This window comes from Agrobacterium sp. P15N1-A (assembly GCF_044626815.1).
Lineage (GTDB): Bacteria > Pseudomonadota > Alphaproteobacteria > Rhizobiales > Rhizobiaceae > Agrobacterium > Agrobacterium leguminum.
This window is the reverse complement of the sequence record NZ_JBIUPF010000009.1, coordinates 57,672-114,881: the sequence shown is the minus strand read 5'-3', so window position 1 is coordinate 114,881 and position 57,210 is coordinate 57,672. Positions and strand designations below refer to the sequence as shown.

General features: G+C 59.9%; 52 protein-coding genes and 1 pseudogene (2 of these 53 running past the window's edge). 24 read left to right on the top strand and 29 right to left on the bottom strand.

The features are described from left to right. From ACIK7D_RS24960 to ACIK7D_RS24880, 17 genes and pseudogenes are all read right to left on the bottom strand, one after another. Positions 1 to 820, bottom strand: the 5' portion of a protein-coding gene (locus ACIK7D_RS24960; protein ID WP_400157775.1) for a TRAP transporter substrate-binding protein. The gene continues 293 nt to the left of window position 1, outside the view; only the first 820 of its 1,113 coding nucleotides appear in the window; its start codon is at positions 818 to 820; its stop codon lies off the left edge, out of view. Between the two features lie 68 nt (positions 821 to 888). Beyond that, entirely contained in the window at positions 889 to 2,397 is a 1,509-nt protein-coding gene (locus ACIK7D_RS24955; RefSeq protein WP_181424064.1) for a TRAP transporter large permease subunit, read from the bottom strand. Between the two features lie 15 nt (positions 2,398 to 2,412). After that, positions 2,413 to 2,961, bottom strand: a complete 549-nt coding sequence (locus tag ACIK7D_RS24950) for a TRAP transporter small permease subunit (RefSeq protein WP_080820225.1) — start codon at positions 2,959 to 2,961, stop codon at positions 2,413 to 2,415. 309 nt (positions 2,962 to 3,270) lie between these two features. Further along, complete coding sequence (locus tag ACIK7D_RS24945; protein WP_400157774.1) at positions 3,271 to 4,197, bottom strand: MYG1 family protein; 927 nt, start codon at positions 4,195 to 4,197, stop codon at positions 3,271 to 3,273. Positions 4,198 to 4,354: 157 nt separating this feature from the next. Then, positions 4,355 to 5,531 (bottom strand): annotated as a pseudogene (locus tag ACIK7D_RS24940) (acyl-CoA dehydrogenase family protein). A gap of 126 nt (positions 5,532 to 5,657) precedes the next feature. Continuing rightward, a complete protein-coding gene (locus ACIK7D_RS24935) occupies positions 5,658 to 6,743 on the bottom strand; it encodes an LLM class flavin-dependent oxidoreductase (RefSeq protein ID WP_400157773.1) in 1,086 nt (361 codons plus the stop codon). Positions 6,744 to 6,851: 108 nt separating this feature from the next. Continuing rightward, complete coding sequence (locus ACIK7D_RS24930; RefSeq protein ID WP_400157772.1) at positions 6,852 to 7,985, bottom strand: LLM class flavin-dependent oxidoreductase; 1,134 nt, start codon at positions 7,983 to 7,985, stop codon at positions 6,852 to 6,854. After that, positions 7,982 to 9,700: a dipeptide ABC transporter ATP-binding protein gene (locus ACIK7D_RS24925; RefSeq protein WP_400157771.1), complete on the bottom strand. Its 1,719-nt coding sequence runs from the start codon at positions 9,698 to 9,700 to the stop codon at positions 7,982 to 7,984. Before ACIK7D_RS24925 ends, ACIK7D_RS24930 begins: the two co-directional genes overlap by 4 nt. Further along, positions 9,679 to 10,524 (bottom strand): ABC transporter permease, encoded by an 846-nt coding sequence (locus ACIK7D_RS24920; protein ID WP_137454406.1) that lies wholly within the window; start codon positions 10,522 to 10,524, stop codon positions 9,679 to 9,681. The genes ACIK7D_RS24925 and ACIK7D_RS24920 overlap by 22 nt, the downstream gene beginning before the upstream one ends. Further along, complete coding sequence (locus ACIK7D_RS24915; protein ID WP_400157770.1) at positions 10,521 to 11,531, bottom strand: ABC transporter permease; 1,011 nt, start codon at positions 11,529 to 11,531, stop codon at positions 10,521 to 10,523. Before ACIK7D_RS24915 ends, ACIK7D_RS24920 begins: the two co-directional genes overlap by 4 nt. Positions 11,532 to 11,569: 38 nt before the next feature. Next, positions 11,570 to 13,225, bottom strand: a complete 1,656-nt coding sequence (locus ACIK7D_RS24910) for an ABC transporter substrate-binding protein (RefSeq protein WP_080820238.1) — start codon at positions 13,223 to 13,225, stop codon at positions 11,570 to 11,572. 335 nt (positions 13,226 to 13,560) lie between these two features. Then, a complete protein-coding gene (locus ACIK7D_RS24905; protein ID WP_400157769.1) occupies positions 13,561 to 15,966 on the bottom strand; it encodes a molybdopterin-dependent oxidoreductase in 2,406 nt (801 codons plus the stop codon). A 38-nt stretch (positions 15,967 to 16,004) separates the two neighbouring features. Continuing rightward, entirely contained in the window at positions 16,005 to 17,381 is a 1,377-nt protein-coding gene (locus ACIK7D_RS24900; RefSeq protein WP_400157768.1) for an FAD-binding oxidoreductase, read from the bottom strand. 115 nt (positions 17,382 to 17,496) lie between these two features. Continuing rightward, on the bottom strand, positions 17,497 to 18,099 hold the full coding sequence (locus ACIK7D_RS24895) for a 2-hydroxychromene-2-carboxylate isomerase (protein ID WP_400157767.1): 603 nt from the start codon (positions 18,097 to 18,099) through the stop codon (positions 17,497 to 17,499). Positions 18,100 to 18,111: 12 nt separating this feature from the next. Beyond that, complete coding sequence (locus tag ACIK7D_RS24890; RefSeq protein WP_400157766.1) at positions 18,112 to 18,681, bottom strand: TetR/AcrR family transcriptional regulator; 570 nt, start codon at positions 18,679 to 18,681, stop codon at positions 18,112 to 18,114. Positions 18,682 to 18,730: 49 nt separating this feature from the next. Next, positions 18,731 to 19,759, bottom strand: a complete 1,029-nt coding sequence (locus ACIK7D_RS24885; protein WP_400157765.1) for a ketopantoate reductase family protein — start codon at positions 19,757 to 19,759, stop codon at positions 18,731 to 18,733. A 331-nt stretch (positions 19,760 to 20,090) separates the two neighbouring features. Next, a complete protein-coding gene (locus tag ACIK7D_RS24880) occupies positions 20,091 to 21,335 on the bottom strand; it encodes an MFS transporter (RefSeq protein ID WP_400157764.1) in 1,245 nt (414 codons plus the stop codon). Between the two features lie 93 nt (positions 21,336 to 21,428). Between ACIK7D_RS24880 and ACIK7D_RS24875 the strand changes: the two genes are divergently transcribed. The 8 genes from ACIK7D_RS24875 to ACIK7D_RS24840 all read left to right on the top strand — a co-directional run bounded on the left by ACIK7D_RS24875 (position 21,429) and on the right by ACIK7D_RS24840 (position 28,990). Continuing rightward, the gene (locus ACIK7D_RS24875) at positions 21,429 to 22,286 is read left to right on the top strand and encodes a LysR family transcriptional regulator (RefSeq protein WP_400157763.1); all 858 of its coding nucleotides are present in this window, start codon (positions 21,429 to 21,431) and stop codon (positions 22,284 to 22,286) included. 92 nt (positions 22,287 to 22,378) lie between these two features. After that, positions 22,379 to 23,086, top strand: a complete 708-nt coding sequence (locus tag ACIK7D_RS24870; protein WP_020812378.1) for a GntR family transcriptional regulator — start codon at positions 22,379 to 22,381, stop codon at positions 23,084 to 23,086. 220 nt (positions 23,087 to 23,306) lie between these two features. Continuing rightward, positions 23,307 to 24,011, top strand: coding sequence for an extracellular solute-binding protein (locus tag ACIK7D_RS24865; protein WP_400157762.1), 705 nt, complete (start codon positions 23,307 to 23,309; stop codon positions 24,009 to 24,011). Between the two features lie 195 nt (positions 24,012 to 24,206). After that, positions 24,207 to 25,100: a carbohydrate ABC transporter permease gene (locus tag ACIK7D_RS24860; RefSeq protein WP_020812375.1), complete on the top strand. Its 894-nt coding sequence runs from the start codon at positions 24,207 to 24,209 to the stop codon at positions 25,098 to 25,100. A gap of 17 nt (positions 25,101 to 25,117) precedes the next feature. Further along, entirely contained in the window at positions 25,118 to 25,951 is an 834-nt protein-coding gene (locus ACIK7D_RS24855) for a carbohydrate ABC transporter permease (protein ID WP_020812374.1), read from the top strand. A 4-nt stretch (positions 25,952 to 25,955) separates the two neighbouring features. Next, entirely contained in the window at positions 25,956 to 27,023 is a 1,068-nt protein-coding gene (locus ACIK7D_RS24850; protein ID WP_400157761.1) for an ABC transporter ATP-binding protein, read from the top strand. 25 nt (positions 27,024 to 27,048) lie between these two features. Beyond that, positions 27,049 to 28,002: a phosphoglycerate dehydrogenase gene (locus ACIK7D_RS24845; RefSeq protein WP_137454393.1), complete on the top strand. Its 954-nt coding sequence runs from the start codon at positions 27,049 to 27,051 to the stop codon at positions 28,000 to 28,002. Between the two features lie 64 nt (positions 28,003 to 28,066). After that, complete coding sequence (locus ACIK7D_RS24840; protein ID WP_400157760.1) at positions 28,067 to 28,990, top strand: dihydrodipicolinate synthase family protein; 924 nt, start codon at positions 28,067 to 28,069, stop codon at positions 28,988 to 28,990. 60 nt (positions 28,991 to 29,050) lie between these two features. Here ACIK7D_RS24840 and ACIK7D_RS24835 read toward each other — a convergent pair whose 3' ends face one another. Next, positions 29,051 to 30,184 (bottom strand): ROK family transcriptional regulator, encoded by a 1,134-nt coding sequence (locus ACIK7D_RS24835; protein WP_137454391.1) that lies wholly within the window; start codon positions 30,182 to 30,184, stop codon positions 29,051 to 29,053. Between the two features lie 292 nt (positions 30,185 to 30,476). Between ACIK7D_RS24835 and ACIK7D_RS24830 the strand changes: the two genes are divergently transcribed. From ACIK7D_RS24830 to ACIK7D_RS24815, 4 genes are all read left to right on the top strand, one after another. After that, positions 30,477 to 31,469 (top strand): ABC transporter substrate-binding protein, encoded by a 993-nt coding sequence (locus ACIK7D_RS24830; protein WP_135398230.1) that lies wholly within the window; start codon positions 30,477 to 30,479, stop codon positions 31,467 to 31,469. Positions 31,470 to 31,582: 113 nt separating this feature from the next. Then, a complete protein-coding gene (locus ACIK7D_RS24825) occupies positions 31,583 to 32,668 on the top strand; it encodes an ABC transporter ATP-binding protein (RefSeq protein ID WP_400157759.1) in 1,086 nt (361 codons plus the stop codon). Next, positions 32,665 to 34,350, top strand: a complete 1,686-nt coding sequence (locus ACIK7D_RS24820; RefSeq protein ID WP_269702911.1) for an iron ABC transporter permease — start codon at positions 32,665 to 32,667, stop codon at positions 34,348 to 34,350. Before ACIK7D_RS24825 ends, ACIK7D_RS24820 begins: the two co-directional genes overlap by 4 nt. Positions 34,351 to 34,431: 81 nt before the next feature. Further along, entirely contained in the window at positions 34,432 to 35,394 is a 963-nt protein-coding gene (locus ACIK7D_RS24815) for a hypothetical protein (protein WP_400157758.1), read from the top strand. Positions 35,395 to 35,447: 53 nt separating this feature from the next. Here ACIK7D_RS24815 and ACIK7D_RS24810 read toward each other — a convergent pair whose 3' ends face one another. Both ACIK7D_RS24810 and ACIK7D_RS24805 read right to left on the bottom strand, forming a co-directional pair. After that, positions 35,448 to 36,089 carry a helix-turn-helix transcriptional regulator gene (locus ACIK7D_RS24810; protein ID WP_400157757.1) on the bottom strand — a complete coding sequence of 214 codons (642 nt, stop codon included), beginning with the start codon at positions 36,087 to 36,089 and terminating at the stop codon, positions 35,448 to 35,450. Between the two features lie 53 nt (positions 36,090 to 36,142). Further along, on the bottom strand, positions 36,143 to 37,489 hold the full coding sequence (locus tag ACIK7D_RS24805) for a PLP-dependent aminotransferase family protein (protein ID WP_400157756.1): 1,347 nt from the start codon (positions 37,487 to 37,489) through the stop codon (positions 36,143 to 36,145). 136 nt (positions 37,490 to 37,625) lie between these two features. On the opposite strand from ACIK7D_RS24805, the gene ACIK7D_RS24800 reads away from it, so the two are divergent. The 4 genes from ACIK7D_RS24800 to ACIK7D_RS24785 are packed head-to-tail and all read left to right on the top strand — an operon-like array spanning position 37,626 to position 40,217. Next, on the top strand, positions 37,626 to 38,030 hold the full coding sequence (locus tag ACIK7D_RS24800) for a VOC family protein (protein ID WP_400157755.1): 405 nt from the start codon (positions 37,626 to 37,628) through the stop codon (positions 38,028 to 38,030). Positions 38,031 to 38,066: 36 nt separating this feature from the next. Then, positions 38,067 to 38,696 (top strand): LysE family translocator, encoded by a 630-nt coding sequence (locus tag ACIK7D_RS24795; RefSeq protein ID WP_400157754.1) that lies wholly within the window; start codon positions 38,067 to 38,069, stop codon positions 38,694 to 38,696. Between the two features lie 50 nt (positions 38,697 to 38,746). After that, positions 38,747 to 39,592: a PhzF family phenazine biosynthesis protein gene (locus ACIK7D_RS24790; protein WP_400157753.1), complete on the top strand. Its 846-nt coding sequence runs from the start codon at positions 38,747 to 38,749 to the stop codon at positions 39,590 to 39,592. A 28-nt stretch (positions 39,593 to 39,620) separates the two neighbouring features. Further along, on the top strand, positions 39,621 to 40,217 hold the full coding sequence (locus ACIK7D_RS24785) for an NUDIX domain-containing protein (protein ID WP_400157752.1): 597 nt from the start codon (positions 39,621 to 39,623) through the stop codon (positions 40,215 to 40,217). A 66-nt stretch (positions 40,218 to 40,283) separates the two neighbouring features. Here the strand turns inward: ACIK7D_RS24785 and ACIK7D_RS24780 are convergent, their stop codons facing one another. Continuing rightward, positions 40,284 to 41,171 carry a LysR family transcriptional regulator gene (locus ACIK7D_RS24780; RefSeq protein ID WP_400157751.1) on the bottom strand — a complete coding sequence of 296 codons (888 nt, stop codon included), beginning with the start codon at positions 41,169 to 41,171 and terminating at the stop codon, positions 40,284 to 40,286. Positions 41,172 to 41,298: 127 nt separating this feature from the next. Here ACIK7D_RS24780 and ACIK7D_RS24775 point away from each other — a divergent pair, with 127 nt between their 5' ends. After that, on the top strand, positions 41,299 to 41,652 hold the full coding sequence (locus ACIK7D_RS24775) for an antibiotic biosynthesis monooxygenase (protein WP_135398260.1): 354 nt from the start codon (positions 41,299 to 41,301) through the stop codon (positions 41,650 to 41,652). A gap of 35 nt (positions 41,653 to 41,687) precedes the next feature. On the opposite strand, the gene ACIK7D_RS24770 is transcribed toward ACIK7D_RS24775, so the two are convergent. Beyond that, positions 41,688 to 42,608, bottom strand: coding sequence for a LysR family transcriptional regulator (locus tag ACIK7D_RS24770; protein ID WP_400157750.1), 921 nt, complete (start codon positions 42,606 to 42,608; stop codon positions 41,688 to 41,690). Between the two features lie 150 nt (positions 42,609 to 42,758). Between ACIK7D_RS24770 and ACIK7D_RS24765 the strand changes: the two genes are divergently transcribed. From ACIK7D_RS24765 to ACIK7D_RS24735, 7 genes are all read left to right on the top strand, one after another. After that, a complete protein-coding gene (locus tag ACIK7D_RS24765) occupies positions 42,759 to 43,418 on the top strand; it encodes a hydrolase (RefSeq protein WP_003521973.1) in 660 nt (219 codons plus the stop codon). A gap of 649 nt (positions 43,419 to 44,067) precedes the next feature. Next, positions 44,068 to 44,883, top strand: a complete 816-nt coding sequence (locus tag ACIK7D_RS24760) for a DUF2189 domain-containing protein (protein ID WP_400157749.1) — start codon at positions 44,068 to 44,070, stop codon at positions 44,881 to 44,883. Between the two features lie 289 nt (positions 44,884 to 45,172). Beyond that, complete coding sequence (locus ACIK7D_RS24755) at positions 45,173 to 45,988, top strand: cytochrome c oxidase subunit II (RefSeq protein ID WP_400157748.1); 816 nt, start codon at positions 45,173 to 45,175, stop codon at positions 45,986 to 45,988. Between the two features lie 54 nt (positions 45,989 to 46,042). Continuing rightward, positions 46,043 to 47,821: a cytochrome c oxidase subunit I gene (locus ACIK7D_RS24750; protein WP_400157747.1), complete on the top strand. Its 1,779-nt coding sequence runs from the start codon at positions 46,043 to 46,045 to the stop codon at positions 47,819 to 47,821. After that, positions 47,818 to 48,522, top strand: coding sequence for a cytochrome c oxidase subunit 3 (locus ACIK7D_RS24745; RefSeq protein WP_400157746.1), 705 nt, complete (start codon positions 47,818 to 47,820; stop codon positions 48,520 to 48,522). The genes ACIK7D_RS24750 and ACIK7D_RS24745 overlap by 4 nt, the downstream gene beginning before the upstream one ends. A 12-nt stretch (positions 48,523 to 48,534) precedes the next feature. Further along, positions 48,535 to 49,260 (top strand): heme-copper oxidase subunit III family protein, encoded by a 726-nt coding sequence (locus ACIK7D_RS24740; RefSeq protein WP_262532121.1) that lies wholly within the window; start codon positions 48,535 to 48,537, stop codon positions 49,258 to 49,260. Positions 49,261 to 49,274: 14 nt separating this feature from the next. Next, complete coding sequence (locus ACIK7D_RS24735; protein WP_400157745.1) at positions 49,275 to 49,607, top strand: cytochrome C oxidase subunit IV family protein; 333 nt, start codon at positions 49,275 to 49,277, stop codon at positions 49,605 to 49,607. Positions 49,608 to 49,635: 28 nt separating this feature from the next. Here the strand turns inward: ACIK7D_RS24735 and ACIK7D_RS24730 are convergent, their stop codons facing one another. From ACIK7D_RS24730 to ACIK7D_RS24700, 7 genes are all read right to left on the bottom strand, one after another. After that, positions 49,636 to 50,634 carry a 4-hydroxyproline epimerase gene (locus tag ACIK7D_RS24730; RefSeq protein WP_400157744.1) on the bottom strand — a complete coding sequence of 333 codons (999 nt, stop codon included), beginning with the start codon at positions 50,632 to 50,634 and terminating at the stop codon, positions 49,636 to 49,638. A gap of 13 nt (positions 50,635 to 50,647) precedes the next feature. Beyond that, on the bottom strand, positions 50,648 to 51,511 hold the full coding sequence (locus ACIK7D_RS24725) for an ABC transporter permease (protein ID WP_400157743.1): 864 nt from the start codon (positions 51,509 to 51,511) through the stop codon (positions 50,648 to 50,650). Continuing rightward, positions 51,508 to 52,356 (bottom strand): ABC transporter permease, encoded by an 849-nt coding sequence (locus ACIK7D_RS24720; RefSeq protein ID WP_400157742.1) that lies wholly within the window; start codon positions 52,354 to 52,356, stop codon positions 51,508 to 51,510. The genes ACIK7D_RS24725 and ACIK7D_RS24720 overlap by 4 nt, the downstream gene beginning before the upstream one ends. A 14-nt stretch (positions 52,357 to 52,370) precedes the next feature. Next, complete coding sequence (locus tag ACIK7D_RS24715; protein WP_400157741.1) at positions 52,371 to 53,450, bottom strand: glycine betaine/L-proline ABC transporter ATP-binding protein; 1,080 nt, start codon at positions 53,448 to 53,450, stop codon at positions 52,371 to 52,373. Between the two features lie 97 nt (positions 53,451 to 53,547). Next, positions 53,548 to 54,399 (bottom strand): glycine betaine ABC transporter substrate-binding protein, encoded by an 852-nt coding sequence (locus ACIK7D_RS24710; protein WP_170985985.1) that lies wholly within the window; start codon positions 54,397 to 54,399, stop codon positions 53,548 to 53,550. 77 nt (positions 54,400 to 54,476) lie between these two features. Next, positions 54,477 to 55,823 (bottom strand): NAD(P)/FAD-dependent oxidoreductase, encoded by a 1,347-nt coding sequence (locus ACIK7D_RS24705; RefSeq protein WP_400157740.1) that lies wholly within the window; start codon positions 55,821 to 55,823, stop codon positions 54,477 to 54,479. After that, on the bottom strand, positions 55,820 to 57,210 hold the 3' portion of the coding sequence (locus tag ACIK7D_RS24700) for an aldehyde dehydrogenase (RefSeq protein ID WP_400157739.1). It continues 127 nt past the right edge of the window; the window shows 1,391 of its 1,518 coding nt (coding positions 128-1,518); the start codon falls outside the window, past its right edge — the gene reads right to left on this strand; the stop codon is at positions 55,820 to 55,822. The genes ACIK7D_RS24705 and ACIK7D_RS24700 overlap by 4 nt, the downstream gene beginning before the upstream one ends.

The window sequence follows — 57,210 nt, the reverse complement described above, 5'->3', positions numbered from 1 at the left end:
CGGTGTCGAGCGCTGCCTTGTATTCATCAGGCAGTGCTGCATATTGGTCCTTGTTGACGAAGAAGTGGATCGTCAGCCCACCTTCCCAGAACGCGGGATAATAGTAATAAGGCGCGATCTGGTAGAAGCCGAGCTTTTCGTCGTCATAGGGACCGACCCATTCCGCGGCATCAATGGTGCCCCGCTCCAGCGCCGGATAGATGTCGCCACCCGGAAGCTGCTGCGGCACCGCGCCAAGCTTGGCGAGCACCTGTCCGGCGACGCCGGCAATACGCATCTTGAGGCCCTTGATATCCTCGAGGCTCTTGATCTCCTTGCGATACCAGCCGCCCATCTGGGCGCCCGTCGCTCCACCGGGAATGCCGATGACGCCGTAGTCGGAAAGGAATTCGTTGTAAGCCTCGTTGCCGCCGCCATGATAGAGCCAAGCGTTCTGCTGGCGGGCGTTCAGGCCGAAGGGGATGGTCGAACCGATGGCGAATGTCGGATCTTTCCCGGTGAAATAATAGCCGCAGGTATGGGAAATCTCGACGGTATTGGCTTTTACGGCGTCGATGGCCTGCGCGCCGGGAACGATTTCACCCGCCTGGAAGACCTGGATTTCGAACTTGCCGCCCGTAATGGCCTTCAATGCATTGGCCATGACGACGGCGCCGCCATAGATCGTGTCCAGATTGTTCGGGAAGCCGGACGTGAGACGCCAGCGAACGGTTGGCAAAGGCTGGGCTATGGCGGGTGTCGCAAGTGCCGAAGCAGCCGCAGCAGCCCCTGCAAGTACGCCGCCCGACAAGAGTTGTCTGCGACCTGGGTTGACCTTCATAGATTACCTCCTCCTATTGAACGTCAGCGATTTTTGTTGCGGCGGGCGCTTTTGCGCCCGGCCGATTGTTATGGGGTGGCCGGCTTTCCGAAGCTCGGTGCGCTGTTGCCGGGTGCCGAGAAAGGATTGGCGAAGGGATCGGCGTCCGTTCCCGCACTCGGCATGGGAACGTTGATATGGACGGACGAAGGATCCGCCACCTTGGCGCCTGACTTGTAGTGCATCACGATGCCGGGGAAGGCGATGATGATGACGACCATCGTCAGCTGAATGAACAGATAGGGGATGGCGCCCAGATATATCTGGGACGAGGTGACCGGCTGGATGGTCTGTCCCGTGATCCGGTCCTTATAGGCGCGCGTCGGTGCGACGGACCGCAGGAAGAACAGCGAGAAACCGAAGGGCGGGTGCATGAACGACGTCTGCATGTTGACCGCCAGCATCACGCCAAACCAGATCAGGTCGATGCCAAGCGCATCGGCGACCGGCGCCAGCAGCGGGATGATGATGAAGGCCAGCTCGAAATAATCGAGGAAGAAGGCCAGGAAAAAGACCAGCAGGTTGGCGACGATCAGGAAGCCGATCTCGCCGCCCGGGATCGATGTCATCAGATGCTCGACCCAGACGTGGCCGTTCACGCCATAGAAGGTCAGGGAAAAGACGCGCGCGCCGAGCAGGATGAGCAGCACGAAGGACGACAGCTTTGCCGTGGCGTGCAGCGACTGCTGGATCAGGCCGAAATTGAGCTTGCGGTTGGCAAGCGCAAGGGCGAGCGCCCCGACGGCACCCATGGCCCCGCCTTCCGTGGGAGTGGCGATCCCGAGGAAGATCGTGCCGAGCACGAGGAATATCAATACGAGCGGCGGCACCAGCGAGGTGATGACCTTGAGCAGCAGCTTGGTGCCGCGCAGGGTCCGCGCCTCCAGCGGCAGGGCTGGGACTTTCGTGGGGCTGATGATCGAGGTCACGATGATATAAAGCGCATAGGCCGCCACGAGCATGAGACCCGGAACGAGCGCGCCCTTGTACATGTCGCCCACCGAACGGCCGAGCTGGTCGGCCAGCACGATCAACACGAGGCTGGGCGGGATGATCTGCGCCAGCGTGCCGGAAGCCGCGATCGTGCCGGCGGCGACCTTGCGGTCATAACCATAGCGCAACATGATGGGAAGCGAGATGAGGCCCATCGAGATAACCGAGGCGGCGACGACGCCGGTGGTGGCGGCCAGAATTGCCCCGACGAAGATGACGGCAAACGCGATGCCGCCACGAACCGGTCCAAACAGCTGGCCGATCGTGTCCAGCAAATCCTCCGCCATGCCGCTCTTTTCAAGAATGAGCCCCATGAAGGTGAAGAACGGTATCGCCAGCAGCGTTTCGTTCGACATCTGGCCGAATATGCGATCGGGAATGGCCTGGAACAGCGTGGCTGGCAGCAGGCCGAGTTCGATCCCGATGAAGCCGAAGAAAAAGCCGACAAAGGCCAGGGCGAAGGCCACGGGATAACCGAGCAACAGCACGATGATGAGCGCCGCAAACATGATGGGCGCGAGATTTTCCGCAATGAATGCCATTATTGTTTTTTCCTTCGATCAGAGCATTGCCGCCGCGGCGTCAGCCTCGGCAACCGGATCGGGGATATCGCCGCGCAGGATCGCGACACGCTTGATGAGTTCCGAAACGCCCTGAATGGCGAGGAGGCTGAAGCCAATCGGTATCAGCGCCCAGACGGGCCATTGAATGAGGCCGCCCGTGTTGTTTGAAACCTCACCGGAAGCGAGCTTCTGCAGAAACACCGGCCAGGAAAGATAGACCGTGATGAGGCAGAAGGGCATGAGAAAGAAGATGGTCCCGAGAATATCGACCCACAGCTGCCCTTTGCGCGGAAGATTTCCGTAGACCAGATCGACCTTCACATGCTCGTTGTTAAGAAGCGTGTAGGCGGCGGCGATCAGAAACACGGCGGAAAACAAATACCACTGCGATTCAAGCCAGGCGTTGGAGCTCATCGAAAACGCCTTGCGCATGGCGGCGTTGATGGCGCTGATGAAAATAGCCGCGAGAAGCAGCCAGGAAATGCCTTTGCCAATGGCTGAATTGGCGGCATCGATGGCGCGCGAAACGGCCAACAGAAACTTCATGATATCCTCCCCGAAAGCGGCCGCGTACTCCTCAATACGTGTGTGACCGCCATAATTCGGGCAGGATAACCACGGCGGCCTGACGCTCAAGAGCGCGCGCCGGCGAATTTCCTGAGACGTACCGAGAACTGGGTATGGGCGAGATCAAAACCCGCATCGGGGCTTAATTTCGCCTCCCGCTGCCGGCCCAAATGCGTGATTGCACCTGCCAGAAAATCACCGGGCGAAGCCTATCGGAACACCGGCCGTCGGTTCAAATCCGTTTAAACCGCAAGATGCAGGCCACCCGCACGGTCGGCTGCCATGTCACTATTTGGCTGCGGTCGCCTCTTTTACCGCCAGCTCCGCCATGGCGAGTGCGGCATCGCGGGTTCTGGCCGCTGCGACAAATCGGCCGTTGTGGCAGAAGCTCGCGCCTTCGACGCCGCAAACCGCTTCCAGATCTGTGTCCGTCAGGCCGGCCCAGGCCGCCGGCAGATCAGCCCGCAGTTCAAAGCCTTCATCCGCGCGGCGGATGCCGGTCAGGCACCAGTCGTTGTTGCGTGGATGAACGACGAACAGCAGATGGTCGGCACCCGCCTTCTTGATGGCGGGCCGAAACGGCATTCCCATCGGCAGTTCCAGAATATGTCCCTCGCCGGCATCCACGATAGCCCGGCTTACGAGCGCTTCAGCCCGCAATTTCGCGGCGCTGTTGGCGATCTTTGCCTCCACGAAGCTGCGGGCGATCGCCAGCGCAGCGTGGAAACTGCGATTGTCCGCTTCGGGATCTGTCTCGTCGAAAACAGGTTTCAGAGTTTCCAGCAACACGGGCAGGGTCAGTCCGGCGAGTGCCCCCGCGGTGGATGGGCTGAGCGCGCCATTGTCGACCAGATCGACCGGCAGCACGAAGCTCGCATCGAAAGAGGCGTGAATGGTTTCGATATGGTCTTCAGGAACGCCGAAGGCGGCGAGATAATCGCGGCCGAAATGCTTCCAGATCAAGCCGAACGAACTATAGGGCTGATCGTCCTCCCGCAACGGTGCGCCGCGCTGGTGGTGATCGAAGGCGCCCGTCGCCGCGTCATAAACACCGCCGACGTCATAGACGATGCGGTCCGCGCCGGGTGCGATCCATTCGGGCGCCCTGCTGCGGATCAGGCGTGCCTGCGGGAAAAGCCGGGTCAGCACGACGCTCGACAGCAGTTCGTCGGCATGGAAGCCACCGGAATGGGTGACGAGGAAGTCCGGGATCATGTCAGGATGCGCCTTGTTGCTTGCGGAAGCTCCGCCTGGGAGTGGCACCTGATACCCTTTGCCGGACGGCATCTCAACCCGCCATTCGCAATGGAGGCTAAAAGCAACGATATGCTGGACGTCGTGATTTGAATGAAAGGCGGTTTGTCACCGCGTTTCAAGCCGTCTTCAGGATCGACAGGTTGGGTGCCGACCGGTCATTCTCGCTCGTTTTCCAGCGGTCAAAGGCGGCGCGTCCGAGAATGGCGACCGAGGTGTCCTCCTGGGGAGCATGGACGAGAACCGACTGGATATCGCGGAAATGCCGCTCAAGGCCAAGATCGGCGTTGAGGCCGGGATTGCCGATGCCGCGAACGGCTATCTGGACGGCTTCGCGGATTTGCCTGCCGGCGAGAAGCCGGGCCCTTATCAGGTGTTCGGCGTCGCCGATATGGTTTGCGAGCGCGCCAAAGATGATCTGCCGGGCGCCGGAGACCAAGAGGTCGATCTCGCCCGAAAGCGTGACAAAACGTTCTGTCCGCGCAATGGGGTGGCCCAGATTGGCGGGCACGCGTTCATGGGCGAAGTGAATGAACGCTTCCTGAGCGGCCTCAGCCGCACCCAGATAAATTGCGGTCAGGGCAAGCGTCATCGCCGCGTGGCCGCGATTATCCTGCTGGGCAACGGAGGGATCAACGAGTTCCAGCACATTTTCTGCCGGGATTTCAACCTCGGTATATTCGACGTCGTGCGAACCGGTCGCCCGCATGCCGAGGCTTTTCCAGTTTTCTATGATCTTGATGCCGGGCAGGCCGTTGGGCACGACGAAGGTGCCGACGCGAGCCTGAGCCTCATCGGTGTGCGCCCAGACGAGGAAGTGCGTGAGGCCGTGTGCGCCCGTCACGAAGCGCTTGCGGCCCCGTGATCGACCAGCCATTCGCCGTCCGGTGCGCACGCGTGGCCGGCAATCCGCCACGGGCCGGCGAGCCGAGCTCGGGTTCCACACGGGCGGCGTTCAGCAGCAGTGGCTGGTGTTTGGCCCTGGAAAGAAGGTCCCTGTAAAGCCCGTCGGGCCAATGGTCCTTCGCGGCCTGTCCCAGATGAGTGAAGATCGTCATCGCGCTGATGAGCGCCACAGAGGGATCGCCGCGTCCCAGCGCCGCCAGAATATGGGCCGCGGTGCTCAAGGTTCCTCCCGGGCCGCCGTAACGCGTGGCCACGGTGCTTTCGAGAAGTCCAGCCTGATGAACAGCGCGAATACCGGTCCAGGGAAACTGACCGGTTTGATCCGCATCCGGTGCGGCTTCGGAAACGGCGCGCACGGCGGCGTCAAGTGCGGTGGGATCGTAGGACATGCGGTAACGGCTTTCTGAAGGTCGGCGGGCGGGATCATCCGTTGCGGGCGTGGATGATCCCGGGAAGAAGAGGTGGATGGGTCCGACGGCGTGGCCGGACCGCCGTGATCAGGCGGCTGCCTTCTTCTATGCCTCTTCGCGTTCACGAATGCCCTCGCGGACGAGGGGCAGGATGTATCGCCCGTAGTCGACGGCATCGTTATAATTGTCGTATCCACGGATCGAAATCAGATCGGCGCCGAGATCGATATAGTCGAGAATGGAGTCGGCGATGGTGCGCGGCGATCCGACCAGAGCGGTTGTTGCGCCGCTTGCATTGGTCGCGGTGACCGTCGGATACCACAGTGCGCGGTCATGGACATCGCCGCGTTTGGCGATATCGAGCAGGCGCTGGGAGCCGATATTGGCGGGTGGTGTTGCGTTGACCGGCGCGCGGGAAAGACCCTTCTGACGGTTCTCGTTCAGACGGTCGAGAACCCTGTGCGCCTTATCCCAGGCCAGCTCATCCGTTTCAGCCACGATCGGTCGGAAGGTAACCCAGATGCGCGGGCGATCGGTCCGGCCGGCTTTTGCGGCCTCGGCATAGATACGGTCGATCTGCTGCTTGGTTTCAGCCAGCGGTTCGCCCCAGAGGCCGAAAATATCGCACAGCGAGCCGCCGATACGATAGGCGGCATCCGACGAACCGCCGAGCGAAATCGGGATCAGGCCGTTGGTGGGACGTACGGCGCTGCGGAACTGCTTGAACTGGTAATATTTTCCATCGAAATCGAATGGCTCGGTCGAACTCCAGGCAAGGCGGAGAATACGGATATATTCTTCCTGGCGTTCGTAACGCTCTTCCTTGTTGAGGAAATCTCCCTCACGAGCCTGCTCTTCGTCGCTGCCGCCCGCGATGAAGTGGACGACGACGCGGCCACCGCTCAACTGGTCGAGCGTGGCGAGGGATTTGGCGGCAACCGTCGGATAAACGGTGTTGGGCCGGAGCGCGACGATGATCTTGATGTTCTTCGTATGCGCAAGCACCGTTGCGCCCAGTGTGAAGGGATCGAACGAGGAAGAGGAATAGGGAATGAGCGTGTAGTTGAACCCGTAATCGTCCAGCGCACGCGCATAACGTTCCAGGAAGAGCGGATCGACCGGAGCATCCGGGATGGGGTTCAGATCATTGGACGCGTTGGGAAAGCTGACGCTGATGAATTCCGCAGCCATGGGAGCTCCTTGGTGTTTCTGGGTGTCGGGTAAAAGCTAAAGCCGGCATGGCATATGAGGAAGACAGGTCTTTCTATTTCTATGGAAAATGTAGAAAATATTGCCTGACTACGCTGGCGGTCTAGAACCCTGCATTGCCGCCTGTTCCGGCCCTTGCTGATCGGAAGCGGGTTTCCACCCCAGAGAGGGGGCAACCGTTGTCGCAAGATCGGTGAGCAATCTTATGTTTTCGGGCAATCCGAAAGCGGGAGGCAGAAACAGGACGAGTTCATCTGCGGCTGCCAGTCCGGGGTCGCTCAACACCGTCTCTATGACCGCATCCGGTGTGCCTTGAAAGACCGGAGAAATCAGCGCGCCAACCGGCTGGCCAGCAGGAGCCAGCGCACCCTTTGGGCGTGAGGCGGCAATTCCCGCCGTGCGGCGCTCAAGATCGTAGGCCGCGTATTTCTCTCTCAGCTCCGGAGTGGTGCCGACCAGAACGGAAGCTGCAACGGCGACCGGCGGCGGCGTCGTTTTCCAGATGCGCAGCCAGTGGGTGCGATAGGTATCGATGATCCGCGCCTGATATTGACCGAAAGTTTCGCCTTCGGCCTGATCGTGAAGGACGGTTCCTGAAATCAGGCCAATCCCGAGTTCGGCGGCCTGTATCGCTGAATCGAGGCTGGCGGAGCCCTGGCGGATACGGCTGCGCAGGGTGGGACTATGTGGCGTTACCCGCAATTCGGCTCCCGCAGGCGCGCCAATGTCTCGCTCGGTAACAGTGTGCAGAACATCGCCGGCAATGGCGGCGAGGAAGCGCGACTGGCGCCGTCTTGCCTCTGTCCGGGCATCGGTATCGACGGTTCCGAAAACGGCATCGAAGGCGCCGTTGGCTCCGGTCGAAATGGCGAGCTCAAGCCGGCCGTCGATCAATAGGTCGGTCGTTCCCGCCGCCTCGGCCAATAGGATCGGGTCCTGATAACGCATCGGGATGACGGCGGAGCCAAGTGTGATGTGCCGCGTATGCTGACCGACTGCCGCAAAGAAAGGTAACGGGGAAGAAAGATAATGGTCGAAGTGACGCTGATAGGCCCAGCCTGACTGATAACCCAGCCTTTCCGCCTGCCTGAACAATTCTATGCCCTGCCGCAACCCCTGTGCCGGACCGTCATCGTCGTTGAACGACACCCGCGTATTGAAGCCAAGCCGCTGTTTCGGTCGAAACAACGCGGGAAGGTCGCGGGAAGCTGCTGCAATATTCATGCGAGTTGCTCCTTCCGCAGAGCGTGCCGGACCGCGGGAACGCGAACTGTCCCGGCAATGCCTGACGGGATGGAGTTCAGCAGCGACGCGGTATATTCGTGTCTCGGATTGCCGAAAATCTCGGTGACGGCTCCATGTTCGACGATGCGTCCCCGCTGCATCACCGAAACGCTGTGCGCAAGTTGCCGGACCAGGGCGAGGTCGTGCGAAACGAAGACATAGGTCAGGCCGAGCTTGGCCTGCAGCGACAGCAGAACCTCGACGATGTCAGCCTGAACGCTGACATCAAGAGCGGATGTGGGTTCGTCCAGCACAATCACATCCGGTTTGAGGACCAGCGAGCGGGCGATCGCCACACGCTGACGCTGCCCGCCGGAGAGGGCCGATGGTTTGCGCTCCAGGAGGTGCTCGCTCAGGCCGACATTCGCGAGAGCTTCCCGTACCCGCTCGGAGCGCTCTTTCGGCGTCCCGATCTCGAACCGGTCGAGTGGTTCACGAACAAGCTGCCCCACCTTCCATGTCGGGTCGAGTGACGTAAACGGGTTCTGGTAAACCAGCTGAAGATGCCGCCAGACGGACCGGAGCGAAGCCCGGCTTTTGCTCGTGACGGTCTCGTCGGCAACCGTGATCGTGCCGCTTTCCGGCTCTTCGAGCCCCAGCAGCAGGCGGATCGTCGTCGTCTTGCCGGAACCGGATTCGCCGACGAGGGCATGGGTTGTGCCTGCCGGAACCGTAAACGAAATATCGTCCACCGCCGTCAGGGTTTTGCCATCGACGGTGAAACGCTTGGTGACGCCGCTGACGGCGATCTTTGGCGATTTGTCGCTCTCGAGAAGGCTGAACCCCGGATCGCGGAATTTGGCATAACGCTCCGGGTTGAGCGCGGGCACGTCGCCATGGAGCTTTTTGGCATAGGGTGAGGAGGGGGAAGAAAAAACGGCCGACGTCCTGCCTGCTTCCTGCACGACTCCGTTCTTCAGCACGACGAGATTGTCTGCCCTCTCCGCCGCTATTGCGAGATCGTGGGTAATGAGAAGCAGGCTGATGTTCAGCTCATCCCGCAGGCGGGAGAGAAGATCGAGGATGCGTTTCTGGATCGTTACGTCCAGCGCCGAGGTCGGCTCGTCCGCCACCAGCAGGGCAGGACGCGGCAATATTGCGAGCGCGATCAGCACGCGCTGCAGCATCCCGCCGGACAGTTGATGTGGATAGGAATCGTAGACCCGTTGCGGATTGTCGAGACCCACCTTGGCGAATGTTTCGAGAATAAGTGTCTTGCGGATCGAAGGGTTGGCCTCTTCCGTCAGCGCCGCGGCCTCCAGCGCCTGCGAGCCGATTGTTCTCACGGGATTGAGAGAGTTGCCGGGATCCTGCGGCACGAAACCGATTTCGCGGCCCCGAAACGGCCTGAAGCGCCGTTCCGGCAGTGCGAGAATGTTCTGCCTGTCGAAAACGACCTGACCCGTGGCGTTCGCACCGTTGGGAAGAAGCCGCAGCACGGCTTTCGCGATTGTCGATTTTCCAGAACCGGATTCCCCGATGAGGGCAAGGCTTTGGCCGCGCCCGATTTCGAAACCGACATTATGGACGACTTCCTGCCGCCCGTAGGAAACGGCAAGATTTTCGACCGCAAGGAGGGGCGTTGCGTGTTGCGGAGACGCTGCCACGAACTCGGAAAGGACTGGCGCTGTTTTCAGTGCGATTTGCGAAGCCATCGGCTGATCCTGTTGACAGAGAGGACGGTCACGATCGTAACGAACGCGGGCGCATAAACGAGCCAGGGCCATTTGAGGTAGTCCTTGCCGATTGAAATCAGCAGGCCCCAGTCGGAAGAGGGTGGCGGATCGCCGTAGCCGAGGAAGGCGAGGCTGGCGATCACCAGAATAGACTCGCCGAATTGCAGCACGGCCAGCGGCAGCATCGAGCGGGATGCGTTTGGAAGGACGTGTCTGAGCACGATGTAGCGGCGCGAACCACCCGAGAGAAAAGATGCCTCCACGAAGGTCGCCTGACGGGTCTTGATGACCTCGGAGCGAGCCACGCGGGCGAAAAAGGCGATGGCCGATATGCCTGTCGCAATCGCCGCATTGATCGTTTCGAAACCGATGGCCGTGACGATGATGACCGCGAGCAGGAACTTCGGGATGGACAGCAGCACGTCGACAAAACGCGCAAAGACGATATCCACCCAGCCGCCGAAAAATCCGGCGAGCAAACCGATCAACCCGCCGATGAAGACGCCGATGACGACAGCGACCAGAGCGCTCGATACGGATGAAGCCGTGCCATAAACGACCCGTGTATAGAGATCGCGCCCCAGATGATCGGTGCCGAACCAGTGTGCAAAACTTGGCGGAAGAAGCTTGTCGGCCGGAACGCCGTTGATCGGGCTCAGACTTGTGAAGAGCTGCGGTGCAATCGACCAGGCGACGACGATGGCAATGACGAGGAGGGAAAGGGTAACCGTTGCAGTGATGTTGAGAGCCTTCAGCTTCTCGAACGGATTGCTGCCGGAGACCGGGCTGGAGATAAGGCTCATGGTTTGGCCCCCGTTTCAAGGCCAAGAGGGGTGTCGTCGACGGTTGCCAGACGACGTTTTCGGCCAACGATAATTTTCACCCGCGGATCGAGCAGCGGATAGAGAAGATCGGCGATGAGGTTGACGACGACGAAGACCACGGCTCCCAGCGAGACGATGGCCTGCAGGACCGGCAAGTCCTGCGTGCTGACGGAGCGCTGTACGAGACTGCCGATGCCGGTGCGGCCGAACACGGTTTCCGTGATCAGCGAGTTGCCCAGAAGTTCGCCCACGGTCAGGGCGATAACGGTTACCACCGGCAATGAGGCGGGCTTGAGCAGATGTGTCGTGAAAAGCCTTCTCGGCCCGATGCCGCGGCTGCGGGCAACCGCTGCGTAATCCTGCTCGGCCTCATGATCGAGATTGGCAATCAGAACTTCCGCGATCTGTGCGGAAAACGGTATGCCGATGGTGATCGCCGCAAACAGCGTCGCCCAGAAGCTGTCGGGCTCGATGACCCGAAACAGCCTGAGCTGAAAACCGAAGAGGTGGATCAGAAACAGGCCGATGACGAAATTAGGTGTCGACAGGAACAGAGATGGGAAAGCGCGCAGCAGTCCTTGGCCGTAACGCTTCGGCACGACCTGTGTGCCATAGGCAACCGCAAAGGCGAGGATCAAGGCGACCGTTAGCCCGGCGGAGGCCAAAACCAGCGTCGATGGCAGCACCTCGGCAATGAGTGTCGAGACCGGTCGGTTGGAGCGCATGGAAATGCCGAGGTCGCCCGTCAGGAATGCCGACAGGGAGTGCCAGAGCTGCACGACGATCGGCCTGTCCAGCCCCTGTGCAGCAATGATCTCGGCGATCTCCTGCTCGGTGAAACCGTTCTGCGGGTTGCGCAGAACGCTGGTGATCGGGTCGCCAGGCAAAACGCTGACGACCACGAAGGTGAAGACATAGGCCAGAAGGATGACGACGATCGCCTGGCCGAGCCGCTTTGCGGCATAGGTTAGGTAGGCATTGCTCATGCCGTCACCTCCTTGACGTTACTCGGTGGGTGCTCGCCTCATTCGGCAATGAACGCTGTGTAATAGCTGGCGTAAGCGACACCGTTATAGACTTCGCCCTTCAGCTTCGGCGATTGCACGTAAATGCGCTGAACGATTTGCGTGCGCGGTATGAAGTAGCCCTGTTCGAGCAGATATTTCTGCAGGCTGTCCAGAAGCGGCTTTCGGTCTTCGACGGAACCTGCACCGGCGATTTTGTCGCGCAGATCGTTGAGCGTCGCATCGCGCTCATCGAGTGCAAACCAGTTCTCGCCATTGTTGGCGTTGGTCAGGATGCTGGCAACCGTGCCGGCATCGATGAAGCTGCGCGTGACTTCATATGCGGGAACTGCGGCGCCGCCGAATTTGACCTTCTCGCCATAGGTCACGACATCATAAGCCCTGATGTTGACCTTCCATCCGAGCCGGCCGAGCTGCTGGGCAATCAGCTCATCGACGGATTTCGAAGTTGCCAGGTAAGGATTGGAATGGATCGTCAATTCCAGCGGCTTGCCGTCTTTCACCCGCACGCCGTCCGCGCCCTTGACCCATCCGGCTTCGTCCAGAAGCTTCTGCGACTTGTCCGGGTTATAGGCGAGGAGATCGCTGTGATCCGTAGCGCCGGGGACGTTGCTCTGGATGAACGACGTCGCAAGCTTCCAGTCCTGCGTATAGACGGTGTCGATGATTTCCTGACGGTTGATGCCTACCTGGAGTGCTTGGCGCACCTTTACGTCATCATAGGGCTGTAGCTTGGTGTTGACGGCCCAGCCGTTGACGAAGCCGAGATAACGCGGGGTCGCAACAGTGAAGCCTTCTTCCTTCAGCGATTTCAGTTCCTGGGGCGAGGCGTTGTAGGCGACGTCCGCCTGACCGGACTGAACGGAGGCGACGCGAAGGGATGGCTCCGATACAAGTTTGTAAGTGATGGTATCGAGATAGGCAGGGCCGGTATGGCCGACGGCGGCTGGGCCCCAATTATAATCCTTGCGCTTGACGAGGGTGACATGGTCGCCCTCTTTCCAGGACTCCACCACGTAAGGTCCGCTGCCGGCGGTCTTGCTGAGATCTGCCTGCGCGCTTGCGGGCTGGGCGATGCTCTTGGGGGAGATCAGGATGGAACCGTGATAGCCAAGCGTTGGAATGAAACCCAGCGTCGGCTTCTTGAAGAAAACCTTGACCGTCGTCGCATCAACGGCTTCGGCGTGATCGTAGGTCTTGGGGAAGAGGCCGATCGGGTTGATCCCCTCGTTCTTGCGGCCGGCATACCAGATGTCGAGATTGGCGACGACGGCCTTCGCATCAAGCGGTTCGCCATCCGAGAAAGTCACGCCGCTTTTGAGGTGGAGGGTGAATTCCGTTGCGGTGTCGTTCTGCTCCCAGCGTTCGGCGATCCATGGGCTGACCTTGCCTTCGGCATCGACGTAAAGCAGCTTATCCGTGACATGACCCCATATGTGGCCCTGGAAACTGGAGATGGCGCTGTTGTTGGGGATCCAGGTGTCACCCAGTGAATCGATCAGAAATGTGATGTCACCGCCATCGCGCGGCGTATCCGCCGCCAGTGCGCTCAGAGGTGCCGCTGTCGATAAAAACAGCGAGGCGGAGACTGCCAGAGAGGCCGTGAAAAGCAGCCGGCGACGCGACAGGGAGAATGAGAAAGAACGTCTTGTCATGATATGATCCTGAAAAATTCAAAGTTTTTCGTTGCAATTTCGGCATCTCCTGCGGATGCACATGCGCCGGCCGTCATTGGCAGCAGGCATGTCAAACCGTTGCCGCGCCGGCCTTTCAGCCGAGCGGGAGAATGCTTGAATTCATTGGGCAGTCGGGTTGGGCGTCGCGAGGGTTAGCGAGCGGCTCCTGGGAGTTCGCTTGGCTGAGGAGCGCGCCCGCTTCTACATATTCCAGTCATGACGCGGTGCCTCCTTGCGTGTTTATCTTGCCCATAAACTAGCAGCCGGGCGTGAGGGAGAAAGACTGGTTATTCTTTTTCTATCGATTTAGTGAATTATTTTATCGCCATTTTGCCGACTGTTTGGATTGGCGTTTCAGACGCCCTTGAATTGCCGTCTCGCTCCGGCGGTCGATGATGGTCTGGCGACGAAGACGCTCTGCCACGTGGCGTAAATGTCATGGCTTCGAAAACCCTGACGGGCGGCAAGTCGCCGGTGAAAAGCTCAATATCCACCTTCGCAATCTGGCCGGTCGAACCCTGCGACAGTTTCGAAGTGCCGATATCGCGGGTCAGGACATTGGGATTGCCATGGATGCAGATGGAATTGTCCACCGCGGCATCCTGTGGCTCGAACCATGCGCCGGTGGCAAGCTGCATCACACCCGGCATGACGTCTTCACTGATGACGGTGCCAGCGAGACAGTTGCCGCGCGCATTAAAAAGCCTGACGATATCGCCGTCAGCTATTCCGCGGGTCAAAGCGTCGGCCGGATGGATACGGACGGGCTCCCGATCCCTGATCTTGGTCGAACGGCTGAAATCGCCATAGTCCAGCTGGCTGTGCAGACGTTGATACGGCTGATTGCAGACAAGATGCAGGGGATGGAGGCGGGCATCATCGGGCGTCTCCATTCTTGGCGGATACCAGCGCGGATGACCTTTGCAGTCATCATATCCGAAGCTCTCGACAGTCTCCGAAAAGATTTCGATTTTTCCTGACGGTGTCGCCAGCGGCTTCGTCCCGGAGTCGTGAAGGAAAGCGCGCGCCGGGCCACCGTCGTCTGGCTTGACTGGAAGGAGCAGCTCCCCTCGCTTCCAGAAGGTCTCAAAGTCCGGTGCGTCGTGGCCGCCGGCCGCAAGCGCCTGACGGGTCGTCTCGTACAGGAAGGCGAGCCATTCTCCGCTGCTGCGGTTTTCGGTAAAGGCATCGAACCTGCCAAGTTCCCGCGCAATCCCGGCGAATATCTCATAATCGTCGCGTGCTTCGCCAACGGGGGCGATCAGCCGCTTCATGGCGATCATCAGGGGATCGCGATCGGCAGCGCCGATGTCGTCACGTTCAAGCGTGGTCGTGGCGGGTAGCACGATATCGGCGTGCCGGGCGGTCGAAGTCCAGGCCGACTCGTGGACGATGATCGTTTCAGGACGGCGGAAAGCGGTTCGCAGCCTGTTGATATCCTGATGATGGTGAAATGGATTGCCGCCCGCCCAATAGACAAGCCTGATATCGGGATAGTGAAGCGTGTGCCCGTTGTAATGGAACTCGGCACCGGGATTGAGCAGCATATCGGCGATGCGTGCACAGGGAATATAGTCCGGAACGGGGTTCTTGAATTGCTGCAGCGTTGGCAAGGGAACGGCGAGCAGGTTCTTGCCGATATTACCCAACGTGCCGAGGGAGTAGGAAAATCCGCCGCCGTCCAGTCCGATTTGGCCAAGCATGGCGGCAAGGACAATGCCCATCCACACCGGCTGTTCGCCATAATCGGCCCGCTGAAGCGAGTGGCTGACCGTAATCAGGGTTCTCGAACTCGCCATCTTTCGCGCCAGCTTGCGGATCGTCTCCGGGGCGATGTTGCAGATTGCGGCCGCCCATTCCGGGCTTTTGTGCTGGCCGTCCTCCCTGCCAAGAAGATAGTTCTCGAACCGGTCATATCCAGCCGTATAACGGTCCAGAAACGCCCGGTCGTGCAGCTCTTCGGTGACGAGGACGTGCGCAAGCCCGAGCATCATCGCCACGTCCGTACCGGGAATAATGGGAAGCCACTCGGCACCCGCATCAGCGGGAAAATCGTCCGCCAAGGGGCTGATGAATGTGAAATGCGCACCGCGAGCCCTCGCGCCGGCCAGTTTCTGCCGGACCGTGTGCGTGCTGATCCCTCCACCGTGGACATCGGCGTTTTTGATCGCCATCCCGCCGAAGGCAAGCACCAGCTCGCTGCTGCGTTCGATCGCATCCCAGGTCACGCTCTTGCGGTCGAAGCTGTCATACGGTCCAAGCACATGGGGGATTATAACCATGGCCGCGCCGGAACTATACGTGTTGACGGACCGGACATATCCGCCAAGAACATTCAAAAAGCGGTGAATCTGGCTCTGTGCATGATGAAACCGGCCGGCGCTCGACCAGCCATAGGAGCCGCCGAATATCGCGCTCGGGCCATGATGGTCATAGACCCGTTTCAACTCATCCGCGACCAGCCTCGTCGCTTCGGCCCAGCTGACTTCGACATAGTCGTCAGCGCCGCGTCGCTGCGCGTGGCCGGTCTCGCGTTCAAGCCAGCCCCGCCGGACGGCAGGCCTCCGGACACGAACCGGGCTATGGGCCACCGCCGGAATATTGCCCAGCAGTAGTGAGGGGTGAGGGTCATCCGGGTGAGGCTCTATCTCCAGTCGCCCATTTGCAAAGCGTCCGGAAAATGCGCCCCAGTGGGAACTGTGAGTCTTGAAGGAATTCATCGCATGGCCTCACGATCATCGACTGCAAAGTGGCAATTCTAGTTCGGCAGGATTTTCCCGGGATTCATGATGCCGGCAGGGTCGACCGCATGTTTGATGAGCGCCATCAGCTCGACCGCGTCGCCATGTTCCTCGCGCAGATAAGCGATCTTGCCGGTGCCGACGCCGTGTTCTCCGGTCGAGGTTCCGCCGACGGACAGCGCGTATCGCACCATCTTCTTGTTGATCGCCGCCACTTCGCCGAGTTCTTCCGCATTGCCGGGATCAACCGCGAAGACGACATGATAATTGCCGTCGCCGACATGGCCGAGGATAGCCGCCGGTACGCTGCAATCTTTCAGAAGTTCGCGGGTCTTCAATATGCAATTGCTGAGCTGCGAGACCGGAACACAGACATCCGATGACCAGCCTTTGGCGTTTGGCCTCTGCGATACGACAGCATAAAACGCATTATGCCTCGCTTTCCAGAGACGGTTGCGATCTTCAGGCGCATTGGCCCACTCGAAATCCTTGCCCCCATTTTCTTCCACGATGGCGGATACCATGTCGACCTGCTCCTGAACGCCGGCGGGCGAGCCGTGAAACTCGAAAGCCAGCGTATCCTCTATCTTCAGGTCCAGCCCGGAATAGGCGTTGACGGCCCTGATCAGGCCACGGTCCATAAGCTCCATGCGGGCGACCGGGATGCCAAGCTGCACGACCTGAATGGCCGCCGCCACCGCCTGTTCGACGCTCTCGAAAGAGCAGAGCGCCGCCGAGATGGTTTCCGGAATTCCGTAGAGACGAAGCGTTATTTCGGTGATGATCCCCAGCGTTCCTTCCGAACCCACGAACAGCCGCGTCAGGTCATATCCGGCGGAAGATTTTCTGGCGCGGCCGCCGGTTTTGATGATCTGACCGGTCGGCAGCACCACTGTCAGCCCGAGCACATTTTCCCGCATCGTTCCGTAGCGGACGGCATTGGTTCCCGAAGCGCGGGTTGCAGCCATGCCGCCAATCGAGGCGTTTGCGCCGGGATCGATGGGAAAGAACAATCCCATGTCGCGCAGATATGTGTTCAACTGCTCCCGCGTGACACCGGCCTCAACCGTGCAATCCAGATCTTCACTGCTGATACGGGCGATCTTCGACATGCGCGAAAGGTCGATCGAGACCCCGCCATTGACAGCCGTCAAATGCCCCTCAAGCGAAGTGCCAGCGCCGAAAGCGATGACGGGCACCCCCTCCGCCGCGCATAGCCGCACGATCTCGGATACCTCCGATGTGGTTTCAGCGAAAGCGACCGCATCGGGAAACACGGCTGCATGATGCGCTTCGCCGCGCCCATGCTGCTCGCGCAGTGTCAGCGACGTTGAAAGACGCTCCCCGAGGAGGTTCCGCAGCGATTGGATGAGAGGAGGTGAGAGGTCAGGCATAAGAAAATTCCATGGGAATCTGGCAGCAGAATGCTACAGCAGACTTATAAGCATTGAAGGCGAAGCGCCTTGCCCGGCAGATCGCCAGTACTGTCTCCGCCTTCTGGCGGCGATATCAGGCGGCGAGCTTTTCGCCCCTGAGATGACGCTCGAGGAACGGAAGGCTGTCCTGCCCCCAGTAGAGCTCATCCTGATAGCGATAGGTCGGCACCCCGAACACACCGGCTGTCCTGGCCGCCTCAAAGCTGGCCTTTTGCAATGCCGCAACCGCATCGCTTTGGCCGTGCTCATCAAGCGCGGCACTATCAAAGCCTGCGGCTATCGCAATCGCCCGGCGGACGTCCGCCTTGCCAATGTCTTCCCCGCGAACCCAGAAGGCTTCCTGAAGCGCAGCTGCCAGCTTCAGCCAGTCCTCGTCCGTTTCTATCGCCGCGGCAACCATCAGGCCGGCCGGTGAGGGATCCGAGAGAGCGGCGCGATTGTCGAAATTCAGCACTTTTCCGCGCAATGCCGCCCAGCGCTTCAGATCCCTGATCCAGTAGGCGCGTCTGGCCTCCGGCCGGTTTCGCGAATAAATGCCGCCGTTTTCCTCGATCAGCGGAATGACATGGGGGCGGATCGTGGCGCCCTGTTCTTTCGCCAGCGCAGCAAACGGTTCAAGACCGATGAAGGCCCAGGGAGAGCCGATGCTGAAAAAATAATCGATCGTCTTTGTCATTGTCTGCTGCTTTCAGTTGGGTTGATCGGTGGAGGCGGCCGTGTCGAAGACGGAGAGCGCACAGTCACGCGCAATCAGCACCGCTTTGGGATCGCGCCCGACGGCGACGGTCGCTAAGGCCCCTTCGTAGAGAAGCGAAAGATGGGCGGCGGCAATCTCCACGGTGCTGCCGGCTCTTGCAAGAACAGCGGCAAACACGTCCCTGACCTTCGCCTTATGGGCACGCGCAACGACCACGACGCGCTCGGATTCGCCATGTTCCGCAACCGCAAGAGCGAAGGCGCAGCCGCGAAAATCCGGGCTGTCGGCCTTTTCGTGGAGCTGCTCGAAGATCAACCGGATCTGCTCCTTCGGAGCCATGTCCGCATTCAGCACTTTCTCAAGCGAATAGATCACGCGCTCATGACGCGCTTCCAGATAGGCCGCAACGAGGTGATCCTTCGACGGGAAATGCCGATAGAGCGTCGCCTTTGCAACATTCGCCTCTTCGATGATCCGATCTATGCCGACAGCCCGGATGCCCTCTCGATAGAAGAGCGTGCCAGCGGCGGCGAGGATATGGTCTGATATGGCTTCTCGCATTATCGTTTCACACTGTCGTTTCAAAAGTCGCACTGCTACAGGCCGCCGCTCATGAAGAAGCGGCGGGATTGGCATGCGCCGTCCGGTCCGGGGCGGCGATGAGAGACGTGATTGCATCGAGTGGCAGCGGCTTTGAAAACCCGCCCTGATGCGCCAGTTTTCCGGCAAGCGTTTGAACGGCTTGGTTATAGGGCGTCGGAACATTGTGAAGCCGGCCCAGCAGAACGATTTCGCCGTTGAGGAAATCCACTTCGCTCGAGGCTCCGCGCCTGAAACTCTGCCATGTCGATTGCTGGCCCGGATGAATTCCGCTGTTCGGCGCCACCCGCCAGTTCGAAATGTCGACGGTTCGCTCGGAGGGCGAGGCTAGGGTGTAGCCTGCCGCTTCCAGCACATGACGGGCCTCATCCACCAGAGCCGCGCTGACCCTGTCGTTCAGATCGGCCGGACCGTCGAAAAGTTCGAGGACGTTGCGAACGTTGTGAAGGAGCTTCGCTGCTTTCCAGCGGCGAATATCGTCGCTTGCCTCGGCTAGATATCCAGCCCTGTTCAGGTCCGCCGCGACCTGCGCGGTTACGTCATCCTGTCCAAGCGGGAAGCGCCCGACTGTCACGATGCCCAATTGCGGTTCGCCGCCCACCACCACCTTGCCGGTTTCGGTGAACCGCGCCGGTGTCAGAATGCTTGCACCATAGACCCGGGCAAATGTTCTCAGGGCATTCGCTTCTGTCGCCAGTCCGTTTTGAAAAGTCACGACAGGCAGGTTTACCGCTGCCGGTGTTGTCGTGTTCGAGACGCTTTGCCAGGACCAGAAGGCGAGCGCGCTTACGGCATCCTGAGCTTTCACCGTGAGCAGGAGGATATCGTCCGGCGTCAATTCCGGAAGATCCGTCAGGTCGAAAACCTTCAGATCGATCTGCCGCGTCTCCGCGGGGCGCTGGAAAGTGAGGCCATGCTGCCTGATATGGCTGATCTGGGCGCCCCGTCCGAAAAGCGCATAGTCAATGCCGGAAAGTGCGAATTGTGCTGCAAGGCTCGCGCCCACCGCGCCGGCGCCAATGATAACGTAACGTGGCATCTGTCGTTTTTCGTCCTGTCTTTTACGCCCCGGATTTTCCGGAGGATTTCGGTTATTGATTGGTTCGGCGGTCGGTGCGGGCGGGCGATTGACGACGGTGGCATGATGCGGTTCAGAAGCATTCTGTAACGGATCGTAAGGCCTTCGAGCGGTATAAAGGAAGACCGGTCATTCTATATCTACTAATTTTATAGAAAATCAGTTCCCGAAATCGGCGATTTCGGGAGAGATTGCGCTGCCCTTCGCTTTCCTCGGAAGGCAGCAGCCGCATAGGTTTCCCAGCGACCGCCGTCACTTTTATGTCTTCGATTGCCTCCGCGCCTATCCCGTTTCATGAAGAGCCGATCTGAGCTTTCTGCCGGCGCGGCGATGAGATTGCGAGGGGTAGCGCCGTTGCGACCACCGGCACGATCAGTGCGGACCATGCTGCCCCGTAGCCAAAATGATCGACCAGAAGGCCGAATATATAGGGGCCGATTGCCATGACACCCAGGCAGATCGTGGAAGCGAAGGCGATCGTCGACGCTATCGAACCTTTCGGTGCGCTTTCGGCGATCTGCAGAAGATAAAGTGGAAACCACCCGATCCCGAATATTCCCAGCACGACAAGCATGACGAGGATAATAGGTGCCGGGGCGTCGATGGGCAGAGCCGCGAGGATTGCGGCAGCGCCTGCGGCAATGACGGATACCAGGCCGAAGGATTGCGTGCGAAGGCCGGGTCGTAAACGGTCGCTGAGCCATGGCAGCAAAATCCGGCCAGGAATGCCTGCAAGCTGCGTTGCGGCAAACATGGACGATGCGGCAAAAAGGCCAAGGCCCAATCCATCCGCCATGAAGCCGATGACGTGTGCGGTGAGGGTGAATTGAAATGCCGACATGGCGATACCAAGCCGCAATACAGGCCAGAAGCTCGGATTCTGCCCTACCTCACGGGCGAGTTTTGCCAGGGGAAGCGGGCGCTCGGTTTTTGCGGCCACATCGCCTCCCTCGCGATAGAGACCCCAGAAGAGTGCGGCGCCCATGACGGAAACACCGGCGCAGAGCCATGCTGCCGCATGCCATCCGTAACGAACCGCCATGAACGGGAGGAGGGCGGCCGCGATCATCGTTCCGAAAGGAACCGCGGCCTGCCGAAACCCTGTCGCTATGCCGCGTTTGGCAGGCGGGAACCAGCGCATGATCGCCCGCGTGCCGCCCGGTTGAACCGCAGCATAGGTGCCGCCCAGAAACGCGATGCACAAAAGCAGCGCGGGCAGGCTGTTTGCGAATGACGCCGCGCCGGCCATCGCGAGCGCCATGCCGAGCATGGCAATGCCGACAATGCGGCGCTCACCGTGAATATCGATGGCGCGGCCGAGCGTGAACATCGTCACGATCTGCACACCGTTCATGACGGTCACGGCAAGGGACGCGGATGCGAGGGAGATGCCGAATGCTTCCCGCCAGAAGGGCACGAGGATGTAAATCCCCTGCGATACGAACGAGCCGGCGGTTTGCGTTGCGACGGCGACGGCAAGGACTGCCCAAATCCGGCGGTCGGCGGCTGGCGTGAGCGAGGAAATCTGTGAAGACACGAAAAGCTCCTATCGAGAGTTTTCGTGTGCAATAGCGCTCGCGAGAACCCGATAGAATTAGGGGCTTGCGCATTTCAGCGATAACAGCTTGTTATGCAAGACATGCGCTCATTGGATCCCGAGGCCGTCGAGGCTTTCCTTCTCGTTGCAGAATTGCAGTCGTTCACGCGGGTTGCAGGCGTGATGAACACGTCACAGGCGGCGATATCGCTGCGCCTGCGCCGGCTTGAGGACATGTTGGGGCATCGTCTCGTCGAACGGACGCCGCGCCGTGTGCGTTTGACGGCCGCCGGCGAACGCTTTCTGGAGCCCGCCCGGGCTTATGTCGCGGCTGGCCGGCGTGCGCTCGATGTCTTTGGGCAGGAGCCGACCCGCCTCGCGATCGGTTTCACGCATCATTTGATCGGGGCCGACCTGCCCCGGATACTCCGGGTGATCAGCGAGCGTGAGACGAGCGTTACGCTTCATCTGCGCACCGCCGGCACCAGGACCCTGCTTGAGCTCTACGATGCCGGCGCGCTCGATGCGATTGTCGTGTTGCGGCACGAGGACATCCGCCGCGATGGCGAATTGCTGTTTCAGGAAAGCTTCGGCTGGTACCGCAGCGCGGATTTCGATCTGTCTTCGAACCTGCCGGTGCCGCTGGTGCTTCAACCGGAGCCCTGCAATTTGCGAGCCATGGCCCTTCGGGCGCTGGAGGCGGCGGACATCGCCTGGCGCGAGGTATTCGTCGGAACCGGGGCAACGGCGGTGGGTGCGGCTGCCGAAGCCGGGATCGGCGTCGCACTGCTGGCGCGAAGTGTATCGCCTGCCGGTCTGCGGGAGGTGAGGGAAGGCCTGCTCCCAGAACTTTCAAAGCTGGACGTTGTGATGATTTCCGCGGTCACCGGCGATCACGCGAACGCCGTGCTGCGACGGATCACGCGGGCATTTCAGTCCCCTCGAGCCTGAATGGCCTATTTTCGAATTTCATCTTTGACCGTGATTGAATCTCATTGGCAACCTTACTAACATGTTAGGTACATGCATTGGAGGTTCGCTCATTGGTAGAGAAAAAGAAAAAGGATGGCCGTAGCCTGAGAAATGCGGAGGGGCACGTCAATCAGAGAGACCGCGCCTATTCCAGTTTCACGGAGCACCTTCTTTCCCGCCAGCTCCGCCCCGGACAATTTGTTTCGCAACGGCAATTGGTCGAGCTTACCCAGTTGCCGCTTGCGGCGATCCGTGAGCTGATCCCGCGCCTTGAGGCCGAAGGGCTGCTGGTGACGGTTCCGCAGCGTGGCATGCAGATTGCCCAGGTCGATCTCAATCTGGTGCAGGATGCATTTCAGGTCAGGCTGTTTCTGGAAAAGGAGGCGGTCCAGATATTCGCGAGGCTGGTTAGCGATGAGACGCTGGAGGCCATCCGGCAGGAACATCTGGATATCATCGATGCCTGCAATGCCGAACCGGACGCCAATCACGTTTCCAGAGCCCTTGTGGACAGGGCGCAGGAGCTGGATTCCCGATTTCATCACGGCATGATCGATTCCCTGCAGAATTCGATCCTCACCAATATCTACCGTGTGAACGCCATAAAAATCCGGCTGATCCGCCAGGCGCATACACAGCTCAATCCTCCGCTAGTCCTGCCCACGATGTACGATCACCTGAACCTTCTCGATGCGATTGCCTCACGCGATCCGGCCGCAGCAGCCGCCGCGATGGAACAGCACATTCACAATGCCAAAAACCGCGCGATCGCACGGTAGCCGCCCTTCTGGCGGGCTTTCCGGGCAGTTTCCCCATGCTTGGGGCAGCCATCCCAGAGCGTGACGTCAAATGAAACCGCTGCCGAATGCATAAGGGCGCCGTGGTGGAATGTCACTATCAGTCAAGGTAACATGTTAGCTATTGCGGCAGTGAAATTTTCCTGCCGCAAAAACAATCTCGGAATGCGACAAGTCGGTCAACGCCTGGACGGCGCGCGGCGTGCGCAATGCGATCCCCTATCCGATGGCGTCTTTCGTCTTCAATCTTGGCGGCGACTTCAAGTCCGCGGACAAGACCAAGCCGGGCCTGTGCCAGGAAAAGACCATAGCCGGCCTGCAGATGTATGGCGATCTTCTGAAAACCTATGGCGCCGTCGGTGCTTCCAACCATTCCTTCCCGCAGGTCGTCGAACTTCTCGGTCAGGGCAAGGTGGCCATGACGCATGAGTCCTCCAACGAATTCTCCAATATCGTCAAATTCCCCGGCCGCGCTGAAGATCTTGCCATCAAGGTACTACCGCCCGGCAAGGAGACTGGCATTTCCAAGCCCGTTGCCTTCGGCTGGGGGCTTTCGATGTCGAATTTCTCCAAACGCAAGGAGGCCACCTGGCTGTTCATGCAATGGGCAACGTCGCCGGAGATCGAGGCCCGTCTCATTCAGGCTGGTGTCGCGCCGCCACGCAGCTCGGTCTTTGATGGTGCGGATATGAAAAAATTCACCGACGAATTGCCGATCCGCAAGAGCTGGGCCGACGCCATCAGGCAGATCAGCAAAACCGGCACCGGCGACTACGCATCGCCGACCGACAAGGTGCCGCAGACCCGCGAGATCATCGGCAAGGTGGTTCAGGATTACCTGCTCGGCAACAATACGATCAAGGATGGCGCCTGCGAGGCGGACAAGGCCCTGCTCGCCCTGCAATAATTCGCCGGCCCCAGGAATTCCTCCCGGGAAATCCGGTTCCGTGCTGCAAAGTCCGGAGCCGGATCCCCGGCGGGAAATATTGCTCTCCCCAATCGTTGCACAGGTCGCCGGTCAGTTTCACGGCGAGCGGCCTGGCGCGACTTCGGGCAGGCAATTGCAGACACAAATATCATTTTCATGAGGAATCCCTGTGTGATGACCGCTCCGATGCCTTCCCGCATCTCCGGCCCCGGCCAGACCGTTCTTTCCTTTCGCTGGATGATGGCGCCCGCCGTGGCATTCGTCGGCTTGATGATCGTTTTCCCCATTCTTTATGCGATCTGGCTTTCGCTGCGCGAAAACTCGCTTGGCATGGATGATCGTTTCGTCGGTCTTGCGAATTATCTCGAGCTACTTTCCGACGGGGAATTTCACAACGCCTTCATTCTGACATGGGTGCTTTATGGACTTGCGCTCGCCATGCAGATGGTAATCGGCACCTGGCTTGGTTTCACCCTCAACCGGGTGCGTAGCGCGCGCAATCTCGTTCGCACGGTGGCTGTCATGCCCTTCATGATGCCGCCGGTGGTCGTGGGCATGATGGCTATCGTCATTCTCGATCCGGCCGTCGGCGTTGCGAACTGGCTGCTCGGGGAGGTGGGGATCGGCCCGAGCCTCTGGCTCGCCGATCCCAAGTGGGTCCTTCTGACGGTTGCCGCCGTCGACACCTGGCAATGGTCGCCGCTGATCGGACTTCTGGTTCTGGGCGGCCTTCAGTCCCTGCCGACGAAGGTGTTCGAGGCGGCGGAAATCGATGGCGTGATCGGCTGGAAGAGGCTCGTTCACATCACCCTGCCATTGCTTGCACCGACACTGCTGTCCGCCGCGATCCTGCGGTCGGTCGATCTGCTGCGTTTCTTCGACGTGATCTACATCACCACGCGTGGCGGGCCGGGCAATGCGTCGACCACGCTCAATATCTATGCCTACCAGCAGGGCTTCGAGTTTTCTCGTTTCGGCTACGCCTCGGCCGGCATGATCACGCTCGCAGCCGTCGTCATGGTCACCGTCGTCGCCTTTTCCCGACTGCGACAGGCCGTCACCTGGTAAATCGAGGAGGAATTTTCATGCACGAACACGAGGCATATCAGCCTTCCCTTGCCGAAAGACTGCGCGGCGGCCTGAGCACCGCCATTCTGGTCATCGCCGCGATCACCCCGATCCTCTGGATGATCCTGTCGTCCTTCAAGGATCGTTATGAGGTGACGAAGCTGCCGCCGAGCCTCTTTTTCACGCCCACCCTCGACAATTACCGGCAGCTTTTCGAGCGCACGGAATTTCTGTCCAATACACTGAATTCGCTCATCGTTTCGACGGGTGCGACATTGCTCGGCATCCTGCTCGCCTTTCCGGCGGCCTTTGCCGTGTCCTGGCATCGCACCACATGGCCCGCGACACTGGCGCTGTTTTCACGCATGGCGCCGGGCACGCTGTTCCTGCTGCCCTGGTTCATCATCTTTTCCGAACTCGGGCTGGTCGGCTCCTACACGGTGTTGATCCTGACCCATGCCGTCATCGCCATGCCGGTCGCCCTGTGGACGATGCTGCCCTATTTCGACGCCATGCCGCGCGAACTGGTGGAAGCCGCTCAGATGGATGGCTGCCGTCCGCTGTCGGTGCTCTGGCGCATCGTTCTTCCGGTGGTCATGCCCGGCGTGGTGGTGTCATCCATTCTCTGCTTCATCTTCACCTGGAACTATTTCCTGTTCGCTCTGGCGCTCTCCGGCTTCGACACCAAGACCGCCATCGTCGCGTCGTTCAATTTCATCGGCGAGGGCGTCACCAACTGGGGTGCGCTGATGGCCGCCGCAACCATGATCGCTCTTCCGCCGCTCATTCTTACCCTGCTCGTCCAGCGCCGCCTTGTCGCGGGCCTGTCCGCAGGGGCAGTCAAAGGATAATTCCATGGCCACCCTTTCCATTCAGAACGTCGTCAAGGCTTACGGCGCGCACCGTGTCATCCATGGCCTCTCCTTCGATATTGTCGATGGCGAATTCATTGTCTTCGTCGGTCCTTCCGGCTGCGGAAAATCGACGCTGCTGCGCATGATTGCCGGCCTGGAGAATTTTCAGGAGGGTTCGATCTCCATTGACGGAACGGTCGTCAACAGGCTTCGTCCCTGGGAACGGGATGTGGCGATGGTGTTTCAGGAATATGCGCTTTATCCGCATATGACCGTGGAAAAGAACATCGGCTTTGCCCTGCGGATGAACGGTGTGCCGGAGGCGCAGGTGAAGCAGCGCGTCGAAGACGTGTCGCGCACCCTGCGGCTCACCCATCTGCTGAAGCGACGCCCGCGCGAACTTTCCGGTGGCCAGCGCCAGCGTGTGGCGATGGGGCGCGCCATGGTGCGCGGACCGAAGGTTTTTCTCTTTGATGAGCCGCTCTCCAATCTCGACGCGCAACTGCGTGTCGATCTGCGTGCGGAAATCAAGCAGCTCCACCAGCGGCTCGGCAGCACCATGATCTATGTCACCCACGATCAGGTGGAAGCCATGACCATGGCCGATCGTATCGTCGTGCTGAAGGACGGTCACATCCAGCAGATCGGTGCGCCGCAGGAGCTTTACCGCAACCCGAGAACCCGCTTCGTCGCCGGTTTTATCGGGGCGCCGGCCATGAATTTCCTGCCCGTGCAGCTTTCGAAGGGTGTTGCAACCTTGCCGGATGGCACGCGCATCCCCGTTTCGGTCGAACGCCGGGACTATGAAGGTGCAGCGGAACTCGGCGTGAGGCCAGAACATCTTTCGCTGGATTCGGCCCATCGGGCTTCGTCGTCCGCCACGATTTCCGGTCCCGTTCAACTGATCGAACCATTGGGGGCCGACACGCTCGCCTTGCTGGATATTGCCGGCAACCGGCTGAATTGCCGCCTGCCGGGCGACATGGCGCCTGCGCCGGGCGAGATCCTGACCGTGAGTTTCGATCCCGATCGCTGCGTTCTGTTCGATCAGGCCGGTGCACGTATTTAATTCCGATTTTCCGAGAGACACTGAAATGAGCAAGACCGTACTGGTAACGGCAACGAATTATTCCCGCTATTGCGCGGACGCCAAGGCGATGCTGGAGGCGGAAGGTATCGACGTCGTTGAAAACGGCTTCGGGCGGCCGATGACATTTGACGAATTATCGGCAAGACTTGGCGATGTCGATGCCGTTATCGCCGGTGTCGACACATGGAACGACCGTGTTTTCCACCTTGCCCCGCGACTGAAGGCGATCGCGCGTTTTGGCGTCGGTGTCGATAATATCGATATCGATGCGGCCCACCGGCATGGCATCGCGGTGACGAATGCGCCGGGCGGCAATGCCAATGCGGTGGCCGAACTGACGCTCGGGCTGATCCTTTCGGCAATGCGCCGGATACCCTATCTGCACGATGCCTTGCGCGGTGGCGCGTGGGACCGGTTCGTCGGGCAGGAACTGATCGGCCGTCGTGTCGGTCTCCTCGGTTTCGGTAACATCGCCCGCAAGATCGCGCGCAAACTCTCCGGTTTCGAGGTGGAGGTGATCGCTTACGACAAGTTTCCCGACCAGACTGCCGCAACGAAGCTTGGTGTGCGGATGTGCGAGATGGATGAGGTGCTTTCGTCTTCCGACATTCTCGTGATGATGATGCCGAGCCTGCCGGAGACACGCCGCCTCATGGATGCCGGCCGTTTTGCCCGGATGAAACCCGGCTCGATTTTCATAAACACGGCGCGTGGCGCCCTTGTGGATGAGAAGGCGCTTTACGACGCCATCGTCAGCGGCCATCTTCAGGCAGCGGCGATCGATGTCTATGAGATGGAGCCTGCCTTGCCCGATAATCCGCTCTTCACCCTGCCGCAGATCGTCACTACGCCGCATACGGCAGCGGAAACCTACGAAACCTACACCTCCATCGGCCGGATTACCGCCGAGGCCGTGATCGATGTGCTCGCGAACCGCCAGCCACGCAACCAGCTCTGACCCACGCCGGCAAGGCTTCCGCATTGGAATACCGGAACCACATATGTTTGACAGGACGAAAACAATGACCAAGCGTATCGAAGGCATCATTCCCGTGATGATCACCCCCTTCAGGGGCGGCAAGATAGATTTCGAAGGTGTCGCCAATCTCGTGGAATGGTACATCGCCAATGGATCGGACGCGCTGTTTGCCGTTTGCCAGTCTTCTGAAATGATGTTCCTCACCCTTGAGGAGCGGGTGGAACTGGCTGCTTTTGTCAAGAAGGCCGCAGCCGGCCGCATTCCCGTCATTGCCTCGGGCCATATCAGCGAGGCGCTTGAGGATCAGCAGAAAGAGCTCAACGCCATCGCGCAGACGGGGGTTGACGGCATGGTGCTTGTCACCAACCGGCTGGATGCCCGGGAGGAGGGCGGCTCGAAGTTTCTCGATGATCTCGGCTGGCTTCTCGAGCGTCTGCCTTCCGACCTGCCGCTTGGTCTCTACGAATGCCCGGCTCCCTATCGCCGTCTCATGACCGATGCCGAAATTTCCTTCTGCGCCAATAGCGGTCGCTTCGTTATCCTCAAGGATGTCTTCTGTGATCTTGAAACGGTCAAGCGGCGTGTAGCGCTCACCGCGAATACGCCGCTCGCCATCGTCAATGCCAATGCGGCAATTGCATTCGACGCCATGAAAGCGGGATCGCGCGGTTTCACCGGGGTCTTCACCAATTTCCATCCCGATCTCTACAAATGGCTGCTGACGGAAGCCGGCCGGCAACCGGAACTGGCTGACGAGCTGTCGGTCTATCTGGCGCTCGCCGCCATGGCGGAGCCCATGGGGTATCCCAAACTGGCGAAGCTCTATCACCAGCGCCTCGGCACCATAAGCGACATCGAAAGCCGCGCGGTGACGTTCGATATTCAGGAGCGTTTCTGGGCGATAGAGGCTCTTCTGGACAAGATCATGCAGGGCACGGAGCAATTCCGGCGGCGCATATCCAGATAGCGGGGTCTCCTGTCATCAACAGGCAGACAATAGGGGAAGAGTTCTGGCGGCCATGACGTGTCATGCCCAGCCTTTCAGCGCCCGCCCGGAATAATAGCTGGGCGTGGTGGCGCGGTAGATCGGTATGCTGGCGGCGCCGAGATGAGGCAAGTCGCTCATGATCGATTTGCGTATTTCCGGCGGCTCGACGAAAAAATCCTCGCCGAGCATTTCCAGGGAACCGATACGCCGCACGATATGTTCGAGAATCCAGTCCGGCAGCGATCCACCGAAAATGATGGCTGCCGGATCCATCGTGCGGGCGACCGTCAGTGAAAGCAGACGAAGCTGATCCGTTGCCCGCTCCAGCCAGGACACCATGGCGGGATGGTCGGCATAACTCTCGTCAATGTCCTTCAGGCGTCGAATGCCGATGCCTTGGGCGGCCAGAGCGTCGCACAGGTCCTGTCCCGAGGGGCGGGGATGGGACTTCGGAAACAGTCCGCCGAACTCGCCGGCATTGCCATTGGTGCCGCGATAAAGATGGCGTTGCACCACCAGGGCGCCACCAATGCCATATGTCAGCCAGATCATCGCGAAATTGCGAATATTGCGGCCTGCACCGTAATAGAGCTCGGAAAGAATGACGGCATTGCCGTCATTTTCGTGAAAGACCGGGAAATCGAAATAGGGCTGGAAGTCCTTGTCGACGTCGATATCGCGCCAGCTTTCGAACTGCTTGATGCGGAAGACATGGCCGCGATCTCGCTTGAAATGGCCGGGAAAGCTGATGCCGCATCCCAGCACATCTTTCTTTCTTATCTTCGCTTTTTCAAGCACTTGCCGGGCGGCCGCCTCGGCCATCTCCATAATATGCTCGAAACTGTGCCCCTCCAGTTCCGATCTGATTTCCTGCCTTATCGTGCCGTTGAGATCGGCCACGCAGACACGCAGATCGTCTGGATTGAAGTAGACCCCCAGCGTGAAAAGCCCGTTCGGGTTGATTTCGATGGCGGTGGACGGTTTGCCCCTTTTACCGTCGTTGCGGGCCTCCTCCGCTTCGACGATGAGGCCGGATTCCAGGAGATTGGCCGTCAGGCGGGTAAGGGTCGGTGCGGAAACATCCATCTCCCGCGCCAGTTCGATACGCGACATGCCTCCCTTGCCGCGCAAAATCTCGAGCAGGCGCCGCTCATTGTAGCCGAGATCGATCAAACAAGTCTCTCCGCGAGAAGTTACGCCGGATGATTAGCGGAAATCGCGCGATTGTACACCTCGTTTTGCCGGAAAACCTGCCGTCGAGAGCGGACGGCTGGGAGTAAAAATCATGAAAAACTGTGTTTTTTCAGTTTGATAATTTATTTTCACAGTCAAAATAAATTCCGGCTTGACTAATTAATTTACGTAAAGAAAATAAATAATAGGCAGCGGGTGGCGACAGGCAAAATCAAAAAGAAATCATGTCGCAGGCCGGTCTGTCAGGGAACAAAAAAACGGAGGCCCCCTTATGCGTAAATCATGCACTATTTTCGCGCGCCTTTTTGCCGGCGCCACTTTCCTTGCCAGCGCGGCTTTCGCTCATGCCGAAGGTACCGTTGTGGTCTATTCCGCCGCCCCGCAGCAGCTCATGGACGAATTGCTGCCCATGTTCGAAAAGAAAACCGGCACCAAGGTCGAGCTTGTCAAAGCCGGGTCCGGCGAGCTGATGAACCGCATCAAGGCGGAGAGCGGCAAGGCGGCGGGCGATGTGATCTGGAGCGTCGACGGGACGGTCATCGATTTCTCCGCCGACCTTTTCGAGCCATACAAGCCGGTTGAGGCTGCGTCGATCAACCCCGCCTTTTCACCGAGCGCGAACTGGGTGCCTTTCACGGCTGTCGTCACGGCCTTTATCGTCAATAAGGAGGCCCTGAAAGGTGCTCCCGTTCCGACATCCTGGGCCGATCTCGCAAAGCCGGAATATAAGGGCCTGATTTCGTCGGCCCGCGCCGATCAGTCCGGCTCGGCCTATATTCAGATGGCAACGGTATTGCAGGATTTCGACAGCGAGGAAAAAGGCTGGGAAATTTATACCGGCATCCTCGGCAACTCGGTTCTTTCCACCTCTTCAGGTGCGGTGCCGCGTTTCGTCAACGATGGTGAACAGGCCGTTGGCATTACACTGGAAGATGCCGCGCTGCGCTACAAGCTTGGCAGCGCGCCGGTCGAAATCGTTTATCCGAAAGAGGGTACGGCAATCGCGCCTGACGGCATGGCGCTCGTGAAGGGAGCGCCAAATGCCGGCAATGGCAGGGCCTTCATCGATTTCATCGTCTCCAGGGAAGCGCAGGAAATCGTGGTGAAGGCGGGTCGTCGTTCGGTTCGAACCGATGTTCCCGCCAATCCGGCACTCGTTCCGCTTTCCGATGTTCCAGACGCGAAATACGATTTCAAATGGGCTGCGGACAATCGCGCGCGCCTGATGGAAAAGTGGAACGAGACATTGCTCGACGTTCAGTAAGATAATTGCCGGGGACGGCGCAGAAGCGGCGTCCCCCTTTATCCCATTCACAATTCGCTTTTCGTTTGTCCAGCGTGGTCACCGGCCGTGCAGGATCTGTCATGGAGCAGCACATGGCCGCCGTGGAAATTACCAGCATAAAAAAGAGCTACCGGGATGTCGTTGCCCTTTCCGACATCAATATCTCCATCCCCTCGGGATCGTTCTTTACGCTTCTCGGTCCGAGCGGATGCGGCAAGACGACCCTCCTGCGCACGATTGCCGGGTTTCACCAGCAGGACAGCGGCAGTATCAGTATCGAAAGACAGGCGATCGAGCATGTGCCCGCACATAAGCGCGATGTCGGCATGGTTTTTCAGGATTATGCGGTATTTCCGCATATTTCCGTCTTCGACAACATCGCCTTCGGTTTGAAGCAGCGCAAGGCGTCTTCCGCCGAGATTCGTGAACGTGTCGGCAAGATTCTCGATATCGTGCAGCTCGCTCCCTACGCCAAGCGCATGCCGCATGAATTATCCGGCGGTCAGCAGCAGCGCGTCGGCCTGGCGCGAGCGCTCGTCATCAATCCGAAAGTGTTGTTGATGGACGAGCCACTATCCAACCTCGATGCCAAACTGCGCGTCGATCTGCGGCGCGAGTTGCGCGAAATCCAGCAGGCCATGAACATTACCACGGTTTATGTGACCCATGATCAGGAGGAGGCGCTTGCCATGTCCGATCTGGTCTGTGTGATGTATGGCGGCGTCATCCAGCAGGCAGCCGCACCCTGGGAAGTCTATAACAATCCCGCCAACCGTTTCGTCGCCTCCTTCGTGGGGGCGAACAACTTCCTGACGCTGGATCGTTCGGGTGGACAGACGTCTATTTCCGGGCACAGGGTGGGGCTGCCACAGGTCGACGCCATTGCGCCGCAACGAACGGTCGTTGCCGCCATCCGTCCCGAAGCGATTACCGTTGGCTCGCCCGCGACCGAAGATGAAGACCACATCGAACTGCCTGTCACCATAAGGCAGGTCAGCTTCACCGGCCGCGAGATGAATGTTGCCGCAGTGCTGTTGTCGGGAGAGGAAATCGAGGCGATCACCAAGCCGTCGTCCGATATCATCGCCCTCCAGCCCGGCCAGAAAACGGTTTTCTCCTGGTCTGCGGGTGATACCAAGCTCTTCGGTGAGGGTATTACCGGGGAGCGCCTGTCATGACGGATGTGACCGCAACCGTAACCACGGGCGGCTTCCGCCTGAGACTGCCGGGCTTCTGGACCAGCGTGACGGCATTTGCCGTTGTCATGCTGGCGATCTTTTTGATCCTGCCGATCTTCAGCGTGTTCTTCATCAGCTTCTTCGACGCCAAGACGGGTGCTTTCGGTTTCGGCAACTATGTTCAGGTGCTGACGCGGCGTTTTTATACCGTGGCATTGTGGAATACGCTCGTCATCGGCGTGCTCGGCATGTTGGGGGCCTGCCTGCTCGGTATTCCGCTTGCCTTCTGCACCTCGCGATACCGCATCAAGGGCCGTACCTTCATTGCCACCTTCGCAGTGCTGGTTCTGTGCGCGCCGCCCTTCATCGGCGCCTATGCCTGGATCATGCTGTTCGGCGCCAACGGCGCAGTCACCAATCTCCTGTCTTTCGCCGGCATTTCACTGCCGACCATCTACGGGATACCCGGCATCGTGATGGTCTTCAGCCTGAAGTTCTTTCCCTATATCTTCCTGATGACGGAAAATGCGCTGAACACCATCAACAAATCCTATGAGGATGCGGCGGAAAACCTCGGCTGCACGGCGTTCCAACGGTTCCGCAAGATCACCTTGCCGCTGGTCTTTCCGGCAGTCAGCACCGGCGCGATCATCTGCTTCGTATTGTCCATTGCAGACTTCGGGACGCCGGCAATCCTCGGCAAGGGCATCAGGACACTGTCGACCATCGCCTATGCGCAATATACCTCCGAAATGGCCGGCACACCGACCATGGCAGTCACGATTTCCATGGTCATGATCGCCATTTCCATGGCAGCGCTTCTGTTGCAGCGGCACATTCTCGCCAAGCGCCGTTATGCCAGTTCATTGACCAACCGGCCGGTAAAGCGCTCCATGCGCCCGCTGAAATCTTTCATCGTGCACGGTTTCTGCTATCTGGTCATCTTTGTCGCCATGCTGCCGTCCCTTACGGTCATCTACACATCGTTCCTCGCAACAAACGGTCCCGTCTTCACAGGCGGCTTCGGGTTGGACAGCTATGCCCGCATTCTTCGCGATTCACCGCAGGCGATTGCCAACAGCTTCACCTTTGCGCTTGCCGCTGTGGTGTTGATCGCCATTGTTTCCGGCCTGCTCTCTTTCATCGTGGTCAGGCGGGACAATGCAGTCTCGGGCTCGCTCGATCTTCTGCTGATGGTGCCCTATCTGATACCCGGCGTCGTCATGGCGATCGGCTACGTCACGACGTTCCGTTATCCGCCTTTTGACATTACCGGCACGGCACTCATCATCATCCTGCTGGTGTTTATCCGCCGCCTGCCTTACGGCGTGCGCTCCACGACGTCGATCCTGCGGCAGATCAAGCCGTCCATCGAGGAGGCCGCGGTCAATCTCGGCGCTTCGCCGGCGAAGACGTTCATATCGGTAACGGTGCCGCTGATGCTGCCGGGACTCATCATCGGTTCCTTAATGAGCTTCATCACCGCCATCAACGAATTGTCCTCGACGCTGATCCTCTACACGGCGCGGACGATCACGATGCCCGTCCTGATCTATATTCAGGTGATTGACGGCGAGTTCGGCACGGCCGCGGCACTTTCCACCTTACTTCTCGTCAGCACCGGACTTTGCGTCTTCGTCGTCTTCCGGCTTTCGGAAGACAAGGAAGCCTCTTTCGTCTGAAGCCATGAAAGATCATTCAAAACTGCAGCAGCGGCGACCCATGTGTCGCCGCCAGCCTCCCTCTGCAAGGACACCAGAAAGATGAATATCGCGAGCTTTTCGCAATCGAAATACAAGAACGCCGCAAAGCCGGGGGACGATGTGGCACTTCTCATTCCCGGACGGGTTCTGGCCGTTTTCGATGGTGCGACCGATCCGACCGGAGCAAGTTACGATGGGCTTAGTTCCGGCCGCATCGCAGCCCTTGCCGCCGCCAATGCCGTTGCTGAGATGAGCCTTGACGGCAGGCTGGAAACGCTCGCCGCGCCCGCGCTTTTTCAGAATATCAGCGATATTCTGAAAAAGGAGGCGCAGCGCATCAATGCCGGCCATCCGCCATCGACCACCCTGGCGATCGTGGCGGATATGGGCGACAACTTCCGCCTGCTGCTTGCCGGCGATTCCGGCGTGAGGGTCAATGGCACCCGTCTGTTTCAGCATACGAAGCTGATCGATACGGTAAGCACCTCGGCGCGTATATTCGTGTTCAAACAGTTTCTCGCCGCCATCGGTGATGGTGATGTGGCCGAGGCGCGCACGCGTGCGACGATCTTTTCAGGCCTGCGTTCGGCTGTCGCAAACGGCATCATGACGGCGCGGGATGCGGAAAATGTCGTCATTGCCGCAGCGGGCATGAGCGGTCTCGAGAATAACATCGAAACGGTCGAGGAATTCCTGATGGGTGGAATCCGTGTCCAGCCGCAATTCGCAAACCGGCATGGGCATGTACTGGGTTACGCCTCGGTGAATGGCGGAACCGTCATGCAGGAGGGGACGGTTGACCTCCACATCGCCAAAGACGGACTCTCGAGCGTTGAAATATTCTCCGACGGCTATTTATCCCTGCCGGTGGGGACGGATGTTGCAGCCTGGGAAGCGGAATTCGCGCGTGTCGAAGCGGCGGATTTTCACAAGCTGGGTGAGTATCCGTCCGTCAAAGGTTCGACAACGGCGGAATTCAGCGATGACAGGACCGTCATTTGCCTCAACCTGGTTCAAGGGTAGTCCAGTCTACGAGCCTCGTCTGAGCCGGCCGACATCGCGTATCGATGTCGGCATCATTCGCGGTCGGTCAGCTTGAGATGTTTGCTGACGGAGACGGCCATGCCGCGCCGGCTGACGCCAAGCTTCGCGTAGATGTTCTTCAGGTGGAATTTCACGGTCGCTTCCGAAAGGCCGAGATCGCGGGCCAAATCGTCCTCGTCCTTGGGGCGCCTGTGCTTTGCCTTGAACAGAAGCACGGCGGAGGGATTGAGATAAGGGATGCCGTCTGCGGTCAGCGACACTATTTGGATCCGCGGCCGCGTCATTTTCGGATTTCTCTTGTAAACCCAGGTGTCATTCGTCCCCGGTTCGATCATCATATCGGCGCGCCAGCACCCGGCAGGGCGATCGAAGCACCATATTTGAAAAATCTCGGGAGCCGGGTGCTGGTCCGCCGGCAGCGGTTCGATAACGCCATCGTTGACGGTATAGAACTCCATGTCACTCAGTTTCCGGCGAAAGATACCCAGATCTTCGCGCAGGACCGTGAATTCGAGATCGTCATGTTCGCGCGTCTTGCTCCCCTGCCACAGATCGAGAGCCCAGCCGCCGACAACGCACCATGGCCGCGATACGCCGTCCAGTCGCTGGGACAGTTCGGCAGGGCGCCAGGGGTTCCACCCATTCTGGTCCGGCACAAGCGGGTGATCACTCATAATATACGGTCGCTCCATGCAATTTTCGTATTGTCGTTTATTTGCCGATGGCCTCAAGGCCAACGCTTCAGCAGCCCCGCCAGAAGCGTCAGCGCCTCCGTGAGATCATCGAATGACGGGCCGCCGAGACAGAGCCGAATACCGCTCGCCGGATCGCCGGAATTCACCAGCATGGATTCGGGAAGGGTCAACTTGATACGCATCGCCGCAGCGGCGAATGCGAAACGATTGGCGGCGTCGCGTTCCATCGGCAGCCAGACGTTGTATGCATCGGGATGCGAGCCGAGCCGGTTCGTGCCGAGCAGCGAAACCGCCAGGCTGGAGCGCCGTCGGGCCTCGTGGCGTAAATCCCGCTGGATTGACGAGATGATGCCGGAGGTCAGCCAATCTTCGACCACCGCGCAGGAGAGTGCGGATGGGGCCATTGGCATGTCCTGCAGAAGGTCTTCGGCGGTGTCGTGCAGCCCGGCCGGCACTGCAAGCACGCCGATCTGCAGGCCGGGACCAAGGGACTTGGAGAGCCCGTTCACATGAAACGAGATTTCAGGAGCCAATGAGGCGAGCGGCGGCAAGGCCTCGGCCGATGCCGCATAAACGCCGTCCTCGATGATCCATACGCCCGCCCGGCGGCAAATATCCGCAATGATCTGCCGCCGCGCCGCGCCCATGGTGACGGTTGTCGGATTATGCAGCGTCGGCGTCAGATAGACTGCTGTGCCGTCACGCGACGTCGTGCCGGCGAGCGCTGCGGCAAGCGCTTCCGGCACCATGCCTTCGGTGTCGATTTCGATACCCTGCATCCGGTATCCTTTACGCCGGGCCAGTGCGATCGCGCCGGGATAGGTGATCCGTTCGGTCAGGAGCAGGCCCTTCGGGCCGCAGGCGAGATCGAAGGCCAGGGCCAGCGCCTGGCGGGCGCCGCTCGTCAGCACCAGATGTGACGGATCGACGGTCAGACCCAGCGTTTCCAGCCAGTGGGCGAGAAGGCGGCGGTGTTCCAGATGTCCGGCGGGCGGGGCGTAAAGATTGATGTGATCCGCACCGATCCTGCGGGCGATCGCCGTTAGCGTCCTGGCCAGAATGCGGGCGTTGAGCGTGGCCGGCGGCGCATTGGAGGAGAGGTCGAACTGCCGATCCTTGTGCGCCTCCTGGAGCGCCACGAATGTTCCCCGTCCCTTGACGCTGCGTGTCAGCCCGCGCCGTTCGAGAACTGAATAGGCTTTTGTCACCGTGCCAAGCCCCACCCCAAGTTTCCATGCGAGATCGCGATGGGCGGGCAGACGGTCGCCGCCCGTCAGCCGCCCCTCGATGATGTCATCGGCAAGCGCAAGCACCAGCCGTTCTGCGGCATTCGCCTCAATATCTGCAAGACGGGGAGTCCAGGGGGATTGCAGCAGCACGGTCGTACCTTCGATAAAAGTGTCACGTTACACTATTTCAATAAACACCAAGTGTAACATAGGCTATGACGACGCTGATTGAAATCCACACTTTACGGCGGGCGATCGGCCATGATGCCGGCGCCTGGAGGATCGAATGTTCAGCCATGTAACCGTCGGAACACGCGATCTTGAGCGGGCGGAACGCTTCTACGATGCGGTGCTTGTCCCGCTCGGCCTGACGCGGCGGGTCGTTACCCCGGATGGCGGGCCTGCGGCGCTTTGCTGGGTGGCAGCACACTCCCCGTTGCCCCGCTTTTATGTCTATTGTCCTTTCAACGGCGAGCCGGCCACGGTTGGCAACGGCGGCATGGTCGCCTTTCTGGCGCCGTCGAAAGAGGCGGTGGAGATGGCCTATGCCGGCGGCCTTGCGCATGGCGGCACGGATGAAGGAGGTCCGGGGCCACGCCCGCATTACGGAGACGGCTATTTCGGCGCCTATCTGCGTGACCCTGACGGTAACAAGGTTCACATCGTTCATCGCGGAGACCTCCAGCAATAGTGCTGGGGAAAGTGTCCTGCTTCTGGAGAAATCGGAATGATCGCCAGCCAGATCGCCCTCGTCTACGGCACCTATATCGTCGCCACCGCCAGCCCGGGGCCAAGCAACATGGCGATCATGGGCACGGCGATGCGTGACGGCCGTATGCCCGCCCTCGCTTTGGCGGCCGGTGTCATCACCGGCTCGCTCTTCTGGGCGATCCTTGCGGCGACGGGCATGTCCGCCGTGCTGGCCGCCTATGCCCAGGCGCTTTTCATCATCAAGATATTTGGCGGCGTCTACCTGCTTTATCTGGCCTTTCGAGCGGGCAGGTCGGCCCTGAAGCCGGTCTCCGACCTTGTGGGGATGAACACCGGGCGTGCGACGCCGCCCTATCGGGCGCTCTACCGGCAGGGTCTCCTCATGCATATCGGAAATCCGAAAGCCATCATGGCCTGGATAGCGATCATGTCGCTGGGGTTTCGCGAGGACGCGCCTGCGGGCATGTTGCCGGCGATCATTGGCGGCTGCGCCCTTCTCGGCGTCATTGTATTCGGCAGCTATGCGCTTCTCTTTTCCACCGCTTCGATGATTTCGCTCTACACCAGATTGCGGCGCTGGATCGAATCCGTGCTTTCTGCGGTATTTGCCGTTGCGGGACTGAAATTGCTTCTCTCGCAGAGCTGAGAGCCCCACCATCGGCGTTGCCGATCAATCCCAACTGAAAGAGCCATGCCATGAGTTTTGTTATCCATATGATCGATGTGTTCGGCTCCGGGCCGCTTTCCGGCAATCCGGTCGCGGTCGTCATCGGCGCCGATGCTTTGTCGGCGGATGAAATGCAGCGATTGACGCGGTGGTTCAACCTTTCCGAAACCACCTTCCTGCTGCAACCCACCCATCCACAGGCTGATTACCGGGTCAGGATATTCTCGCTGGACAGGGAATTGCCCTTTGCCGGGCATCCCACACTTGGCAGCTGCCATGCCTGGCTCTGCGCCAACGACATGCCAGAAAATCAAAACGCCATTGTTCAGGAATGCGGTGCGGGACTGGTCACGATCCGGCGCTCGCATGGGCGACTTTGTTTTGCCGCTCCGCCGCTTATCCGTTCCGGCGCACCGACGCCGGCCGAACTGGAAGAAGCGCGGCAGCTGTTGAGGATCGAGGCTTGCGATATCATCGACGCCGCCTGGATCGATAATGGTCCCGGCTGGCTGGGAATCAGGCTGGCATCGGCCGAAAAGGTGCTTGGCCTCGACCCGGCCCGCAATTGGCCCGGCCGTATCGATATCGGTGTGGTTGGCCCTCATGCGCAAGGCAGCGAGACCGCCTTTGAGGTTCGCGCCTTCTTCAGCGATCATCTGGGTGTTGTCGTCGAAGACCCCGTCACCGGAAGCCTCAACGCCTCGCTGGCGCAATGGCTCTTCGCGACGGGCGTGGTTGGCGAAGACTATGTCGCGGCGCAGGGAACGCGCCTTGGCCGCCACGGCCGCATCTACCTGACCCGCGACGATGCCGGCCGGATATGGGTTGGCGGCGAAACGCGCACGCATGTCGAAGGCCAGCTGCAAGGCATTTGAAAAGACAGACGAAAACGAGGTGACTTTGATGAGTAGCAGTGTTTACCGCCCCATTTCCGAACGCGTATTGGCGGATGATTGGGGACGGCTGACCAAGTATGAGTATGAACTTCAACTGAGGGACGGAAGCTGGCAACGGCAGACCCGGGAGGCCTATGATCGCGGCAACGGGGCGACATGCCTGTTGTACAATCCGGCAAGCGACAATGTGCTGCTGACCCGCCAGTTCCGGTTGCCTGTGCTTTTGAATGGCGGTCTGGAATCGCTGATCGAGACGCCGGCGGGGCTGCTGGAAGGCGCTGACCCGGCGACGCGAATGCGCGCGGAACTGATCGAGGAAACCGGTTATGAGGTTTCCGAACTTACGCATCTGTTCGATATCTATATGAGCCCCGGATCGGTCACGGAATATCTCGCCTTTTTCTACGGCGAATATGCCGAGAAACATAAGGTCGGGGCAGGTGGCGGTTCCACGGACGAGGGTGAAGACATCGACGTGCTGGAAATCGCCTTGCCCGAGGCGATGCGGATGATCGGCCGCGGCGATATTCGCGATGCCAAGACGATCATTCTGATCCAGCATCTCGCCATCCGGCTCTTGCAGGAAAAGATCACGGCAGGCTGATGCCCGCAACGATGCTTCCGGCCCGGCGCATGGGGAGTTCGTGTGGTTCTCTATGCCCCGGTTCGATCACCGGGCGAAAAGATTGGCGGCCATATAGTCTACAAATGCTCTGACTTTTGGAGAGAGATATCGATTGGTCGGCCAGAGGACGCGGAAGGTCCCTGTGTCGGCCATATAATCGTCCAGCAACGATACCAGTTTTCCCTGAGCGACTTCGGATGTCACTGCGAATGAGGGCAGACATGTTATCCCGAATGATCGTTCCGCAAGGTAGATCAGGGGTTCCAGCGTGCTCGCAACGGTGGCGACCGGAAGATCGATCCTGATTTCGCGTCCTTCGCGAACCAGCGGCCATGGCTCCAGCTTTCCGGAATTGGCGAAGCGATGGTGGAGACAGCGGTGCCGGACAAGATCTTCCGGGACCTCCGGGCGTCCATGCGCCTTGAGGTAGTCAGGCGCCGCCACGACGCTGTGTCTGAAGGTGCCGAGCTTGCGGCTCATCAGCCGTGTGTCCCTGATCTCGCCGGTTCTGATGACGGCGTCGAATCCCTCTTCGATGACGTCAACCAGACGATCGGTAAAATCGAGGTTGAGGCTGATTTCGGGATATACCTCCATGAAGGCGGATATCGTCGGCATCAGAAGCATGCCCGCAAGCGGAAGGCTCACCCGAAGTTGCCCGCGCGGAACGGCCTGCGATCTCGACAGTTGCGCCTGCACGGTCTCATATTCGGACTGGATGCGCCGGCATGTATCGAGGAAGAAACTTCCATCCTCCGTCAGGGCCATGCTGCGCGTCGAGCGATTGAACAGTCTTACGCCGAGCTCCTCCTCAAGACGCGCAATGGCTTTTCCGACGGCGGATCCCGAGATACCGAGGCGATGCCCGGCGGCCACGAAGTTTCCCGCTTCCGCCACCTGAATGAATATGCCGAGTGTTCCGAGCTTGTCCATGACGCCGCAATTAAGGAATTTTTGTCCGGTATGTTAAGAATAGCAGCTCGTTTATCCGCTATTTTGCTTCCGATATCCAGATGTCGTCGCGGCCGAAATGGCCCCGAGCTTCAAATGGAGATAACTCATGGAAACGAAACCTATCGCAGCTTTTGCGGGCTCACCCGCTCCCACGACCTTCGTTGTCAACGTCATTCATGCCCATCCGGGAAAGCAGGACGAAGCCTTCGCCATTATTCAGGATGTCGTTCACTATGTTGCCGAACGAAAAGAAGGGTTCCTCTGGAGCAGCCTTGCGAAAAGCACCGACGGAGAGACGGTCGTCAACGTCGAGGCCATTCAGGGAACCGGCAATGTCGACGAGTTCTTTTCCGATCCGCAATTCGTCGAAAAATTCCGGAAACTGGACACCGTCTCCAGAAGCGAGTTCCACACATACACCGTCGGCGATCTGGTTCTCCCGAAGCCCATTGCTGAGTGACGGATGGAGCGCACTCGTTTTTGAAAACGCGCCGGTCAGGTGGCGGCCGGGGGGCTTCCCCCGGCATTGGAACGGAACACCGTCGCCGGGCCATGGTCAAAGCACTCGATCAGCATTTCGGTCAGCACCCGGATTTTTCTTGCCGGATGCTGGCCGGGCGGTCTGACGACAAATATTCCCGCCGACGGCGGCGGATAGCGTTTCATGACGCGGACCAGCTCGCCTGAGTCCAGATGATCCTTGATAAGATCGTCGGGCAACACGGCGATCCCCAAACCGGCAACTGCTGCGACGGCGAGGGCGGCTCCGTTGTCGGCCTTGAAACGTCCCTGTGGGCGAATGTTTGTCACCCTGTCTCCATCCATCACCTGCCAGGTTTCCGTTGCCTGCATGAGAGCCTGATGGGTGAGGAGCTCTTCCGGTGTCTCCGGAGAACCATGGGCCCTGATATAGTCCGGGCTGGCGACGAAACTTCCGTAGAGGGGGCCGACACGTCTGGCGACAAGGTTGGAATCCTGAAGGTGGCCGACCCGGATCGCACAATCATACCCTTCTGCGATCAGATCCACGAAACGATCCGTGTAACAGGTCTGGATCTGGAGTTGGGGATAGCGGCGCGCCATTTGCGCAATCACCATTGCAAAATGCGTCGGGCCGAAAGAAAGCGGCGCAGCAATCCGCAGACGCCCGCGGAGTTCGCCAGCCGGAAGAATTGTCTCCCTCGCAACATCAATTTCGGCTGAAATCCTTGCCGCATAGTCCCGGAAGGTTGCGCCCGCCTCCGTCAGGGAAGCGCCGCGTGTGGATCGGGCCAGAAGCTGGACGCCAAGCTCGGCTTCAAGCCGCAAGAGCCGTCGGCTGACCATCGACTTGGAGATGCCGAGCCGCAGCGCGGCCGAAGTAACGCCTCCCGCATCTGCAACTTCGACGAATGTCCGAAGATCTTCGATATCCACTCAGCGTTCCTCATTCTGCGACACAGCTCAGCGCTGACAAGGACTACCGCATCATAAACAGGAATGACAAGTTTCGTGCCGCGGCAACGCCCGAAGGGGCGCATGTCTTTGCGCAAGCGCTTCAATAAACCGCCAACATAGGATGAACCCATGACCTTTCGTAACGGCCTCGATTCACTTCTCCGCCCCGAAGATTCCGTCCTCGTTCTGATCGATCATCAGCCCTATCAGCTCGCGAACCTGAACAGCCACGATCCGCAGGCTGTGGTCAACCTCACGACCGCACTGGCGAAACTGGCAAAGGCCTTCAATGTTCCGACCGTTCTTACCAGCGTGATCGCGGCGCGCGGCGGACTGCTCTTCAAGCAGATCACCGACGTGTTTCCCGGCCAGGAAGTCATCGATCGCACCTGGGTGAACACCTGGCAGGACGAGAATGTGGTGAACGTCGTCAAGGCGACCGGCCGCAAGCAACTGATCATCGCCGGCCTGTGGACCGAGGTTTGCGTCGCGATGCCCGTCATCCAGGCCGCCGGCGAAGGCTGGGACGTGACCGTGATCACCGATGCGTCGGGCGGGATTTCGAAGGAATCTCACGAAGTTGCCATCCAGCGCATGATCGCGGCCGGCGCGAACCCGATGACCGTGATGGCGCTCGCCGGCGAATGGCAGCGCGATTGGGCGCGCACCGAGCATGTCGAGGAACTGACCGAAATCCTCATCCAGCACTTCGGCGGCAGCGGCATCGCCTATCTCTGGGAACAGCAGCTTCTCAACACGCCAGTGCCGGCCACAAAGGGCGGTCACTAGGGCCGGGCAGGGACGGCGGGCGCCTGTTGGCTCCCGCCATCCCGTCGCCTCAAGGCTATTCTCCCACCCTGCAAACGACGCCGGCGCGATCCCGTAAGAAAGGGAGGCGCCGGCTTTGATCGCTTGCCAATGGGCGCGCGCATATTTATCGTCAATCCCGTGCCGGAAAAGATCGGCGCCGGTCATCGAGCTTCTTGAAAAGGTCGAAGTCGCAACGATCAGCCACGTGCTTCACTCCGGCTTTGTCGATCCCGAACTCCGGGACGTTCTTCCGGGCAAGCGCGTGGCGGGCACTGCTGTCACCCTGCGTATTCCGAATGCCCACTCGAGCAGTTCCACTACCTGACGCAACTCGTGCGCCCGGGCGATATCGTTCTCACCGACCGTTGCGGTGATACACGCCACGCCTGCTGGGGCGGTGTCATCACCACACCATTAAGAGCTGGCAACGATCCAAAACCTGCACAAGTGCGGTTCTGTCGACCCTGCCGGCAGCGGGCATCTGATTTCACCAATTTAAAGAACAGGCGACAAAGGCGACAGAATTTGATAAATTACAAAACAGCCGGTTGCGGTTTGACGCGTCGATAAGAAGTCACCGAGCGTTCCTGTACCGCCAGCCGGATCATGGCGCAGGAGGAGAAGTGCTATGACGGCATTCCATGTCATGGCCGGTGCGAGTGGTGAATTTGCCCGCCCGGAAGTCCGCAAGATTGGCATCCCGGATATTGTGGATGCGTTGAAACTGGGACTTGAGGACTTTAAAGAAAAGCCGTCCCATTATGTTTTTCTCTGTCTTATGTATCCGATCGCCGGTGTTTTTCTGGTGATGTGGAGTTCCGGCGCCAATCTGCTGCCGGTTATTTATCCGCTGATGTCGGGTTTTGCACTGATTGGTCCGATCGCGGCCATCGGGCTTTATGAAATCAGCCGGCGGCGCGAGCAGGGGCTGGATAGCTCCTGGCGGCACGCGTTGGAGGTTCGTCACTCTCCGGCCCTGCCGTCGATCATCGCGGTCGCCGTCATGCTGTTCGTGCTTTTCGTCGTCTGGTTGATTGTTGCGCAGCGCATCTACATTGCGACTTTCGATGCGACCGGTCCGGTTTCGCTCTCCACCTTTCTGTCGGACGTATTGACGACCTCGCAAGGTCTCTCCCTCATCATCTGGGGTAATCTGGCCGGTTTCGTTTTCGCGGTCGTCGTGCTGGCGACAACGGTGGTGGCGTTCCCGCTGCTGCTCGACCGGGACGTTGGCGCAGTCGCGGCGGTGGATGCGAGCATCCGCGCCACGCTTGCCAACCCGGTTCCGGTGGCGCTTTGGGGATTGATCGTCGCGGCGTTGCTCGTCGTCGGCACAATCCCGGTATTTATCGGCCTCGCGGTCGTCATGCCCATCCTCGGCCACTCGACCTGGCACCTCTATCGAAAACTGATCGTCTCCAATTATCCAAGCCGTATGCCCTGAATTCATAGAGGAATCTATCCGCAGATCATTCTCCCTGCCGTTGCGGCCCCGCTGAGGGGAGCCGCGGCAGTTGGGACGGCCATGGAGAGTGCGGGGACGCCATGTGGTATCGTTTTCTTCCGATCTGTCTGCTTTCGCGATTGCCTTCCCGATTGAGGCCGTAGCACAGGAAGGGGACGCTGCCGCAGGCGCCACCATAATTGCTCGCCCGATCAATTTATGAGATAATTCTAATACACTTCGCGACGGGGTTGCAGAAGTATTCGTGGCCGGGTCACGGGAGGAGACGATGGCTGTCGTTGTGATTCTCGTTCTGCTGGTGGTGGGATCGATCGTGTTCCACCTGCTGAGCCCATGGTGGTGGACGCCGATAGCCTCGAACTGGAGCTATATCGACAATACGATTATCATCACTTTCTGGATCACCGGCTTCGTTTTCTCGGCCGTCGTGCTGTTCGTCGCCTATTGCGTGTTCCGCTTCAGGCATCGCGCCGGAAACCGGGCGGCATACCAGCCCGAAAACAAGCGCCTGGAATGGTGGCTGGCGGGTGGGACCGGGGTTGGGGTGGCTGCGATGCTTGTGCCGGGCCTCTTCGTATGGAACCAGTTCGTGACCGTTCCGGACGGTGCGAGCGAAGTGGAAGTCGTCGGTCAGCAATGGCAATGGAGGTTCCGGCTGCCGGGAGCGGACGGACGGCTCGGGCGGGCGGATACGCGCGCTATTGCACCCGACAATCCGCTCGGCCTGAACAGGAACGATCCCGCCGGAATGGACGATGTCATCGTTGAAGGCGCCGAGTTGCATCTGCCCGCCGGCAGGCCGGTGAAAATGCTGCTGCGCGCGGTCGATGTCGTGCATGATTTCTATGTGCCGGAGTTCCGGGCCAAGATGGACATGATCCCCGGCTCGGTCACCTATTCCTGGTTCACGCCGACCCGGACGGGAACCTTCGAGGTTCTCTGCGCGGAACTGTGCGGTGTCGGCCATCCGCAGATGCGCGGCACCGTCATCGTCGATACCGAAACCGACTATCAAGCCTGGCTGCAGCAGCAGCCGACTTTCTCGAAATTGCTGGCCTCGGCGGAAACGTCGGCGGCCAGATGAGCGCCGTGCATATTGGAAGGGAAGAGCGCATCGGGGGAACAGGGAGGATGGAACATGGTCGAGATTGGATCCGACGCCGGGCAGGTCATTCAGCCCGCTGAAGTTGAAGACGTCGAGCTTTATCACCCGAAAAGCTGGTGGACGAAATATGTCTTCAGCCAGGATGCCAAGATCATTGCCATTCAATATTTCCTGACAGCCATCGCAATCGGCATGGTGGCGCTGGTGCTTTCCTGGCTGATGCGGCTGCAGCTCGGTTTTCCCGGCTATTTCTCCTTCATCGATGCGGAACATTATTATCAGTTCATCACCATGCATGGCATGATCATGGTGATCTACCTGCTCACCGCGCTGTTTCTCGGCGGTTTCGGCAACTACCTGATCCCGCTGATGCTCGGCGCGCGCGACATGGTGTTTCCCTATGCCAATATGCTGAGCTACTGGCTCTACCTCTCCGCCGTCCTTGTGCTGGTGGCCGGTTTCTTCGCACCCGGCGGGCCGACGGGCGCCGGCTGGACGCTCTATCCGCCGCAGGCGCTTCTTTCGGGGACGCCGGGCGGGCGCGACTGGGGCATCATCCTGATGCTGTCATCGCTGATCCTGTTCATCATCGGCTTCACTTTGGGCGGGCTGAATTACGTCGTCACCGTGTTGCAGGGGCGCACGCGGGGCATGACGCTGATGCGCATGCCATTGACGATATGGGGCATATTCACGGCGACCGCCATGGCGCTGCTCGCTTTCCCGGCGCTCTTCGTCGCCGCCGTCATGATGCTGTTCGACCGGCTGCTCGGCACGAGCTTCTTCATGCCGGCCATTGTGGAAATGGGCGAACAATTGAAGCAGGAGGGCGGCAGTCCCATCCTGTTCCAGCACCTGTTCTGGTTCTTCGGCCATCCGGAAGTCTATATCGTGGCACTTCCCGCCTTCGGCATCGTCTCGGATTTGATCAGCACCCATGCGCGCAAGAATATCTTCGGCTACCGCATGATGGTCTGGGCGATCGTCATCATCGCGGGGCTGAGTTTCGTCGTCTGGGCGCATCATATGTATGTCAGCGGCATGAACCCGAATTTCGGGTTCTTTTTCGCAACCACGACGCTGATTATCGCGGTGCCGACGGCGATCAAGGTCTATAACTGGGTGCTCACGCTCTGGCGCGGCGATATCCATCTCACCCTGCCGATGCTGTTTGCGCTCGCCTTCATCGTCACATTCATCAATGGCGGATTGACCGGTCTCTTCCTCGGCAATGTCGTCGTCGATGTGCCGCTTTCGGATACGATGTTCGTGGTCGCCCATTTTCATATGGTGATGGGGGTCGCGCCGATCATGGTGATCTTCGGTGCGATTCACCACTGGTATCCGAAAGTCACGGGCCGGATGCTGAACGAGGCGATGGGGCACGTCCATTTCTGGGTCACCTTTCTCGGTGCTTATGCCATCTTCTTCCCGATGCATTATCTCGGGCTGATGGGTGTGCCGCGCCGCTATTACGAGCTGGGCGAAACGGCTTTCATTCCAGATTCGGCGCACACGTTGAACATGTTCATCACCTGGGCCGCGCTCATCGTCGGTGCGGCGCAATTGCTGTTCGTGTTCAATCTCGAGTGGAGCCTGCGCTGGGGCAAAAAGGCGGTCGGCAATCCGTGGCGGGCGACAACACTGGAATGGCAGACGCCGCAGACCCCGCCGGTTCATGGCAACTGGGGCAAGGAACTGCCGGTCGTTTATCGCTGGCCATATGATTACAGCGTGCCCGGCGCGGCCGAGGACTTCCTGCCGCAAAACCAGCCGGCGGCGGCCGGGCCTTCCGAGAGGACCTTGTCATGAGCGCCATCCTCGTCTTCATGGCCGGGATCGCCGGCATCATCGGCTGGTGGATGGCGCGGCAGCGGCTGGCCTCGAAGCCCTGGCTGGAAGTCGGCTTGGCAGGCGATGCGCCGGAGATGCAGGGATCCTCGGCGACGATTGCGAAAGTCGGACTTGGGATATTTCTCGCGGTCGTCGGTGCCTTGTTCACCCTGCTCATCAGCGCCTATCTCGGCCGCATGGGCGGCGCCGACTGGTGGGGTATCCCGATCCCCGGACTGTTATGGGTGAACACCGCGGCGCTCGCCGCCAGCAGTCTGGCGCTGCAATGGGCGAAAACCGAAATCCGTCCAGATCATCGCGACAGGCTGAATGCGGCTCTTGTGACAGCCTTTGCGACGGCTGTTTTCTTCGTCGGCGGTCAATTCCTGGCGTGGCGGCAACTCATCTCCGCAGGCTATGTTCTGGCGGATAACCCATCGAACAGCTTCTTCTACATGATCACCGGCCTGCACGGCCTGCATATATTGGGCGGGCTTTTCGTGCTTGGACGCACCGCAATCCGCGCCCGGAGCGAGCGCTTGTCGGCAAGAATGCGCCTCAGTGTGGAGCTGTGCGCCATCTACTGGCATTTCATGCTGGTCGTCTGGCTGGTCCTTTTTGCGCTTTTCGCCGGCTGGGCGAACAGTTTCGTCGATCTCTGCCGTCAATTGGTCACCTGAGGAGTGTCGATCATGGCCGCATCCATGGAGGAAAGACCGGTACGTGATCCGCATCTGCGGCCAGCGGGACTGCGCGGCGTCGCCGCCGATCTGTCATCGGACCAGCGGGCGTTCAAGAACGTCTCCTGGGGCAAGGCGATGATGTGGATATTCATCCTGAGCGATATCTTCATTTTCGGCTGTTTTCTTTTGGCCTACATGACCGCACGCATGTCCACCACCGTTGCCTGGCCCAATCCGAGCGAGGTTTTCGCGCTCACGATTGCCGGCAGGCACATTCCGCTGATCCTGATTGCCATCATGACCTTCGTCCTCATCAGCAGCAGCGGCACGATGGCCATGGCCGTCAATTTCGCATATCGCCGCGACCGTCGCAAAACCGCAGCGCTGATGGTGGCGACGGCAGCGCTTGGCGCGACATTCGTGGGAATGCAGGCATTCGAATGGAGCAAGCTGATCGAGGAAGGCGTTCGCCCCTGGGAAAACCCGTGGGGTGCGGCGCAGTTCGGTTCGGCTTTCTTCATGATCACGGGCTTTCACGGCACCCATGTTTCCATCGGCGTCCTGTTTCTTCTCATCGTCGCGCGCAAGGTGTGGCGGGGAGATTTCGATGAGGAAAGGCGGGGATTTTTCACCAGCCGCAAGGGACAATACGAGATCGTCGAGATAACCGGGCTCTACTGGCACTTCGTGGATCTGGTGTGGGTCTTTATCTTCGCATTCTTCTATCTGTGGTGAGTGAGGATGGCATCATGGCACAGCAACAGTCACAACAGGGACAGCAGCATCCGATAAGACTTTACATGGTGGTCTGGGGAGTGCTTTTCGTCCTCAGCGCCTTCTCCTACATGGTCGATTATCTCGGCATTCAGAGCTATCCGAGGTGGTCCCTGATCATCCTGTTCATGATCCTGAAGGCGGGGCTGATCATGGCGATTTTCATGCATTTGGCCTGGGAACGGCTGGTCCTGATCTACGTCATCCTGCTTCCGCCGGTCCTCGTGCTCGTCTTCGCCGCCCTGATGGCCTCGGAATCCAACTATACGGCTCTTACCCGGGTGACCTTCATGGGTGCCGGTTCTTGAGACCCATTTGCGCCGGAATGCACGGGCCTCAACCGATCTGAAATCCGTGCGCCAGCGGGTCGCGGTCATCCACGAATATCGTGTTGTGCCCGATGATCCGCGCCCAGCCGGAGACGCTCGGCAGGATTCCCCTGAAGCTGCCGATCTCCGTCTCCTGCTCGATCCTGCCTTCGAAGATCGTGCCGATCAGGCTTTCCTGACGAAATTTCTCCCCGGCTTTCAGGCGGCCCTTGCCATGGAGTTGCGCCATGCGGGCCGAGGTGCCGGTGCCGCCGGGTGACCGGTCGATGGCCTTGTCTCCGTAAAACACCGCACCCCGCCCATCCGCATTGGCGGAAACCGGTTGGTCGCACCAGATGGCGTGATGCACGCCGCTTATTCTTTCATTCTCTGGATGCACGGGATGGCAAAGCTGAGAAAGCGCGGTCCGCAGCTTGCGGCTGAGATCGACGATATCGCTGGCGGACATGCCGTCCAGACCGGCCCAGGCGGCTTGCGGCTCGACCACCGCATAATAATTGCCGCCATAGGCGACATCGACAACGAGCCTGCCAAGGCCGGGAACATCGACCTCCACATCGGCGGCGTGAAGGTAGCTCGCGACATTGAACATGCGGACCGATTCGACGAATTCTCCCGGCTTCTCATATTCAATATCGACCTTTCCCGCAGGGGTCTCTATCGACAGTCTTCCCGGCACCCTCGGGGTTACCAGACCCTCCTCGATTGCCGCCGTCACAAGCCCGATCGTGCCGGCGCCGCACATGGGCAGGCAGCCGCTGACCTCAATGAAGATCACGGCGAAATCGCAGTCTTGCCGATGGGCCGGATAGATGATCGCGCCTGACATCACATCGTGCCCGCGTGGTTCGAACATCAAAGCTTGCCGGATCCAGTCATGGTCCCGGACGAATATGTCGCGACGCTCGGCTATGGGGAGATGCGGCAACAGCGGTCCGCCGCCAGCCACGAGGCGAACCGGATTGCCGCAGGTGTGGGCATCGATGCAGAAGAAGCTCTTGCGCATGGGCTGCTTTTTCCTAGTGCGAGCCGCTTCCTGCAACCGATGTCCGGCGGCCTTGCAACGCCCCTCTGGACAGGCGGTCGAGGAAAATGGCGATGGCGACGATGGCAAGGCCGGCCCTCAGGCCCGGACCCATTTCCATGCGCGTCAAACCGCGTGTGACTTCCGCACCCAGCCCACCGGCTCCGACAAGCCCTGCGAGTACGACCATGGCAAGAGAAAGCAGAATGCACTGGTTGAGGCCGACCAGAAGCGTGGGCGTGGCCGACGGGATTTCGATCTTGAACAGGATGGACCGGGGTGAGGCGCCCGTTGCCTGTCCAAGCTCCAGAAGGTCCCTGGGCACCTGGTTGAAGGCGAGCGTCGTGAGGCGCAGCATGGGCGGGACCCCGTAAACGATGGTCGCGATGATTGCAGGGACACGGCCGAGGCTGAAGATCATGACGGCCGGGATCAGATAGACCCATGGCGGCACGGTCTGCATGATGTCGAGCACCGGGCGAAGATATGTTTCGAACCGCTTGTAGCGCGACGCCAGAATGCCGAGCGGGAAGGCGACCGATACCGAAATGGCCACGGCGACGGTCACCAGCGCCAGCGTCTGCATCGACTCCCGCCACAGGCCCGCGAAAAAGCAGAATGACAGCGCAGACACCGTCACCATCGCCGCCTTGAGATTGATGGCGAAGAATGCAAGCAGGGTCGCCGCAGCGATCAGGGCAAAGGCGGGCGGATAGAGCAATGCGGCTTCGATTGCACCGAGAACCGCCTCGACGATATTGGTCACCTCTGCGAAAAACGGGTGGAAATTGGTGTTCAGCCAATCCACTGCGGGCGCGAGATAGGTGCCCGGTGAAAACCGGAAGAGATCGAAATTCATCTTGCACCTGCCTTCACGCGGCGGGCCGCGCTTTGAGTGAGCCTGTCCAGCACCATGGTCAGAATAACGATGGCGATTGCGGCATTGATGGAGGTGGCGACATCCAGCGTGCGCACGGCCCCGTAGATCGTCTCGCCGAGGCCGCCGGAACCGACGATGCCGGCGATGACGACCATGCCAAAAGCCATCATCAGGCTCTGGTTGATGCCGGCCATGACGCTCGGAATGGCGAATGGCAGGCGGATTTTCGTGAACATCTGCCAGGGCGTCAGTCCGCTTGCGTGCCCCAGTTCGATGAATTCCCGGGGCGTCATGCGGATGCCGAGCGAGGTCAGCCGGATGGCGGGCGGCATGGCGACGATGAAGGTTGCGATGAGCGCGGTCGCCGGCCCATAGCCCAGAAGCGCGATTGCGGGCAGCAGGTAGATATAAGGCGGCATGGTCTGGATCAGGTCGAGTACCGGTTCGAGCACCCGGTCCAGCGATTTGGCGAAGCCCGCGAGGATGCCGACCGGTATTCCGACCAGCAGCGCGAGAATTGTCGCCGTGGCGACGAGCGCCAGCGTGCTCATGGTTTCCGTCCACAGTCCCATGGTTGCGCAGAACAGCAGCGCGACGCCGGCAAGGATGCCGGCTGTCAGGTTGATCAGCCGCCAGCCGAGCAGTGCCGCGATAAGTGCGATGACGAACGGTGGGGCAAGCTCAAGAAACCAGAGGATGCCGTCATAGCTGCCCTCCAGCAGCCGGCTGACGAAATCGAACAGCCCTTCGCCGTTATCGCCGATCCAGCCAAGCGCATCCTCCGTCCAGGTGTCGAAACGGTCCGTGATGATCGAGGTGTCCATTACTATCCCTCCACCTAAGCCGCCGCGAATTCTTCGCCGGGCGTTCCGGCGACGCCGCGCAGCAAGCCGCGTGTCGTGACGACACCAATCACGGCATCGTTCTCGACCACCGCCACCGCGTCCTGATCGGACTGCATGGTGAGATCTATCAGCGCCCCGATGTCGGCTTCCGGCGAGGCCTTGAGCAGCGTGCCGATATCGCATTGCGGCTGCGAGGCTGCGAATTCGGTGACCGGCTGCATGACCGAATGCGCCTTCACCAGATGAATTCTGGAGATACCCGCGACGAAGTCGGCGACATAGTCGTCGGCCGGTTTGGTGACGATATCTTCGGCGGTCCCGACCTGCACGATGACGCCGTCCTTCATGATGGCGATGCGGTCGCCGATGCGGATGGCTTCCTCAAGGTCATGGGTGATGAAGACGGCGGATTTGCCGAGCGATTTTGTCAGCTGCCGGAACTCATCCTGCAACTGACGGCGGATGAGGGGATCGAGCGCGCTGAACGGCTCGTCCATGAGGATAATCTCGGGATCGGCGGCCAGCGCACGGGCAAGGCCGACACGCTGCTGCATGCCGCCCGACAATTCTGCGGGATAGCGCGACGTCCAATCGGCCAGCCCGACTTTCTCAAGTGCTTCGCGCGCCACGCGGTTGCGTTCGTCCTTCGCGACGCCGCGCACCTCAAGGCTGAAACCGGCATTTTCCAGCACGGTTCGATAGGGCAGCAGCGCCACGCTCTGGAAGACCATGGCGATGTTGCGGGCGCGCAGCTCACGCAGTTCGGCGGCGTTGAGCCTGGCGATATCCTTGCCCTTGACCGTGATTTTGCCGACGCTCGGCTCGATAAGACGGTTGAGAAGACGGATCAAGGTCGACTTGCCGCTGCCGGAAAGCCCCATGATGCAGAAGATTTCGCCACGGCGCACCTGAAGACTGGCGTCGGAGACGCCGACGACACAGTCGAAATCCTCCAGCACCTGCTTCTTCGACAATCCGCGTTCGGAGACGGCCTTGACGGCGGCCTGAGCACGCGCACCGAAAATCTTCCAGACGTTCTGGCAATCAACCAACACTTCGTTGGAATCATTCATCATAGCATCCATTGCGTTCCCCACGGGCCTGCTCGGGCCGGCCTTCAAGTTTTGGAAATCCGCGTGCGGGCCACCCTCGCGGCCCGCACGTTCAAGGTCATTCGCTCTTGATGTTTTCCCAGCGCTTCAGAAGTTCGGCGTGGCTGTCGGTCCAGTCCTTGACCGCCTGATCCATCGTCTTGCCGTCGTTGACCGCGCCGTTGATCGCGGTGATGTCGGCGAGCGGCACGTAGACGCTGGCGATCACTTCGCGGGCATGCGGATATTCCGCGGAGAAGCCTTTCTGGCCGATCCAGTAATAGCCCTGCGCCGGCGGGAAAATGCCCTTGGGGTCCTTCAGGAATTTCAGATCGTATTTGTACATCATCCAGGAAGGCTCCCAGATGGCGACGGCGACCCATTCCTTGCGGTCGATTGCCGATTTGAGCGCGGCGGTCATCGCGGCCGTACTACCTTCGACGAGGGGAAGTTTCAGACCGTATTCCTTCACGGCGCTGGCCGCATCCCGCATCAGGCCGGAGCCAGGCTCGATGCCGACGATCTTGCCGCCGAATTTTTCGGCATTGTCGTTCAACTGATCGATGGAATCGATCGTCACGTATTTCGGAACCGCGATCGCCTGATAGAGGCCATGCGAAACGGGAGAAATTTTCTCTAGACGCCGCTTGTTCTTGTCCCAGTAGTCCTGAGCGGCATAGTCCGTCTGCGAGGCCATGATCTGGATGTCGCCTTTGGTCAGCGCGGCATAGGCGATGCCCCATTCCGAAAAGGAAACGACCTTGACGCTGTAACCCGCGTCTTCCAGCACTTTTTTGGTAATTCCGGTGATGGGTGTGAGATCCTCCCAGGACATCGTACCCATGGTAATGGTCTTTTCTTCCGCGTGAGCGGAGAATGCCGTCATGCCGACCATCGCGGCCGCGCAAAGCGCCTTCCATAAAGTCTTCATTGTATATCTCCTAGTTTTTGTTCCCATTCTTATCGAAGACCCGACGCCGGCCCGGTCTTCCCATTGCGCGGGAGGGTTCATCCCTCGCGGCCTGCACGCAATTCCTGCAAACGGATCACCGAATTGATGCCCAGCCACGCGAAAGGCTCCGGCGGCAGCCGGGACGGCTGAGGGTGATCCATGTATTCCTGAAGGTGCCGGGAGGCGTTGCCGGTCGCCAGTTCCGCCGCCATCATGCCGGCGAGTGTGCTTTTCACCGTGCCGAGACCATTTTCGCAGCAGGCGGAAAAGAGCCCTTCTTCGATCTCGCCGAAGGCGGGCACATGGTTGCGGCTGAGGCAGATGCGCCCGGCCCAGCTATGCTCGAACGCTATGCCCTTGAGACCTGGAAAGCGGGCGTCGAGCGAGCGCCGATGCGCGTCCACCATCTTCGAGAGCCGCTGCTCTGTAAGCGAAAGGGTGGTGTCGTAGGTATATTTCGTGCGGATTGCGATGCGCGACTGGCCGCCCGAGGTGATCTTCCTGACGGTCGCCCCCATGGCGTCGGCGGGGAGCAGCGCCCAATTGTCGTGTCCGGAAGTCTTGCGGCCGAAATCCTCAGCAGGAAACGGCGCCGTCATCGAGGCATAGGCGAAGATGTGCATCAGCCGCCCCTTGAAGTGGCCGAAATCATCGATGTGACCGTTGACGCCGAGAATGACCTTCGGGGCGGTGACACTGCCGCGCGGGCACCGGGCGGTCCAGACGCCGCCCTCACGGTTCAGCGCGGTCACCGGCGAATGTTCGAAGAGGTCCACCCCGCGCGAAAGCCCGGCGGCGAATTCGCGAATATAGTCCGCCGGCTGGATCAGCACCGCTCCCGGCGTATAAAGCCCGCCGAGATAATAATCCGATCCGGTCAGCGCGCGCATCTGCGTGACGTCGAGGTAGCTGTGCCTCTCGCCGGCGTTTTTCAGCGACAGGCCGAAACTCTGGTTGAGCTTCATGCCGCGCGCGGTTGCGGCGGCATTTATCTTGCCGGCCGGATCGAATGTCTGGCGCGACATTCCATATTCAGCGGCTGCCTCGGCGGCGAATTTTATCGCCGAGCGGTTCTGTTCCATCTCGACTTTGGTGGCATCGGCAGCACCACTCGAATATTCACCGGATGCGAGATTATGCGGGACGTCGATCATGAAGCCCGAATTGCGGCCCGAGGTGCCTTTGCCCACCTCGCTCGCATCGAGCACGACGATCCTGTCGCCGGGGCAAAGCTCCGTGAGGCGGCGGGCGGCGGAAAGACCGGCAAAGCCCGCGCCGACGATCAACCAGTCCGCCGTGACGTCGCCTTCCAGGCTGCGGACCGGGAAGGAACGTTTGCTGATCGCCTCCCAGCCCGAGATGCCGTTTTCGACCGGCAAACGTTTGACGGACCGGCTCGTCATCTGACCGTCTCGTCCACGGAACGATCCGATATGTCGATCCAGATCGTCTTGAGTTCGCAATAATTGTCGTGCGCGAAGATCGACTTGTCGCGCCCGCCGAAACCGGATTCCTTGTAGCCGCCGAAGGGCGTCGTGGCGTCGCCCTCGCCGAAGCAGTTGACCGTTACGATACCGGCGCGGATTTCGCGCGACAGCCGGATCGCCTTGCGAAGGCTTGAGGTATAGACGGAGGCCGCGAGGCCGTAATTCGTGTCATTGGCGAGAGCCACCGCCTCGGCGAGCGTGTTGAAACTCGTCACCGACAGGATCGGGCCGAAGATTTCCTCCTGGAAAAGACGGCTCGAAGGCGTGACGTCATCGACCACAGTGGGTTCGATGAAGATGCCCTTTTCGGTCTTGCCGCCGTGAACGATGGAAAGCTTTTCGGTCTTCACATCGTCCAGGAAGGAGTGCACCTTATCGAAATGGGCCTTGCTGACGAGCGATCCGACACGGTTTTCCGGGTCGAGCGGGTCGCCCATCTTCCATTCGCGCATATAGGCGCCGATCCGCTGGAGCAGCTCGTCCTTGATTTTCGCATCGACGATCAGACGCGAGGAGGCCGAGCAATTTTCGCCCATGTTCCAGAACGCGCCGTTGACGACCTGTTCGGCAACGAGATCGAGGTCTTCGGCATCGTCCAGCACAACCGCCGGGTTCTTGCCGCCGCATTCGAGCACGACACGCTTGAGGTTGGAATCCGCAGCATAACGCAGGAACCGCCGTCCGGTCGGTGTCGAGCCGGTGAAGGCCACCATGTCGACATCCATATGCATGCCGATCGGCTCACCGACTTCCTTGCCGCCGCCGGTGACGACATTGAAGACGCCGGCGGGAATGCCCGCCTCATGGGCGAGTTCCGCGACACGCAAAGTCGTCAGCGTCGTCTCCGCAGCTGGCTTGACGATGACCGAGCAGCCGGAGGCAAGTGCGGGACCGATCTTCCATGCCAGCATCAGCAGCGGGAAGTTCCAGGGCAGGACACAGCCGACGACGCCGACGGGTTCGCGCACGATCATGGCAAGCGCGTTGCCGGTGACCGGGGCGGTATTATCGTAGAGCTTGTCGATCAGTTCGGCATGCCAGCGAATGGTATGGATCGTATCGGGAACGTCGACCGTCTGGCACTCGCGGATCGGCTTGCCGCTGTCGAGGCTTTCCATGACCGCCAGTTCGTGTCGGTTGCGCTCAAGCAGCTTGGCGAATTCCAGCAGGATTTCCTTGCGCTCCGCAGGCGCAAGATTGCGCCAGCGGCCGTCCTCGAAGGCTTCCCGCGCCTTGGCGACCGCGTAGTCGACATCGCTTGCGTCACAGGCCGCGATATCGGCGAGTTTTTCGCCGGTGGCGG

What these genes read in the sequence shown, in the direction of transcription:
- ACIK7D_RS24735 (WP_400157745.1), top strand. Translation starts at nt 49,275, where the DNA reads ATGGCACAGCAACAGTCACAACAGGGACAGCAGCATCCGATAAGACTT.
- ACIK7D_RS24820 (WP_269702911.1), top strand. Translation starts at nt 32,665, where the DNA reads ATGACGGATGTGACCGCAACCGTAACCACGGGCGGCTTCCGCCTGAGA.
- ACIK7D_RS24950 (WP_080820225.1), bottom strand. Translation starts at nt 2,961, where the DNA reads ATGAAGTTTCTGTTGGCCGTTTCGCGCGCCATCGATGCCGCCAATTCA.
- ACIK7D_RS24810 (WP_400157757.1), bottom strand. Translation starts at nt 36,089, where the DNA reads ATGAGTGATCACCCGCTTGTGCCGGACCAGAATGGGTGGAACCCCTGG.
- ACIK7D_RS24780 (WP_400157751.1), bottom strand. Translation starts at nt 41,171, where the DNA reads ATGGACAAGCTCGGAACACTCGGCATATTCATTCAGGTGGCGGAAGCG.
- ACIK7D_RS24915 (WP_400157770.1), bottom strand. Translation starts at nt 11,531, where the DNA reads ATGAGCAATGCCTACCTAACCTATGCCGCAAAGCGGCTCGGCCAGGCG.
- ACIK7D_RS24890 (WP_400157766.1), bottom strand. Translation starts at nt 18,681, where the DNA reads ATGCGAGAAGCCATATCAGACCATATCCTCGCCGCCGCTGGCACGCTC.
- ACIK7D_RS24900 (WP_400157768.1), bottom strand. Translation starts at nt 17,381, where the DNA reads ATGCCTGACCTCTCACCTCCTCTCATCCAATCGCTGCGGAACCTCCTC.
- ACIK7D_RS24845 (WP_137454393.1), top strand. Translation starts at nt 27,049, where the DNA reads ATGAGCAAGACCGTACTGGTAACGGCAACGAATTATTCCCGCTATTGC.
- ACIK7D_RS24830 (WP_135398230.1), top strand. Translation starts at nt 30,477, where the DNA reads ATGCGTAAATCATGCACTATTTTCGCGCGCCTTTTTGCCGGCGCCACT.
- ACIK7D_RS24895 (WP_400157767.1), bottom strand. Translation starts at nt 18,099, where the DNA reads ATGACAAAGACGATCGATTATTTTTTCAGCATCGGCTCTCCCTGGGCC.
- ACIK7D_RS24930 (WP_400157772.1), bottom strand. Translation starts at nt 7,985, where the DNA reads ATGAATATTGCAGCAGCTTCCCGCGACCTTCCCGCGTTGTTTCGACCG.
- ACIK7D_RS24875 (WP_400157763.1), top strand. Translation starts at nt 21,429, where the DNA reads ATGCAAGACATGCGCTCATTGGATCCCGAGGCCGTCGAGGCTTTCCTT.
- ACIK7D_RS24910 (WP_080820238.1), bottom strand. Translation starts at nt 13,225, where the DNA reads ATGACAAGACGTTCTTTCTCATTCTCCCTGTCGCGTCGCCGGCTGCTT.
- ACIK7D_RS24710 (WP_170985985.1), bottom strand. Translation starts at nt 54,399, where the DNA reads ATGAAGACTTTATGGAAGGCGCTTTGCGCGGCCGCGATGGTCGGCATG.
- ACIK7D_RS24705 (WP_400157740.1), bottom strand. Translation starts at nt 55,823, where the DNA reads ATGACGAGCCGGTCCGTCAAACGTTTGCCGGTCGAAAACGGCATCTCG.
- ACIK7D_RS24790 (WP_400157753.1), top strand. Translation starts at nt 38,747, where the DNA reads ATGAGTTTTGTTATCCATATGATCGATGTGTTCGGCTCCGGGCCGCTT.
- ACIK7D_RS24720 (WP_400157742.1), bottom strand. Translation starts at nt 52,356, where the DNA reads ATGGACACCTCGATCATCACGGACCGTTTCGACACCTGGACGGAGGAT.
- ACIK7D_RS24935 (WP_400157773.1), bottom strand. Translation starts at nt 6,743, where the DNA reads ATGGCTGCGGAATTCATCAGCGTCAGCTTTCCCAACGCGTCCAATGAT.
- ACIK7D_RS24785 (WP_400157752.1), top strand. Translation starts at nt 39,621, where the DNA reads ATGAGTAGCAGTGTTTACCGCCCCATTTCCGAACGCGTATTGGCGGAT.
- ACIK7D_RS24920 (WP_137454406.1), bottom strand. Translation starts at nt 10,524, where the DNA reads ATGAGCCTTATCTCCAGCCCGGTCTCCGGCAGCAATCCGTTCGAGAAG.
- ACIK7D_RS24850 (WP_400157761.1), top strand. Translation starts at nt 25,956, where the DNA reads ATGGCCACCCTTTCCATTCAGAACGTCGTCAAGGCTTACGGCGCGCAC.
- ACIK7D_RS24800 (WP_400157755.1), top strand. Translation starts at nt 37,626, where the DNA reads ATGTTCAGCCATGTAACCGTCGGAACACGCGATCTTGAGCGGGCGGAA.
- ACIK7D_RS24825 (WP_400157759.1), top strand. Translation starts at nt 31,583, where the DNA reads ATGGCCGCCGTGGAAATTACCAGCATAAAAAAGAGCTACCGGGATGTC.
- ACIK7D_RS24715 (WP_400157741.1), bottom strand. Translation starts at nt 53,450, where the DNA reads ATGAATGATTCCAACGAAGTGTTGGTTGATTGCCAGAACGTCTGGAAG.
- ACIK7D_RS24740 (WP_262532121.1), top strand. Translation starts at nt 48,535, where the DNA reads ATGGCCGCATCCATGGAGGAAAGACCGGTACGTGATCCGCATCTGCGG.
- ACIK7D_RS24860 (WP_020812375.1), top strand. Translation starts at nt 24,207, where the DNA reads ATGACCGCTCCGATGCCTTCCCGCATCTCCGGCCCCGGCCAGACCGTT.
- ACIK7D_RS24885 (WP_400157765.1), bottom strand. Translation starts at nt 19,759, where the DNA reads ATGCCACGTTACGTTATCATTGGCGCCGGCGCGGTGGGCGCGAGCCTT.
- ACIK7D_RS24905 (WP_400157769.1), bottom strand. Translation starts at nt 15,966, where the DNA reads ATGAATTCCTTCAAGACTCACAGTTCCCACTGGGGCGCATTTTCCGGA.
- ACIK7D_RS24795 (WP_400157754.1), top strand. Translation starts at nt 38,067, where the DNA reads ATGATCGCCAGCCAGATCGCCCTCGTCTACGGCACCTATATCGTCGCC.
- ACIK7D_RS24775 (WP_135398260.1), top strand. Translation starts at nt 41,299, where the DNA reads ATGGAAACGAAACCTATCGCAGCTTTTGCGGGCTCACCCGCTCCCACG.
- ACIK7D_RS24725 (WP_400157743.1), bottom strand. Translation starts at nt 51,511, where the DNA reads ATGAATTTCGATCTCTTCCGGTTTTCACCGGGCACCTATCTCGCGCCC.
- ACIK7D_RS24760 (WP_400157749.1), top strand. Translation starts at nt 44,068, where the DNA reads ATGACGGCATTCCATGTCATGGCCGGTGCGAGTGGTGAATTTGCCCGC.
- ACIK7D_RS24945 (WP_400157774.1), bottom strand. Translation starts at nt 4,197, where the DNA reads ATGATCCCGGACTTCCTCGTCACCCATTCCGGTGGCTTCCATGCCGAC.
- ACIK7D_RS24840 (WP_400157760.1), top strand. Translation starts at nt 28,067, where the DNA reads ATGACCAAGCGTATCGAAGGCATCATTCCCGTGATGATCACCCCCTTC.
- ACIK7D_RS24765 (WP_003521973.1), top strand. Translation starts at nt 42,759, where the DNA reads ATGACCTTTCGTAACGGCCTCGATTCACTTCTCCGCCCCGAAGATTCC.
- ACIK7D_RS24815 (WP_400157758.1), top strand. Translation starts at nt 34,432, where the DNA reads ATGAATATCGCGAGCTTTTCGCAATCGAAATACAAGAACGCCGCAAAG.
- ACIK7D_RS24730 (WP_400157744.1), bottom strand. Translation starts at nt 50,634, where the DNA reads ATGCGCAAGAGCTTCTTCTGCATCGATGCCCACACCTGCGGCAATCCG.
- ACIK7D_RS24750 (WP_400157747.1), top strand. Translation starts at nt 46,043, where the DNA reads ATGGTCGAGATTGGATCCGACGCCGGGCAGGTCATTCAGCCCGCTGAA.
- ACIK7D_RS24745 (WP_400157746.1), top strand. Translation starts at nt 47,818, where the DNA reads ATGAGCGCCATCCTCGTCTTCATGGCCGGGATCGCCGGCATCATCGGC.
- ACIK7D_RS24925 (WP_400157771.1), bottom strand. Translation starts at nt 9,700, where the DNA reads ATGGCTTCGCAAATCGCACTGAAAACAGCGCCAGTCCTTTCCGAGTTC.
- ACIK7D_RS24855 (WP_020812374.1), top strand. Translation starts at nt 25,118, where the DNA reads ATGCACGAACACGAGGCATATCAGCCTTCCCTTGCCGAAAGACTGCGC.
- ACIK7D_RS24755 (WP_400157748.1), top strand. Translation starts at nt 45,173, where the DNA reads ATGGCTGTCGTTGTGATTCTCGTTCTGCTGGTGGTGGGATCGATCGTG.